The 57,396-nt window shown below is 70.0% G+C and carries 48 protein-coding genes (1 of these 48 only partly in view); 27 read left to right on the top strand and 21 right to left on the bottom strand.

The window, feature by feature from the left end; translation table 11 throughout:
- On the top strand, positions 1-1,750 hold the 3' portion of the coding sequence (locus tag J2847_RS23900; RefSeq protein ID WP_209781301.1) for a methyl-accepting chemotaxis protein. The gene continues 329 nt to the left of window position 1, outside the view; the window shows 1,750 of its 2,079 coding nt (coding positions 330-2,079); its start codon lies beyond the left edge, outside the window; its stop codon occupies positions 1,748-1,750.
- 126 nt (positions 1,751-1,876) lie between these two features.
- A complete protein-coding gene (locus J2847_RS23895; protein ID WP_085553857.1) occupies positions 1,877-3,139 on the top strand; it encodes an ABC transporter substrate-binding protein in 1,263 nt (420 codons plus the stop codon).
- 540 nt (positions 3,140-3,679) lie between these two features.
- Here J2847_RS23895 and J2847_RS23890 read toward each other — a convergent pair.
- Positions 3,680-4,342, bottom strand: a complete 663-nt coding sequence (locus tag J2847_RS23890) for a trimeric intracellular cation channel family protein (protein ID WP_233474745.1) — start codon at positions 4,340-4,342, stop codon at positions 3,680-3,682.
- A gap of 57 nt (positions 4,343-4,399) precedes the next feature.
- Positions 4,400-4,960 carry a hypothetical protein gene (locus J2847_RS23885; protein ID WP_209781300.1) on the bottom strand — a complete coding sequence of 187 codons (561 nt, stop codon included), beginning with the start codon at positions 4,958-4,960 and terminating at the stop codon, positions 4,400-4,402.
- Between the two features lie 142 nt (positions 4,961-5,102).
- On the opposite strand from J2847_RS23885, the gene J2847_RS23880 reads away from it, so the two are divergent.
- Positions 5,103-7,556 carry a heavy metal translocating P-type ATPase gene (locus J2847_RS23880; protein ID WP_209781299.1) on the top strand — a complete coding sequence of 818 codons (2,454 nt, stop codon included), beginning with the start codon at positions 5,103-5,105 and terminating at the stop codon, positions 7,554-7,556.
- Positions 7,557-7,558: 2 nt separating this feature from the next.
- Positions 7,559-7,969 (top strand): Cu(I)-responsive transcriptional regulator, encoded by a 411-nt coding sequence (gene cueR, locus J2847_RS23875; protein WP_325169472.1) that lies wholly within the window; start codon positions 7,559-7,561, stop codon positions 7,967-7,969.
- Between the two features lie 27 nt (positions 7,970-7,996).
- Here the strand turns inward: cueR and J2847_RS23870 are convergent, their stop codons facing one another.
- Together J2847_RS23870 and J2847_RS23865 are read right to left on the bottom strand one after the other, a co-directional pair.
- On the bottom strand, positions 7,997-8,947 hold the full coding sequence (locus J2847_RS23870; RefSeq protein WP_209781298.1) for a response regulator transcription factor: 951 nt from the start codon (positions 8,945-8,947) through the stop codon (positions 7,997-7,999).
- A gap of 4 nt (positions 8,948-8,951) precedes the next feature.
- Positions 8,952-12,377 (bottom strand): hybrid sensor histidine kinase/response regulator, encoded by a 3,426-nt coding sequence (locus tag J2847_RS23865; RefSeq protein WP_209781297.1) that lies wholly within the window; start codon positions 12,375-12,377, stop codon positions 8,952-8,954.
- 185 nt (positions 12,378-12,562) lie between these two features.
- Between J2847_RS23865 and J2847_RS23860 the strand changes: the two genes are divergently transcribed.
- Both J2847_RS23860 and J2847_RS23855 read left to right on the top strand, forming a co-directional pair.
- A complete protein-coding gene (locus tag J2847_RS23860) occupies positions 12,563-12,967 on the top strand; it encodes a DUF1636 domain-containing protein (protein ID WP_209781296.1) in 405 nt (134 codons plus the stop codon).
- 97 nt (positions 12,968-13,064) lie between these two features.
- Positions 13,065-13,328, top strand: coding sequence for a hypothetical protein (locus tag J2847_RS23855; protein ID WP_085553865.1), 264 nt, complete (start codon positions 13,065-13,067; stop codon positions 13,326-13,328).
- A 13-nt stretch (positions 13,329-13,341) separates the two neighbouring features.
- On the opposite strand, the gene J2847_RS23850 is transcribed toward J2847_RS23855, so the two are convergent.
- Positions 13,342-14,370, bottom strand: coding sequence for a methyl-accepting chemotaxis protein (locus tag J2847_RS23850; protein WP_209781295.1), 1,029 nt, complete (start codon positions 14,368-14,370; stop codon positions 13,342-13,344).
- Positions 14,371-14,956: 586 nt separating this feature from the next.
- On the opposite strand from J2847_RS23850, the gene J2847_RS23845 reads away from it, so the two are divergent.
- The 8 genes from J2847_RS23845 (at position 14,957) to J2847_RS23810 (ending at position 25,000) form a co-directional block, all read left to right on the top strand.
- On the top strand, positions 14,957-15,508 hold the full coding sequence (locus tag J2847_RS23845) for a chemotaxis protein CheW (RefSeq protein WP_233474744.1): 552 nt from the start codon (positions 14,957-14,959) through the stop codon (positions 15,506-15,508).
- Entirely contained in the window at positions 15,505-16,860 is a 1,356-nt protein-coding gene (locus J2847_RS34675; protein ID WP_209781293.1) for a CheR family methyltransferase, read from the top strand. Before J2847_RS23845 ends, J2847_RS34675 begins: the two co-directional genes overlap by 4 nt.
- Positions 16,860-17,462, top strand: a complete 603-nt coding sequence (locus J2847_RS23835) for a chemotaxis protein CheW (protein ID WP_209781292.1) — start codon at positions 16,860-16,862, stop codon at positions 17,460-17,462. Before J2847_RS34675 ends, J2847_RS23835 begins: the two co-directional genes overlap by 1 nt.
- A gap of 15 nt (positions 17,463-17,477) precedes the next feature.
- A complete protein-coding gene (locus J2847_RS23830; RefSeq protein ID WP_209781291.1) occupies positions 17,478-19,166 on the top strand; it encodes a methyl-accepting chemotaxis protein in 1,689 nt (562 codons plus the stop codon).
- A 16-nt stretch (positions 19,167-19,182) separates the two neighbouring features.
- Positions 19,183-21,399: a hybrid sensor histidine kinase/response regulator gene (locus J2847_RS23825; RefSeq protein WP_209781290.1), complete on the top strand. Its 2,217-nt coding sequence runs from the start codon at positions 19,183-19,185 to the stop codon at positions 21,397-21,399.
- The gene (gene cheB, locus J2847_RS23820) at positions 21,396-22,505 is read left to right on the top strand and encodes a chemotaxis-specific protein-glutamate methyltransferase CheB (RefSeq protein WP_325169471.1); all 1,110 of its coding nucleotides are present in this window, start codon (positions 21,396-21,398) and stop codon (positions 22,503-22,505) included. Before J2847_RS23825 ends, cheB begins: the two co-directional genes overlap by 4 nt.
- A complete protein-coding gene (locus J2847_RS23815; RefSeq protein WP_209781289.1) occupies positions 22,502-23,269 on the top strand; it encodes a response regulator transcription factor in 768 nt (255 codons plus the stop codon). The genes cheB and J2847_RS23815 overlap by 4 nt, the downstream gene beginning before the upstream one ends.
- Positions 23,270-23,419: 150 nt before the next feature.
- Positions 23,420-25,000: an ATP-binding response regulator gene (locus J2847_RS23810; RefSeq protein WP_233474743.1), complete on the top strand. Its 1,581-nt coding sequence runs from the start codon at positions 23,420-23,422 to the stop codon at positions 24,998-25,000.
- 47 nt (positions 25,001-25,047) lie between these two features.
- Here the strand turns inward: J2847_RS23810 and J2847_RS23805 are convergent, their stop codons facing one another.
- Genes J2847_RS23805 through J2847_RS23785 form a run of 5 tightly spaced genes read right to left on the bottom strand, consistent with a single transcriptional unit; the run spans position 25,048 to position 29,267 of the window.
- The gene (locus J2847_RS23805) at positions 25,048-25,770 is read right to left on the bottom strand and encodes a diguanylate cyclase (RefSeq protein WP_209781287.1); all 723 of its coding nucleotides are present in this window, start codon (positions 25,768-25,770) and stop codon (positions 25,048-25,050) included.
- A complete protein-coding gene (locus J2847_RS23800; RefSeq protein ID WP_209781286.1) occupies positions 25,767-26,624 on the bottom strand; it encodes a sensor histidine kinase in 858 nt (285 codons plus the stop codon). The genes J2847_RS23805 and J2847_RS23800 overlap by 4 nt, the downstream gene beginning before the upstream one ends.
- Positions 26,625-26,637: 13 nt before the next feature.
- Positions 26,638-27,012 (bottom strand): DUF1987 domain-containing protein, encoded by a 375-nt coding sequence (locus J2847_RS23795; RefSeq protein ID WP_085553875.1) that lies wholly within the window; start codon positions 27,010-27,012, stop codon positions 26,638-26,640.
- 18 nt (positions 27,013-27,030) lie between these two features.
- Positions 27,031-27,576 carry a SiaB family protein kinase gene (locus tag J2847_RS23790; protein WP_209781285.1) on the bottom strand — a complete coding sequence of 182 codons (546 nt, stop codon included), beginning with the start codon at positions 27,574-27,576 and terminating at the stop codon, positions 27,031-27,033.
- Positions 27,573-29,267 carry a SpoIIE family protein phosphatase gene (locus tag J2847_RS23785; protein WP_209781284.1) on the bottom strand — a complete coding sequence of 565 codons (1,695 nt, stop codon included), beginning with the start codon at positions 29,265-29,267 and terminating at the stop codon, positions 27,573-27,575. The genes J2847_RS23790 and J2847_RS23785 overlap by 4 nt, the downstream gene beginning before the upstream one ends.
- A 446-nt stretch (positions 29,268-29,713) precedes the next feature.
- On the opposite strand from J2847_RS23785, the gene J2847_RS23780 reads away from it, so the two are divergent.
- Together J2847_RS23780 and J2847_RS23775 are read left to right on the top strand one after the other, a co-directional pair.
- Positions 29,714-30,523 carry a substrate-binding periplasmic protein gene (locus tag J2847_RS23780; RefSeq protein ID WP_209781283.1) on the top strand — a complete coding sequence of 270 codons (810 nt, stop codon included), beginning with the start codon at positions 29,714-29,716 and terminating at the stop codon, positions 30,521-30,523.
- A 105-nt stretch (positions 30,524-30,628) separates the two neighbouring features.
- Positions 30,629-31,378: a response regulator transcription factor gene (locus tag J2847_RS23775; RefSeq protein ID WP_209781282.1), complete on the top strand. Its 750-nt coding sequence runs from the start codon at positions 30,629-30,631 to the stop codon at positions 31,376-31,378.
- A 49-nt stretch (positions 31,379-31,427) separates the two neighbouring features.
- On the opposite strand, the gene J2847_RS23770 is transcribed toward J2847_RS23775, so the two are convergent.
- From J2847_RS23770 to J2847_RS23760, 3 genes are read right to left on the bottom strand one after another with little or no spacing between them, the layout of a single operon-like run.
- Positions 31,428-32,870 (bottom strand): aldehyde dehydrogenase family protein, encoded by a 1,443-nt coding sequence (locus J2847_RS23770; RefSeq protein ID WP_209781281.1) that lies wholly within the window; start codon positions 32,868-32,870, stop codon positions 31,428-31,430.
- Positions 32,870-33,712 (bottom strand): NAD-dependent epimerase/dehydratase family protein, encoded by an 843-nt coding sequence (locus tag J2847_RS23765; RefSeq protein WP_209781280.1) that lies wholly within the window; start codon positions 33,710-33,712, stop codon positions 32,870-32,872. Before J2847_RS23765 ends, J2847_RS23770 begins: the two co-directional genes overlap by 1 nt.
- Before the next feature lie 3 nt (positions 33,713-33,715).
- On the bottom strand, positions 33,716-34,633 hold the full coding sequence (locus J2847_RS23760; RefSeq protein WP_209781279.1) for an SMP-30/gluconolactonase/LRE family protein: 918 nt from the start codon (positions 34,631-34,633) through the stop codon (positions 33,716-33,718).
- Between the two features lie 300 nt (positions 34,634-34,933).
- On the opposite strand from J2847_RS23760, the gene J2847_RS23755 reads away from it, so the two are divergent.
- Positions 34,934-35,863, top strand: a complete 930-nt coding sequence (locus J2847_RS23755; RefSeq protein WP_209781278.1) for a dihydrodipicolinate synthase family protein — start codon at positions 34,934-34,936, stop codon at positions 35,861-35,863.
- 162 nt (positions 35,864-36,025) lie between these two features.
- On the top strand, positions 36,026-38,935 hold the full coding sequence (gene polA, locus J2847_RS23750) for a DNA polymerase I (RefSeq protein WP_209781277.1): 2,910 nt from the start codon (positions 36,026-36,028) through the stop codon (positions 38,933-38,935).
- A 17-nt stretch (positions 38,936-38,952) separates the two neighbouring features.
- Here polA and J2847_RS23745 read toward each other — a convergent pair whose 3' ends face one another.
- Positions 38,953-39,582, bottom strand: coding sequence for a TetR/AcrR family transcriptional regulator C-terminal domain-containing protein (locus tag J2847_RS23745; RefSeq protein ID WP_209781276.1), 630 nt, complete (start codon positions 39,580-39,582; stop codon positions 38,953-38,955).
- A gap of 89 nt (positions 39,583-39,671) precedes the next feature.
- Here J2847_RS23745 and J2847_RS23740 point away from each other — a divergent pair, with 89 nt between their 5' ends.
- Both J2847_RS23740 and J2847_RS23735 read left to right on the top strand, forming a co-directional pair.
- A complete protein-coding gene (locus J2847_RS23740) occupies positions 39,672-40,310 on the top strand; it encodes an MSMEG_1061 family FMN-dependent PPOX-type flavoprotein (protein ID WP_209781275.1) in 639 nt (212 codons plus the stop codon).
- Between the two features lie 143 nt (positions 40,311-40,453).
- Positions 40,454-42,619 (top strand): malate synthase G, encoded by a 2,166-nt coding sequence (locus J2847_RS23735; protein WP_209781274.1) that lies wholly within the window; start codon positions 40,454-40,456, stop codon positions 42,617-42,619.
- Between the two features lie 59 nt (positions 42,620-42,678).
- Here J2847_RS23735 and J2847_RS23730 read toward each other — a convergent pair whose 3' ends face one another.
- The 3 genes from J2847_RS23730 to J2847_RS23720 all read right to left on the bottom strand — a co-directional run bounded on the left by J2847_RS23730 (position 42,679) and on the right by J2847_RS23720 (position 45,042).
- Entirely contained in the window at positions 42,679-43,041 is a 363-nt protein-coding gene (locus J2847_RS23730; RefSeq protein ID WP_085553888.1) for a methylglyoxal synthase, read from the bottom strand.
- 89 nt (positions 43,042-43,130) lie between these two features.
- A complete protein-coding gene (locus J2847_RS23725; RefSeq protein ID WP_209781273.1) occupies positions 43,131-44,462 on the bottom strand; it encodes a class I SAM-dependent methyltransferase in 1,332 nt (443 codons plus the stop codon).
- A 4-nt stretch (positions 44,463-44,466) separates the two neighbouring features.
- The gene (locus J2847_RS23720) at positions 44,467-45,042 is read right to left on the bottom strand and encodes a class I SAM-dependent methyltransferase (protein ID WP_085553890.1); all 576 of its coding nucleotides are present in this window, start codon (positions 45,040-45,042) and stop codon (positions 44,467-44,469) included.
- Positions 45,043-45,296: 254 nt separating this feature from the next.
- Here J2847_RS23720 and J2847_RS23715 point away from each other — a divergent pair, with 254 nt between their 5' ends.
- Both J2847_RS23715 and J2847_RS23710 read left to right on the top strand, forming a co-directional pair.
- Positions 45,297-47,447, top strand: coding sequence for a methyl-accepting chemotaxis protein (locus tag J2847_RS23715; RefSeq protein ID WP_209781272.1), 2,151 nt, complete (start codon positions 45,297-45,299; stop codon positions 47,445-47,447).
- A gap of 174 nt (positions 47,448-47,621) precedes the next feature.
- On the top strand, positions 47,622-48,461 hold the full coding sequence (locus tag J2847_RS23710) for a ParB/RepB/Spo0J family partition protein (protein WP_209781271.1): 840 nt from the start codon (positions 47,622-47,624) through the stop codon (positions 48,459-48,461).
- 6 nt (positions 48,462-48,467) lie between these two features.
- On the opposite strand, the gene J2847_RS23705 is transcribed toward J2847_RS23710, so the two are convergent.
- Positions 48,468-49,100, bottom strand: a complete 633-nt coding sequence (locus J2847_RS23705) for an MBL fold metallo-hydrolase (protein WP_209781270.1) — start codon at positions 49,098-49,100, stop codon at positions 48,468-48,470.
- Positions 49,101-49,296: 196 nt separating this feature from the next.
- On the opposite strand from J2847_RS23705, the gene J2847_RS23700 reads away from it, so the two are divergent.
- Entirely contained in the window at positions 49,297-49,749 is a 453-nt protein-coding gene (locus tag J2847_RS23700) for an RrF2 family transcriptional regulator (RefSeq protein ID WP_209781269.1), read from the top strand.
- Between the two features lie 26 nt (positions 49,750-49,775).
- Here J2847_RS23700 and J2847_RS23695 read toward each other — a convergent pair whose 3' ends face one another.
- Entirely contained in the window at positions 49,776-50,921 is a 1,146-nt protein-coding gene (locus J2847_RS23695; RefSeq protein ID WP_209781268.1) for a hypothetical protein, read from the bottom strand.
- 305 nt (positions 50,922-51,226) lie between these two features.
- On the opposite strand from J2847_RS23695, the gene J2847_RS23690 reads away from it, so the two are divergent.
- The 4 genes from J2847_RS23690 (at position 51,227) to J2847_RS23675 (ending at position 55,026) form a co-directional block, all read left to right on the top strand.
- Complete coding sequence (locus tag J2847_RS23690; RefSeq protein ID WP_085553896.1) at positions 51,227-52,240, top strand: sulfate ABC transporter substrate-binding protein; 1,014 nt, start codon at positions 51,227-51,229, stop codon at positions 52,238-52,240.
- Between the two features lie 81 nt (positions 52,241-52,321).
- Complete coding sequence (gene cysT / locus J2847_RS23685) at positions 52,322-53,131, top strand: sulfate ABC transporter permease subunit CysT (protein WP_411800648.1); 810 nt, start codon at positions 52,322-52,324, stop codon at positions 53,129-53,131.
- Positions 53,121-53,975, top strand: coding sequence for a sulfate ABC transporter permease subunit CysW (cysW, locus tag J2847_RS23680; RefSeq protein ID WP_209781266.1), 855 nt, complete (start codon positions 53,121-53,123; stop codon positions 53,973-53,975). Before cysT ends, cysW begins: the two co-directional genes overlap by 11 nt.
- Positions 53,976-53,988: 13 nt before the next feature.
- Complete coding sequence (locus tag J2847_RS23675; protein WP_209781265.1) at positions 53,989-55,026, top strand: sulfate/molybdate ABC transporter ATP-binding protein; 1,038 nt, start codon at positions 53,989-53,991, stop codon at positions 55,024-55,026.
- Positions 55,027-55,043: 17 nt separating this feature from the next.
- Here J2847_RS23675 and J2847_RS23670 read toward each other — a convergent pair whose 3' ends face one another.
- Both J2847_RS23670 and J2847_RS23665 read right to left on the bottom strand, forming a co-directional pair.
- The gene (locus tag J2847_RS23670) at positions 55,044-56,747 is read right to left on the bottom strand and encodes a monovalent cation:proton antiporter-2 (CPA2) family protein (protein WP_209781264.1); all 1,704 of its coding nucleotides are present in this window, start codon (positions 56,745-56,747) and stop codon (positions 55,044-55,046) included.
- A 287-nt stretch (positions 56,748-57,034) separates the two neighbouring features.
- Positions 57,035-57,396, bottom strand: a 362-nt coding sequence (locus tag J2847_RS23665; RefSeq protein WP_209781263.1) for a hypothetical protein, incomplete at its 5' end; no start/stop codon positions are given.

The following is a 57,396-nucleotide window of genomic DNA, read 5'->3' as shown; positions in this document are numbered from 1 at the left end:
CAATGGCTTCGACGGCAGGGACGCCGACTTCACGGTCCATGGCGAGGAGATTCTCGGCCTGCCCAGGACCGGGCGCATGAGCCTGCTGTGGCTGCCCTCCGCCAACGGCCCCCGCGCCGACGACAGCGAGGGCGTCGGCTACGCCGAGGTCCAGGAGAAGGAGTATTACAAGGCCGCCGCCACCGCGAGGAAGGCGGTGGTGACCGAACCCTATCTCGACGATCTCACCAAGCAGCTGATGACCAGCGCCGCCATGCCGGTGCTCGAAAACGGTGTTGATGGCGGCAAGGTGATCGGCGTCGCCGGCATCGACCTGTCGCTGGCCGGGCTGACCGACATCGTGCGCTCCGCCAAGCCCTACGGCGACGGGTATGTCGCGGTTCTGTCGGCGTCCGGCCAGTACGTCGCCCACCCCGAGGCGGCGCGCCTGTCGCAGCCGGGCGACGACCTGCCGCCCGCCGCCCGCCGCGCCGCCGCCGAGGGGCGCGTCTACGAGGGCGAGGCGGAGCTCGCCGGGCGCAGCCATTACCTGCGGGTGTCGCCGATCCGTTTCGGGCGCACCGACGCGGTCTGGTCCTTCGTCGTCGCGGTGCCGCAGGCCAGCATCATGGCCGACGCCAACCGGCTGACCCTGCTGTCGGCGCTGGTCGGGCTGGCCTGCGTCGCCGCCGGCACGCTGATCGCGCTGGCCATCGGCGGCGGGCTGGCCCGCCCGCTGGCGGCGATGACCGAGGCGATGAAGCGGCTGGCCGACGGCGATCTGGCGACGCCGATCCCGGCCCTCGACCGCGAGGACGAGGCGGGAACGATGGCGCGGGCGGTCGACGTCTTCAAGGGCGGGCTGATCCGCGCCCGCGATCTCGATCTCGCGCAGAAGGCCGAGTGGCGGGCGCGGGAGGAGCGCGCGGCGGCGCTGGCCGCCCTGCAACGGAACTTCGAGGACAAGGCCGGCGGGCTGTCCGGCGAACTGGCCGCCTCGGCGGTGCAGTTGAAGGCGACCGCCGAGGCGCTGGCCGCCATCGCCGACCGCACCAACGGGCAGGCCGCCTCGGTGGCGTCCACCGCGCAGCAATCGTCGGGCAACGTGCAGACCGTGGCGGCGACGACCGACCAGCTCTCCGCCTCGATCCGCGACATCGGCCGGCAGGTCGATGAATCGGCGCGCATCGCCGGGGCGGCCGTCACCGACGTCGAGCGCACCAACGAGACGGTCGCGGCGCTGGCCGAGGGCGCCCAGCGGATCGGCGACGTGGTGACGCTGATCCAGTCGATCGCGGCGCAGACCAACCTGCTGGCGCTGAACGCCACGATCGAGGCGGCACGGGCGGGCGAGGCCGGCAAGGGATTCGCCGTCGTGGCGCAGGAGGTCAAGAATCTCGCCAACCAGACGGCGAAGGCCACCGAGGACATCGTCGCCCAGGTCGACGAGATCCGCGCGGTGACCGGCCGCACCGTCACCTCGATGCAGGGCATCGGCGAGACCATCGCCCAGGTCAACCGCATCACCGCCACCATCGCCGCCGCCGTCGAGGAGCAGGGGGTGGCGACCGAGGAGATCGTCCGCAACATCCAGCAGGCGGCGCAGGGCTCCTGCGAGGTCAGCGACACCATGGGCGGCATCCGCGGCGCCGCCGCCGAGACGGGGGCCGCGGCCTCCCAGGTGCTGGCGGCGGCGGTCGGTGTCGCCGAGCGCTCGAAGGCGCTGACGGCCGAGGTGGACGGCTTCTTCGCCGCCGTCCACCGGGCCTGACGGAAAGCAGCGCCATTTTGTTGCGCCGAAGCCCGGAACGGTGATTCCGCTTTGACAGAACGGGTCGCTCCGGTGGACTCTTCGGCCCCAGGATCGAACCGTCCCACCAAAGGCAACGTGGCACCCATGACCAACGACCATAAGAACCGTTCCACCGGAGGAATCACGCTCACCCGCCGCCAGCTCGGGCAGGCCGCCGTCGCCGGCGGCGCGCTCGCCGCCTTCGGCCGGGCGCCGGCCTTCGCCCAGAACACGACGCTGAAGGTCGGCGTGCTGCTGCCGCGTTCCGGTCTGCTGGCCCAGGCCGGGCAGGCCTGCCAGCGCGGCGCCGAGATCGCGCCCGCCGTGCTCGCCGAGATGGGCTACAAGGTCGAGGTGATGTCGGCCGACACCGAATCGAACGTCGACGTCGCCCGCTCGCGCACCGAGAAGCTGATCAACGACGGCGCCAACGTCATCGTCGGCGCCTTCGACAGCGGCCAGACCGCCGCCGCCGCCCAGGTCTGCGAGCAGCGCGGCGTGCCGCTGGTGATGAACATCGCCGCCGCCGACCGGCTGACCGAGCAGGGCTTCAAGACCGTCTTCCGCAATTTCCCGACCTCGACGATGCTGGTGTCGAACGGGCTGGCGCTGATGAAGGATCTGTTCGCGGCGACCGGCACGACGCCGAAGTCGGCGGTGTTCCTGCACGCCAACGACACCTTCGGCATGGCGAACAAGCAGGCGCTCGACGCCCTGTTCCCGACGCTGAACATGCCCTTCACGCTGATCGAGTCGATCTCCTACGACCCGAAGGCGCAGGATCTGGCGGTCGAGGTGGCCAAGGCCAAGGCGACCGGCGCCGAACTCGCCATCGTCACCACGCGCGCCAACGACGCCATCATGCTGGTGCGCGAGATGGTCAAGCAGCGCTGGGAGCCCAAGGGCATCGTCTCCCCCGGTTCGCCCGGCCTGTACGACGAGCAGTTCTACAAGGTGCTCGGCAAGTACGCCGACTTCGCCATGACCAACCTGCCCTGGTACGATCCCAAGGCGGCGATGACGAAGAAGGTCGAGGCCGCCTTCAAGAAGCAGTTCCCCAACGACCGCTTCGAGGGCTACGCCTTCAACGTCGCCTTCACCTTCGAGGCGATCCTGATCGCCGCCGACGCCTTCAAGCGCGCCGGCTCGGCCGATCCGGCCAGCCTGCTGGCGGCGCTGCGCGAGACCAACCTGACCGACAAGATGATGGTCGGTCCGGCGATCAAGTTCGACGCGAAGGGCCAGAACACCCAGCTCGTCTCGGCCTGCATCCAGAATCACGGCCAGCGCCCGACGGTGGTGCTGCCGAAGGGCTCGGCCGAGCATGACCCGGTGTTCCCGGCGCCGGGCTGGGGCAAGCGGGCGTAAGGCGCTTTTCCTCTTCCTGTCCCGTTCCGGGAGGCTGGGCGGCCGCCTTCGGCGGAGGCGGCCGCCCGGCCCGCGCGGGGCGGGGAATGGAACGTTTGGAACGTTTGAAACACCGTGGAACGTTTTCCCGGCCCTGTTCCATGTTCCATCGCCTCCCCCGTCGCAGCACGGGGCGTGCGCGCGCTTGGTCGCGCGGTTCGTCCGGCGGGCCGGGATTGGGGTGACGGGGGTGTCGGGGAGCATGACGGGGCTCCGTGGGCGACGGAAGGGGGCTCCATGATAGGGAAAAAGCCATTGGGGCGCGGAGGTTTCGGCAAAATCCCGGCCCACGGCGTCTCTCTCCGCGCCGGTGCGGTCGCCTTTGGACATCATTCCCTGTTCAGGAAGGCTTCTCCAGGAAGGAGCGTCATCCCCGCGACGGCGGGGATGACGGTTCTCCGCGAAAAGGATCCCGTGTTCCGCGGGCGATTGCCCTGACCTCCGCGCGGTGGGAAAGGGAATGGTTCCCGTGCGCGGGGGCTCGTTCGCAGGAGAGGGAGGCTAGCTTCCCGGCGCGCGGGGCGCGCTCCAGCCGCGCAGCACGCTGACCACGCGCAGGCCGAACACCGCCACCGCCCCGGACACCGCCACCGGCACCGGCGGCAGCGCGAGCCACTGGCCGGCGATCACCACCAGGGCGCCGACCAGCGCCGCCATGGCGTAGATCTCCTCGCGGAGCACGCGCGGCACCTCGGCGACCAGCAGGTCGCGCGCCACCCCGCCGCCGCAGGCGGTCATCACGCCGAGCAGCGCCGCCGGCAGCGGGCTCAAGCCGTAGGCCAGCGCCTTGCCGCAGCCGGCCACCGCGAACAGCCCGAGCCCGGCGGCGTCCAGCACCATCACCGGCTTGCCCAGCCGGTTGATCTGCGGGTAGAAGAAGAAGGCCACCAGCCCGGCCGCCAGCGCCGCCCACAGATAGCGGTCGTCGTGCAGCGAGGCCGGCGGCACCGCGCCGATCAGCAGGTCGCGGCACACGCCGCCGGCCAGCGCCGCCGCCAGCGACAGCACCATCACCCCGAAGATGTCGAGCTTCTTGCGGACCGCCAGGGTTCCGCCGCTGAGGCCGAAGACGAAGACGCCGGTCAGATCCATGGCGTAGAGCAGGGTGGTCAGGTCGGCGTGCATGGTCGGGTCGTCGCTGGTCTCGGTCCGTGGGATGCCCAAAGACTGAGCACAGCCGGCGCCCGCCGCCAAGCGAAACCGTGGCCGCCGGCGAACCGCTCAGGCCGGGTCGGGCGCCGACAGCCGGATGCCCATGCGCCGCGATTCCAGCATGAAGGCCCGCGTCATCTGCAACAGGTCGGTGCGCCAATAGAGCTGGGCCAGCGGATCGTCGAGGAAATCCTCGGGCAGCATGGCGTAGCAGTAGGTTTCCACCGTCCGCCGCTCGGGAGCCCAGGGGTCGGTGCCGTCGCGCAAGCCGATCATCCAGCCGGCATGCCCGGCGCCGATCGCCCAGCGCTCGAAATGCGGGGCGATGGTGTTGCTGTCGATGGGGTCGGACACGGGCACCTGATAGATCGCGACGAAGCGGCGGACGTTCAGTTGCAGCCGCATCAGCAGCGAATCGCCGAAGGCGCGGATGCGGTATATGCAGTCGGGCGCGCCGGGGGCGTGGCTGAATTCCACCGCCGCGCGCCGCAACCCGTGCAGCGGCGTGGGCGAGGGGGCGTCGGACAGCGGCGGTGTCTCGTACTCCACGGCGCGCAACTCCTCCACCATGTCCCGTGTCAGGAAGCGGAAGACGCGGGCCTGGGCCTCGTCGATGGTCAGGCGGGTCATGCGGGCGGCTCGGCATCGTGGATGGGGTGGGGGTGGAACGGTTGCCGCGGCGCTTTGTTCAGGCGTCGTTTCCCCCCTTGACCTTCCAATGGCTGGAAGCTCCATATCAGGACATGCCGCACCAGACGGAAGGAGAGCCGGCATGACCACCACGTCCGACGACACCATCGCGAACACCACCGGTCTCGACATCGGCGTGTCCGGCATGACCTGCGCCTCCTGCGTGCGGCGGGTCGAGAAGGCGCTGGGCCGGGTGCCGGGCGTGACGTCCGTCTCGGTGAATCTCGCGACCGAGCGGGCGCGGCTGGCCTTCGCCGGCCCCCCGGACGCCAGGGCCGCCGCCGCCGCCATCGAGGCCGCCGGCTTCCAGGCGGAGCGGCGTGCGTTCGACCTGTCGGTGTCCGGCATGACCTGCGCCTCCTGCGCCGGCCGGGTCGAGAAGGCGCTGGGGCGGGTTCCCGGCGTGGAAACGGCCTCCGTCAATCTGGCGACCGAGCGTGCCCATGTCGTCGCCCTCGCCGGCAGCACCGACGCCGCCGCGCTGGTCGCGGCGGTCGAGCGGGCCGGTTACGACGCCGCCCCGGTCGAGGCCGGTGGCGAGCGGGCGGAGGCCGAGGCGCGCGAGGATCGCGGGCGGCGCGACCGCAACCATGTCCTGATCGCGGCGGCCCTGTCGGCGCCGCTGCTGGCGGGCATGGCCGGCGACCTCGTGGGGCTCGACTGGATGCTGCCCGGCTGGGCGCAGATGGCGCTGGCCAGCGTGGTGCAGTTCTGGCTGGGCGCGCGCTTCTACCGGGCCGGCTGGAACGCCGTGCGGGCGGGCGCCGGGAACATGGATCTGCTGGTGGCGCTCGGCACCTCGGCGGCCTGGGGGCTCAGCGTCTACCTGCTGGCGACCGCCCATCCGGGGCACGCGCCGCATCTCTATTTCGAGGCGTCGGCGGTCCTCATCACCTTCGTGCTGTTCGGCAAATGGCTGGAGGCCCGCGCCAAGGGCCAGACGGCGGCGGCGATCCGCGCCCTGATGGATCTGCGTCCGGCCACCGCCCGGCTGCGCCGCGACGGCGTCGAGACCGAGGTGCCGGTCGAGCGGGTCCGCGTCGGCGACCTCGTCGTCGTCCGCCCCGGCGAGCGCATTCCGGTCGATGGCCGCCTCGTCGAGGGCGCCGGCAGCGTCGATGAATCCATGCTGACCGGCGAGAGCCTGCCGGTCGACAAGGAGCCCGGCGCCCGCGTCACCGGCGGATCGATCGGCGTCGACGGGTTGCTGGTGGTGGAGACCACGGCGGTCGGCACCGAGACGATGCTGGCGCGGATCGTCCGCATGGTGGAGGGGGCGCAGGCGTCGAAGGCGCCGATCCAGCGGCTGGTCGACAAGGTCAGCGCGGTCTTCGTGCCGGTGGTGCTGGCGGTCGCGGCGCTGACGCTGGCCGGCTGGTGGTTCGCCACCGGCGACCTGGAGCACGCCATCGTCACCGCCGTCTCCGTGCTGGTCATCGCCTGCCCCTGCGCGCTCGGGCTGGCGACGCCGACGGCGATCATGGTCGGAACCGGCGCGGCGGCGCGCCACGGCATCCTCATCAAGGACGCCGAGGCGCTGGAGCAGGCGCACGCCCTGACCGCCGTCGCCTTCGACAAGACCGGCACGCTGACCGAAGGCAAGCCGCGCGTCACCGACCTGATCCCGGCGGAGGGCACCGACGCCGCGACCCTGCTGCGCCTCGCCGCCGGCTTGCAGGCGGGCAGCGAGCATCCGCTCGCCCACGCCGTGCGTGACCGCGCCGCGGAAACCGGGCTGACGCCGGAACGGCCGGCCGATTTCCGGGCGCTGGCCGGGCGCGGCGTGTCCGGCCGGGTGGAGGGGCGGGAACTGCTGCTGGGCAACGCGCGCGCGCTCAAGGAGGCCGGTCTGGACGGCGGGGAGCTGGCCGGGCGCGCGGCGACGCTGGAAGGGGACGGGCGCACCCTGTCCTGGCTGATCGAGACCGGAGGGACGGGGGAAGGGAGCGGTGCTGCCCGCCTGCTCGGCCTGATCGCCTTCGGCGACACCGTGAAGGAGACGGCGGTCTCGGCCTTGCGGGCGCTCAAGGACCAGGGGGTCGAGCCGGTGATGGTGACCGGCGACGGCTGGGGTGCCGCCCGCTCGGTCGCCGCCGCGCTGGGGATCGGGCGTGTCTTCGCCGAGGTGCTGCCCGGCGACAAGGCCGCCGTGGTGGCGACGCTGAAGGGCGAGGGCGGGACCGTCGGCATGGTCGGCGACGGCGTGAACGACGCGCCCGCCCTGGCGGCGGCCGATGTCGGCATCGCGATGGCGACCGGCACCGACGTCGCGATGCACAGCGCCGGCGTCACCCTGATGCGCGGCGATCCGGCCCTGGTGGCGGGCGCCATCGACGTGTCGCGGCGGACCTACGCCAAGATCCGCCAGGGGCTGTTCTGGGCCTTCGCCTACAACGTGGTCGGCATCCCGCTGGCGGCGTCCGGGCACCTCAGCCCGGTGCTGGCGGGGGCGGCGATGGCGCTCAGCTCGGTCAGCGTCGTGCTCAACGCGCTGACCCTGCGCGGCTGGGCGCCAAGGACGGGAGGAGAGGGATGAACGTGGACACGGGCGTTGGCATGGGCATGACCATCGGCGACGCGGCCAAGGCGTCGGGGGTCAACGCGAAGCTGATCCGTTATTACGAATCCATCGGCCTGATCCCGGAGGCCGGGCGGACGGCGTCCGGCTACCGGGTCTACGGCCCGAGCGAGGTGAACGTCCTGCGCTTCGTCAAGCGCGCCCGCACGCTGGGCTTCGGGATCGAGCGCATCCAGCGGCTGGTCGGGTTGTGGCAGGACCGCTCGCGTTGCAGTTCCGAGGTCAAGCGGGTGGCTCTGGAGCACATCGACGAGCTTGAGGCGAAGATCGCCGAGCTGGCGGCGATGCGCGACACGCTGCGCGAACTGGCCGACGCCTGCCATGGCGACGAGCGGCCGGAATGCCCGATCCTGCGCGATCTGGCGGGGTGACGGGGGGAGGGGAGCGCCGGCCTTCCCTCACCCCCGCGCGGCGAGGGTGCGGATCGCCAGGGCGGTCGCCGAGGCGCGGTTCTCGACGCCCAGCTTGGCGAAGACCTGCTCCAGGTGCTTGTTGACCGTGCGCGGGCTGATCCCCAGGATCTCGCCGATGTCGCGGTTGGGCTTGCCGTTGGCGATCCACAGCAGGACCTCGGCCTCGCGCGCGGTCAGGCCGAGCGCGTCGCGCAGGATCGCCTCCTGCCGGCCGGCGGCGGGCTCGCTCAGGCGGTAGAGGAACTCGTCCGGGTTGGCCGGGCTGAGGTAGGAGAAATCCAGCCGCCGGGTCGATCCGCCGTCCGGGATCTCCAGCGAGAACACCTCGCCGACCCCGGTGGCGGCCACCGCCGGGGTCTGGCGCAGCCGGATCAGCCCCTCGGCCAGCGCGGCCGCCAGGGCGGGGCTCCGGCCGGGGATTTGGCCATCGGTCCCCGGCAGCAGGCCGGCCAGCAGCCGCTCGGCCTGCGGGGTGCACCACAGGAGCTTGCCCGCGCCGTCGGTGGCCAGCAGGAAGCGGCCGGTGGCGTCCAGCGCCGCGCGGGCGGCGTGGGACACCCGCGCGTTGTTCAGGTGGACGCGGATGCGGGCGATCAGCTCGTCCACCACGATCGGCTTGGTGACGTAATCGACGCCGCCTGCCTCCAGCCCCTTGACCACATGCCCGGTGTCGCTGAGCCCGGTCATGAAGACGACCGGCAGGTGCGACAGGTGGGGGACCTGCTTCAGCCGCCGGCAGGTCTCGAAACCGTCCAGCCCCGGCATCACCGCGTCCATCAGGATCAGGTCGGGGGTGATCTGGCCCAGCAGCTCCAGCGCGCTCTCGCCGTCGACGGCGACCAGCACGGTCAGGTCGGCCTGCTCGATGGCCTCCGTCAGGAATCCCAGCGTCTCGGGCGTGTCGTCCACCACCAGGATCATGTCGCGGCGTTTCATCGTGTCAGGTCCCATCGCTCGCGTCGGCGGTGCTGGCCGCCTCGTCCAGCGCCCTCATGTAGCCCTTCAGGTCGAAGGCGCGCACCAGCGCGCGCAGCCGCTCGACGAAGGGGAGGGCGCTTGCGTCCTCCGCCTCGATCTCGCGCAGCTTGGCTTCGATCCCGCGAATGTAACCGATACGGCCCAGTTGGCGCAGGTCGTCGATGTGCCGCAACGCCGATTTCGACGGGCCGGAGGGCACCGGAGCGGCGGCCGGCGGGGCCGTGGTCGGGGGCGCGGATGGGGCCGCGGCCTTGTCCGGCAAGGGGTCGGCGGCGTGGATCCATTCCAGCCCGGTCAGCTCCTGCACGCGGTCGAGCAGGGCGTGGATCTCGATCGGCTTGGCGACGAAGGCGTCGTGCGGAGCGCGGCCGTCGCCGGGGCCCTGCGACTCGTAGGCGTTGGCCGAGACCATGATGATGCGGATGCGGTCCCCGAACAGCCGCCGCAGCCCCTCGGCGACGTCCCAGCCGCTCTCGCCGGGCATCGAGATGTCGAGCATGGCGATGTCCGGCTTGCACTGCGCCGCCGTCGCCAGACAGCTGCCGGCGTCGGACGCGGTAAACAGCACGAAACCCAGCGGGCGCAGGATGTCGGTCATCAGCGCCAGATGGTCGCGGTCGTCGTCGGCCAGCAGGACGGTGATCGGCGGACCGGCGTAGCCGCTGACGGCGCGGCGCTCGGCGATCTCGCCCGGCCTGTGCATCGCCTCCGACAGCAGCAGCCGCACGGTGAAGGCGCTCCCCTCGCCCAGCCGGCTGCGCAGCGCGATGTCGCCGCCCATGATGCGGGTCAGCAGCCGGGTGATGGTCAGACCCAGCCCGGTGCCGGCCACCGTCCGCACGGCGGCGCCGTGGCCGCGCTCGAACGGCTCGAAGACGCGGTCGAGATCCTCCGGCCGGATGCCGATGCCGGTGTCGGCGATCTCGAACTCGGCGATCTGGCTGCGGTAGCGCACGGACAGGGTGACGTGGCCGCGCTCGGTGTATTTCACCGCGTTGGACAGCAGGTTGATCAGGATCTGCCGCAGGATCTTGCTGTCGGTGTGGACGTAGGCCGGCAGGTGCGCCACGCGGGCGTAGCGGAACTCCAGCCCCTTGGCGGCGGCCTGGATGCGGAACATGTCGGCGAGCTGGTCGAGAAACTCGATCAGGTTGATCTTCTCGCGGCTGAGCCGGCGCAGGCCCGATTCGATCTTGGAGATGTCGAGCAGCCCGTCGATCAGGTTCGACAGATGCTCGGCGCTGCGGCGGATGACGCGGACGGCGTCCTGCGGGCGCTCGGTGGCGTTGCGCTCCATGAGCTGGGCGTAGCCGGAGATGGCGTTCAGCGGCGCGCGGATCTCGTGGCTGACGCCGATGATGTAGCGGCTCTTGGCGGCGTTGGCGGCCTCGGCGACCTCCTTGGCCTTCTGGAGGGCGGCGTCGGTGCGCTCGTGGGCGGCGATCTCGTCCATCAGCATGGCGGTCTGGCGGCCGGTCTCCTCCTCGGCCTTGCGGCGGCTCTCGTGCGCCAGCACCAGCAGCCAGGCGGCGACGCCGGACAGGATGAACAGGCAGACGAAGACCGCGAACAGGGCGGTGTGGATGGCGGCGCGCTGGGCCTCCTCGGCGTTGGCGTACTGGAAGTCGATGACCAGCAGCACGCCGCCCAGCACCAGCGTGAAGAGCGCCATCACCCCGATGAAATGGCCGGTGCGGGTGTGCACCCCGGCGCCCATCCGGCCGGGCAGGACGCCCTTGAGGAAGCGGGCGATCTGGTCGGCGAAGCGGCTGTCGGTCTTGCACAGGTCGTGGCAGCGCGCCTCCAGCGTGCAGCAGAGCGAGCAGATCGGCGCGTCGTAGGCCGGGCAGTGGGCCATGTCGGGCCGCTCGAACAGGTTCTCGCAGATGCAGCAGCGGATTTCGGCCTTGCCCTCCGGCAATCCGGCGGGGGGGCGGGCGAGGTAATAGCGCCCCCCGGTCCGCCAGGCGATCAGCGGGGCGGCGATGAAGGCGACGGCCAGGCCGATGAAGGGGGCCAACGCCTGAGCCACCGGCCCGAGGACGCCGAAGAAGGCGGTGGTGGAGCACAGCACCGACAACCCCATGGCGCCGACCCCGACCGGGTTGATGTCGTAGAGGTGGGCGCGCTTGAACTCGATGTGGGGCGGGCTGAATCCCAGCCGCTTGTTGATCGCGAGGTCGGCGGCGACGGCGCCGAGCCAGCCGACCGCGACGTTGGCGTAGAGGCCGAGGATGCTTTCGATGACGCCGAGGATGCCGATCTCCATCAGCAGCAGCGCCAGCAGCACGTTGAACACCAGCCAGACGACGCGGCCGGGATGGCTGCGGGTCAGGCGGGAGAAGAAGTTCGACCAGGCGATGGAGCCGGCGTAGGCGTTGGTGACGTTGATCTTGATCTGGCAGACGACGACGAACAGCCCGGTCAGCGCGAGCGCCACGCCGGGCGAGCCGAAGACGTCGAGGAAGGCCAGATGATACATCTGCGTCGGCTGCGCCGCCTCCTCCGCCGACAGCCCGTGCCGCACGGCGAGGAAGGCCAGCAGGGAACCCGCGACCAGCTTCAGGCCGCCGATCAGCACCCAGCCGGGACCGCCGGCCAGCATCGCCGTCCACCAGCGCAGCCGGCCGATCTTCGCCTGCGGCGGCAGGAAGCGCAGATAATCGACCTGCTCGCCGATCTGCGGCAGCAGCGACAGCAGAACCGACGCCGCCATGCCGAAGGGCAGCAGCGCCAGCCCGCCGTCGGGCGCCCCCAGGGTGCCGGGCATCGCCATCCACTCCGCCACCGTCGAACGGTCGAGCAGGGCGATGTAGGCCAGCGGCACGCATTGCAGGGCGATCCAGACCGGCTGCGTCGCCACCTGCATCCGGCTGATGAAGCGGATGCCGTAGACCGCGATGGGGATCACCGCCAGCGAGCTGATGACGTGGGCGACCGAGGCCGGGATCCCCAGCACCATCTGCAAGCCGGCCGACATGATGCTGGCCTCGATGGAGAAGAGGATGAAGGTGAAGGAGGCGTAGACCAGCGAGGTGATGGTCGAGCCGAGATAGCCGAAGCCGGCGCCCCGCGCCAGCAGGTCGATGTCGACCCCGGCGCGGGCGGCGTGGCGGGTGATCGGCAGCCCGACCAGGAAGGTCAGCACGCCGACCGCCAGGATCGCGGCCATGGCGTTGGCGAAGCCGTAGGTCAGCGTCACCGCCGCGCCGATGGCCTCGCAGGCGAGGAAGGAGATGGCGCCGAGGGCCGTGTTGGCGACCCGCGAGGCGGTCCAGTGGCGCGCGCGTTCGGCGGTGTAGCGCAGCGCGTAGTCTTCAAGCGTCTGGTCGGCGGCGAGCTGGTTGTATTGCCGGCGTTCACGAACGATTCTCTGCCTTGCGCTCATGCCCGCCCGTTCCACCCGTCCCCGGCCATTCGCCGCCGCACCGCATGGTCGGGAGTTTGCCTGTCGTTGGCAAGCCGCAACCGCGCGGGGCCGGCGCCGGTTGACAGCGCCGTCCGCCGGCCGTTAGCACTGGTCGGGCAAAGGCGGCACCCGCCCGTCGCCGATCCCATTCCGGAAACGGTCCGATGCCTGTCGAACTTGTCGTCTGCGAAACCTGCCGTCATCCCGAGGATCCGCCGGAGGCCACGCCGCGCGCCGGCGCCCAACTGGCCGGCCTGATGGAACGGGCGCTGGCGGCGGATCCGGACCTGGCGGGCAGGGTCCGGCTGCGCCCGTTGCGCTGCCTGATGAGCTGCCGCCGCCCCTGCGCCGTCGCCGTGCGCGCCGCCGGCCGGATGAGTTATGTGCTGGGCGACCTGCCGGCCGACGAGGCGTCGGTGGAAACGCTGACGGCTTATCTGCGGGCCTACGCCGACACTCCGGACGGAATCGTTCCGTTCAAGCAATGGCCGCAGGGTGTCAAGGGTCGTTTCGTTGCCCGTATGCCGCCTTTGGACGAGCCGGAGGAGGATCGGCCGGGCAAGACCTAAGGGCTTGTTTCGCAGCGCCGCAAACTTTCGTTTGACAGCGGATCATCCGAAAGGAAGTATAGTCCGTAAGGCCAACGAATTCGTGGAGGCATGCCTCATGAACGTCGAACCGGATGTGCTGGCTTTCGCGACCTCGCTGCTTCAGGTCGCCAGCGACGCCGAACGGGCAAACGGTTGGGAGCCTGGCGACCTGCTGCGCACCACCCTGCGCCTCCTCGCCGTCGCCGGTGCCGACCGGCATGACTGGGCCGCCGACGAGTTGGCCGACGAGGTTCGCGATCTGGTCGAGGCGCTCCAGCTCCGCAACGCCCATGCCCTGTCCGGCGCCTTCGACTGCCATGGAATGGCGGCGGCGCACTGACGCGTCCGGGTGATCACGGCTTCTGGACGATGACCCCGTACCAGCCGAGGCCCTTGTAGGTCTCGTAGCCCGGCGTCAGGGCGTAGCCGACCAGCTTGCCCTGGGCGTCGACGTAGTGGCCCATGGTGCCGGCGCCGCGCTTCAGCGGCACCGTCTCCGCCAGGATGCCGCGCCCGTCCGAGGAGGCGATGACCCGGTGGCGGGCGTCGAGCAGCAGGCAGCGCGAGCGCTCCCGCTCGGTCTCCTCCAGCCGCACCCCCTGGACCACCGCCGCCGCCTGCGGCTCCCAGTCGAAGAAGATGCCGAGCACGCCGACCGGCTCCCCGCTGCCCTCGCCGCCACGGCGGATCGCCGTCGCGTAGGTCGCCACCACCCGGTCGTCCAGCGTCCGGTTGCGGGCGACGTCGCCCACCGTGAACTCGCCGCCGTCGCGCGTCGCCAGCGCCTGCCGGAACCACGGCTCGTCCGACACGTTGGCGCCGACGGCGTTGCGGTAGCGGTCGGGGCGGCCGTTGGCGATGACGGTGCCGTTGCGGTCGGCGATCCACAGGTCGAGGTAGACGGTGTAGGATTCCAGGATGACGCCCAGCCGGTGCGCGGCGTGGCGGCGCGCCTCGTCGGATGGGGCGGCGACGCAATCGACCACGGCGCTGTCGGTCGCCCACCAGCGCACGTCGCAGGAGCGTTCGTACAGGTTGCGGTCGATGATCTCGATCATGTTCAAGGACAGGTCGGCCAGCCGCTTGCCGTGCATCTCCCGCACCATGGCGCTGCCGGTGGTGGTCAGGTGATCGACGCGGGCGACGATCTCCGAGCGCAGTTCCTTGGTGATGCCGTTCACCTGGGTCGAGATCTCCGAGACCTCGTTGGCCACCACGGCGAAACCGCGGCCGCGGTCGCCGGCCCGTGCCGCCTCGATCAGCGCGTTCATCGCCAGCATCTTCATGCGCCGGGTGATGTCCTCGATCCGGGCCACCTTCTGTGACGCCACGTCGAGGACGCCGCGCGACAGGTCGAACAGGCTGTTGCCTGGGTTGGTCATGGGCGTCTCCCACCGCTCGAAAACAAGAGAAACCTTCTGCCGCCAGCAATCCTGCGCCGGACGGCCCCATCCCCCTTCGCGCCGGAACAGGCGGCGCGTGTGCCCGGCCCAGGTTTTTCCGGCATGGCCCATGCCGTTCCGGCGATTGATTGGTGTGTCGGGCGAACAGGCGGCGTGCCCCTGTCCGATGCCGTTTGGTCTTGGTCCATCATCGCCGCCTCCGGAGAAGAGCATGACGATGTTGCGATGCAGCAACTGTGAAGCGGACTTTCTTTCCAAATCGTTAGCGAAATCCGATGAGTGAAGATTACGTCGAGTCACCAAGGGGATTCATGAACGAGGCAATTGAATAGAATTTTACTCGATTTGGCCAAGGGCGGGATTGCCGGCACCCTCCGCGCGGGCGGGCGTGGGCGGATTGGGTCTTTGGTGCCTGTGAACGTCACCTTGGCCATACCCCTTCGACGTGGCGGGCGCTCCGTTCGCTTGGAAGGCATAGAACCTCTGGTGCAAACCTTTGGCGTAGTTCGCATTCCGGTCCCGATGGGGCATGTTCCGGGCCGGTTTCCAACACGCTGACGGACGGATGTCGCCACTCGCCACGCTTTCGGCCTCTTCACCTCCGGTGTCGCGCTGCGTCGTTTTCCTGGTTGCCGGCCATCCGCTGGCGATGCCGGTGGAGGCCGTGCGGCGATTCCTGCCCTTGCCCCATCTCGACCGGCTGCCGACCGCCCCGCCGCCGGTCGAGGGCGTGTTCCGTTATCACGGCGAGATCGTTCCGGTGCTCCGCCTGTCGATCCTTCTCGATCTGGGGCCGGGCGACGCGGGGCTCTACGCCCCGCTGATCCTGGTCACATGGCAGGGGCGTCCGCTGGCGCTGCTGGTGGACCAGGTGCGCGGCGACGTCGTGGTGCCGGCGGAGGCTCTGCTGCCGGCCGAGCCGTCGCTGTCCTTCAACGGCTGCGCCATGGCCGGATTCGCCGATCCGGCCGCCGGGCCGGGCGGGACGGTCAGCCTGCTCGATCCGGACCGGCTGCTGAGCAGCGCGGAAGGGCGGCTGCTCGAAGCCTTCCGTGCCGCCGAGGAGCGCCGGCTCGGGCTGTGGACGGACGGAACGGCCGAGGGGGCGGCGCAATGACTCCCATCGAAACGATCCTGCGCGACCCGGCCTTCCCCCGGCTGAAGGCGATGGTGATCAACGCCACCGGGCTGGCCTATTACGCCGACAAGGACGCGGCCTTCGCCGAACGCATCAACCGCCGCCTGCCCTACGGGCGGGTGACGAGCGTCGGCGGCTATCTGGCGGCGCTGGAGGCGCAGGGGCCGGGCGGCGCCGAGTATCAGGGGCTGATCAACGAACTGACGGTCGGCGAGACCTTCTTCTTCCGCTACATTGAGCAGTTCGACGCGCTGCGGGCGGTCGCCATCCCCGAATGCCTGCGGCGCAACCGCAACAGCCGGCTGCTGCGCATCTGGAGCGCCGGCTGCTCGATCGGGCCGGAAGCCTACACGCTGGAAATCCTGCTGAAGCAGCATTTCGCCGACCAGCTCGACGGCTGGCAGGTCCACATCGTCGGCACCGACATCAACGCCAATTTCCTCGAACAGGCACGGCGCGGCGCCTACGGCGACTGGGCGGTGCGCGGCCTGTCGCCGGAGACGCTGGACGCCTGCTTCGACCGGCTCGACCGGCTGTGGTCGGTGAAGCCGAAGTTCCGGCAATGGACGAGCTTCATGCCGTTCAATCTGGTGGAGGGCACCATCCCGTCCTACCCGCACGGGATCGGGCTGTTCGACATCATCCTGTGCCGCAACGTCATGATCTATTTCGACGAGGCGACCCGGCACCGGCTGCTCGGCGACCTGCACAAGGCGCTGTCCGACGGCGGCTGGCTGGTGGTCGGCCACGCCGAGGCCGGACCGCAGTTGAACGAGCTGTTCACCCCGGTCTCGGTTCCGGGGGCCACGCTCTACCGCAAGCAGATGGAGCCGGCGGCCCCGCCTCCGCCGCCTCCGCCGGGACGATGGGCGCCGGCGCCCGTCGGGACGCCGCGCCCGGCGGCGGCCAAGCCGTCCGTCCGCCCCGCCGCCGCCGCCCCGGCCGTTCCGCCGCCGGCCCCGTTGGACGAGGCGGCCGGCGAGCGCTCCACCGCGCTGGAATCCTGCCTCGCCCGGATCGAGGCCAACCGGCTCGACCCCACGGCCCATTACCAGCTCGGGCTGGTCGAGGAGGAGCTGGGGGTCGGCGATCCGGTGGCCGCCTTCAAGCGGGCGCTGTATCTCGATTCGGGCTTCGTGCTGGCCGACTACCATCTGGCGCTGGCCTACTGGCGGCGCGGCCGTCTCGGGCCGGCGCAGCGCCATTTCCGCAACGCCTGCGACGCCCTGGCCGGACGCGCGGACGACGAGCCCATCGCCGAGGGCGGGGGACTGACCGTGCGTGAACTGCGCGGGATGCTGGATCTCTGGCTGTCGGGCGAGGAGGCGTGATGGCCGATGACACCCCGACGGCCGGCTCCTCCATCGACTGGGGGCTGGTGCGCGACAGCGTGGCGCGCCGCAACGCGGCGATGGACGAGGCCTTCGCCGGGCACGGCCCCTGGGCCGACGCCGTCCTGCGCCGCCGCGCCGAAGCGCTCGCGGAACGCCCGGAGACGGGCGACGACCGCCCGCTGGTGCCCCTGCTCCTGGCGCGCGGCGCTGCGACCCTGTACGGGCTGGACCTGCGCCATCTGGCGCACATCGTGCCGATGCCGCGCCTGGCCCCTGTGCCGGGGGGGGCGCCGGCGATGCTGGGCGTCATCGCGGTGGGCGGCCGGGTGATGCGGCTGTTCGATCTCGACCGGCTGTGCGGCGGCGCGGCGCTGCCGCTGCCCGGCGGGGAAAGGGGCGAAGCCGGCTACGCCATCGTCCTGCGCACCGGGAGCGGCCGCCCCGCCGCCCTGCGGGTGGCGGCGGTGGAACGGGTGGCCGACATCGATCCGCCGCGCGCCGCCGCCCCGCCGGAGGCCGGCGGATTCGTCCGGAGCATCACGGCGGACCGCACGGCGGTCCTCGACATGACCGCACTTCTCGATTTCGTGAAAGCCTAAGGCCGGAGACCAGGAATGAACATCAAAGTCGCGCACAAGCTGGTCCTCGGTTTCGGGGTGATCTGCGTGCTGTCGGCCATGCTGGCCCTGTTCCAGATGGCCCGCTTCTCCGACGCGCTGAGCGTGATCATGGCGGTGTCGAGCTACGACACCGACGCCGCCGAGCAGGTGAACGAGGTCGGCACCCTCCAGGCGGAGCTGCGCAGCATCCGCGAATCGGCGCTGAACGCCGTCTCCGTCGCCAACGCCGAGGGGCGGGCCGCCGAGATCCCGGCCCTGATACCGCCGATCCGGCAGCGCTACGAGGAGGTCGGGGCGCGGCTGCGCGGCACGCTCGGCAAGCTCAGGACGATGGCGGCCGAGCGCGCCTCCCTGTCCCCCATCGACGGCCGCCGCCGCGGCTGGATCGAGCTGGACAACGCGTCCAACGAGATGGGCCGCGCCGTCGCCATGGTCAGCGACGAGGCCCGCCTCATCTACGGCCTGCTGGAGCGCAACCAGGTGAACGAGGCGCTTCAGCACCGCGCGCGCGTCGAGGATCTGCGCAAGACCATGGAAGCCAGCATCGCCAAGTCGCAGGAGGTGATCGACCGGCTGACCCAGGCCGGGCGCGAGGAGATCCGCTCGATCTACAACTCGGCCCTCCAGGCGTCGATCATCGCGCTGGTCGTGGTGTTCCTGATCGCGGTGCTGGTCGCCTACCTGATCGGCGGATCGATCACCCGGCGGCTGGGCAAGGCGATCGAGTTCGTCACCAAGGTCGGGCACGGCGACCTGACCCAGTCGGTGGTCATCGCCGGCCGCGACGAGCTGGCGGTCCTCGGCGACCATCTGAACGAGATGGCCGGTCGGCTGAAATCCATGGCCGGCACGACGCGCCAGACCGCCGAGAGCGTCCACGCCGCCACCGCCCAGATCCGCGCCTCCACCCAGCAGCAGTCGGCCAGCGTCGCCGAGCAGCTCGCGGCGGTCGAGCAGACCACGGCGACCCTGTCGGAGATCACCGAATCCGGCGCCCAGATCAACCGCCGCGCCCAGGACGTGGCGCACGGCGCGCAGTCGGTCGCGGCGTCGAGCCATTCCGGGCTGAAGGCGGTGGACGACACCATCCAGGCGATGGACGCCATCCGCGAGCAGGCGGAGGCGGTGGCCGAGAACATCGTCATGCTGTCCGAACGCACCCAGGCGATCGGCGAGATCATCGTCACCGTCAACGACATCGCCGAGCGCTGCCACCTGCTGGCGCTGAACGCCGCCATCGAGGCCGCCGCCGCCGGCGAGCATGGCCGGACCTTCACCATCGTCGCCGGCGAGATCAAGAGCCTCGCCGACCAGTCGAAGGAGGCGACGGCGCAGGTGCGCTCCAACCTCAGCGAGATCCAGCACGGGATCAACGCCTCGGTGATGCTGACGGAGGAGGCGGTCAAGCGCGTCGCCGCCGGCAAGCGCCAGACCGATTCCACCCAGACGACCATCCGCAGCATGGCGGACAACATCCAGGAGAGCGTGCTGGCCTTCCAGCAGATCGTCGCCGGCACCAACCAGCAGCAGATCGGCCTGGAGCAGGTCATCCAGGCGCTCCAGAACATCCGCGAGGCGAGCAGCCAGACGGCGGCCGGCACCCGGCAGCTCGAAGGGGCGGCGGCCAACCTGAACAACCTCGGCCAGGGGCTGGTCGAGGCGGTGCGGAACTACCGGGTGTGATGGGGACGCCCGCCTGATGGACATCCGTCAACGGCTGCTGGCCGCCTTCGAGCTGGAGCACAAGGATCACCTGACGGTGATCCGCGCCGCCTTGCGCGCGGCCGAGGCGAGCGGCGAGGCGCCCGACCTCGTCGAGATCCACCGCCGGGCCCACAGCCTCAAGGGCGCGGCCCGCGCCGTCGACCTGCCGGAGGTGGAGAATCTCTCGCACCGGCTGGAGGCGGCCTTCATCGCCGTGCAGCGCGGCGAGGCGCCGCTCGACGCCTCCACGATGGCGGTGGTGCGCCGCGCGCTCGACGCCATCGAGGACGTCGTCGCCTGGTCGACCCAGGGAGGCGCGGAGGTCGAGCTGGCCGGCGTGTCGGCCGATCTCGACCGCATCGCCGGCGAGCGCGTCGCCATCGCCGCCCCGCCACCTCCGCCGGCCCGCCGGCCCGCGCATGGCCCTGGCCCGGAGCGCGCGCCCGACCGGGCGGGGGAGGGCGACACGTCCGCCCTCGTCCGCATCGCCGCGCGGGGGCTGGAGCGCCTGTCCGACACCGCGTCGGCCCTGTTGCCGGAGGTCGAGGCGCAGGCGGGGCTGGGCGAGCAGATCCAGATGATGCGGCGGGAATGGCTGGCTCTGGAGCGCTCGTGGCGGCACCTGCGCGCCCAGTTGAACCAGGCCGCGGTGCTGGCGGGCGAGCAGGGCGAGGCGGCGCGTGGTTCCGGCCCGGCGGCGGCCTTCGAGCAGCGTTTCCGCGAACTGGGCGGCGCGCTCGACCAGGCGCACCGCACCCACGACCGGCTGCTGTGGTCGATGCGGCGCTGGGGCGGCGGCTTCCAGGAGGACATGCGGCGGCTGCGCATGCTGCCGGCGGAAAACCAGCTCGGCGGCCTTGGCCGCATGATCCGCGACATCAGCCGCAGCGAGGGCAAGGAGGTCGAGGTCGATGTCCGCGGCCTGGAGGTCGAGGCCGACCGCGCCGTCCTGCAACGGCTCAAGGATCCGATCCTGCACATCGCCCGCAACGCCATCAGCCACGGCATCGAGCCGCCGGCCGAACGGCAGGCCATGGGCAAGCGCCCGGCCGCACGCGTGGCGATCGCCGCGTCGGTGGAGGGGGCCCGTCTGCGCCTGCGCATCGAGGATGACGGGCGCGGGCTCGACCGCGCCGCCATCGCCCGCCGCGCGGTCGACCGCGGCCTGCTGCCCCCCGAGGAGGCCGGCGAGGCGCCGCTGGAACGGCTGGTCGATTTCCTGTTCCATCCCGGCTTCTCCACCGCGGCCAGGACGACCGAACTGGCCGGGCGTGGCATGGGGCTCGCCATCGCGCGGGCCGAGGTCGAGCGGCTCCAGGGCAACCTGACCATCGCCGGAAGGCCGGAGGGCGGCGCCGTCGTCACCATCGAGGTGCCGCTCAGCCTGCTGAGCCAGCGCCTCGTCTTCGTCGCGGTGCAGGACCAGACCTTCGCCCTGCCGTCGGCCGACGTGGTCCGGCTGAACCATACCCTGTCCGACACCCTGTTCTCCGGAGTCGGCACCCCGATGATCCGGGTCGGGGAGGAGGACATCGCCGTCACCTCGCTCGCCGCCCTGCTGGGGCTGGAGGCGCCGGTGCTGCCCGCCACCGGAAAGCGGCTGGCGCTGATCGTGGTGCGGGCGGGCGAGCGCCGGCTGGCTCTGGCGGTGGACGGCTTCGCCGCGACGCGCGAGGCGGTGGTGACGGCGGCGGAGGAGACCGGGCTGGACCCGGCGCGCTACCTCGGCACCGTGCTGCTCGACGACGGCGGCCCCTGCCTGGTGCTGAACGTGCCCGGCCTGATGCCGTTGCCCGGCAGCGCGCTGCCCGCCGCCGCCCGCCCGGCGGAGGAGGCGCCGCCCGCCCGCGCCCACATCCTGGTGGTTGACGACAGCATCACCACGCGCACGCTGGAAAAGAGCATCCTGGAGGCCCATGGTTATCGGGTGACGCAGTGCGTCGACGGGCGCGAGGCGCTGGAGCGTCTCGCCGAGGGGATGGAGGTCGGGCTGATCGTCAGCGACGTCGAAATGCCGCGCATGGATGGCTTCGCCCTGTTGCAGGCCGTCAAGGCGGACAAGCGGATGGCGGAGATTCCCGTCATCCTGGTGACCTCGCGCGCCAGCGACGAGGACCGCGAGCGCGGCCTGCGGCTCGGCGCCGACGCCTACATCGTCAAGACACGTTTCGACCAGAACGAGCTTCTGGCCGGCATCCGGCGGCTGCTGTGAGCGCGCCGCGCCGCATCCGGGTGCTGGTGGTGGAGGACTCGCCGGTCGTCCAGCAGCTGCTCGCCCACATCATCGGGACCGACCCGCGCCTGGAGGTGGCCGGCGTCGCGTCCTCCGGCGAGCAGGCGTTGCGCATGATCGAGCGGGCGGCGCCGGACGTGGTGTCGCTCGACATCCGCCTGCCCGGCATCGACGGCTTCGAGGTGACCAGCCGCATCATGCGGCAGCACCCGCTGCCCATCGTCGTCGTCGCCTCCGACGTGGGCGACCTCGACATCCCCATGCGGGCGCTCCAGGCCGGGGCGCTGGCGGTGGTGGAGAAGCCGGGGAGCGTCGCGCGGGCCGATTACCAGACGGTTGCCCACCATCTCTGCACCCAGCTCGTCATCATGAGCCAGGTGAAGGTCATCCGCCACCGCATCAGCGCCCGCGCCGCCCTGCGGCCCGGCCGGGCGGCGGACGGCGGCGACGCCGGCTCCGGGCCGGGGGCGCTGCCCGGCGAGGCGGCGGCGGCGGACGGCCGGCGGCGGCGCTTCCGCGCGCTCGGGCTGGTGACCTCCACCGGCGGGCCGGCGGCGCTGGCGCGGCTGCTGAAGGAGCTGCCGCCCGACTATCCGACGCCGGTCTTCGTGGTCCAGCACATGGGGGCGCCCTTCATGGCGGGCTTCGCCTCCTGGCTCGACACGGTGGTTCCGCTGCCGGTTCTGCTGGCCGAGCATGGCGCGATCCCGCGCCCCGGCCATGTCCATGTCGCTCCCGGAGACCGCCACCTGACGATCGAGAACGGCGTGGTCCGCCTGACCGCCGGGGAGCCGGTCTGCGGGCAGCGGCCGGCGGGCGAGTTGCTGTTCCGGTCGATGGCGACCGCCTACGGCGCCGCCGGGATCGGCGTCCTGCTGACCGGCATGGGCGAGGATGGCGCCCGCGGGCTGGTCGACATGCGGCGGGCCGGCGCCTACACCATCGCCGAGCATGCCTCCACCGCCGTCATCCACAGCATGCCGGGAACGGCGGTACGCCTGGGCGGCGCCGTGGAGGAACTGCCGCTCGACCAGATCGCATCCCGGCTCGTGCAACTGACCTCCGATGATAAGATGGCGTCATGAACGGACCCCGTACCCTCGTTGTCATGGCCTCGCAGACGCAGGGGCTGCTGCTGAAGCTTCTGCTGGAGGAGCGTGGATTCGAAACCACCTGCGTCGAGGGGATCGAGCGCGCGTGGGACGAGCTGGCCCGCCAGTCGACCGACCTGCTGATCGTCGAGGCCGAAACGGTGGGGCGGGCCGGGCTGGCGGCCTTGCAGGCCAGCGGACCGACGTCGGTCATCGTGCTGGGGCACGGCGAGGGGGAGCATGATCCCGCCGACCCGCAGGGGACGGTCGGCGAGGCGGTCGCCCTGCTGGAGCAGCGCAACGCCGCCCCGACCGCGCCGGACATCTTCCGCCGGGCGCGCATCCTGATCGTTGACGACAGCGCCACCTACCGCGAGTTCCTGCGCGCCGAGCTGGAGCAGGAGGGCTGCATCGTGACGGCCGCCCGCAACGCCGACGAGGCGGTCGCGGCGCTGTCCGGCGGCGGGCTCGACTGCGTGATCCTCGACCTCGTCATGCCGGGGACCAGCGGCACACAGCTCTGCCAGCGCTTCGACCGCTTCCGCCGCCGCCGTGGGCTGTTCTTCCAGATCGTCATCCTGACCAGCCAGGACGACGAGGAGCAGCTCGCCATCAGCCTGAACGCCGGCGCCGACGATTTCGTCGGCAAGGCGCAGACGATGGATGTGCTGAAGGTTCGGCTGATGGCGCTGCTGCGCCGCAAGTACTTCGTCGAGGATCATCTGCTGCGCCTGCCGAGACCTGGACCTTCAGCATAGGAGGGGATAGCGCCAACGTGTGATTTCGCGATGCGGTGCGGCCGTTTATTATCGGGAGGCGTTTCAAATTGTTCCGATGACGGACGTCGTTCCCGCATGGCGATCAGCCTGACCCATCCCGAGACTTCGATCTCAAGAGCCCGTGACGCGATGCTCCGTTCCTCGGCCACCCCCATCTCCGCGACCGACCTGCGGTATCGCGATTGCCTCGACAACGCCCGGCGCCTGTGCGCGGCGAGCGCCATCCCGTCGCTGCTGATCGTCGGCGCTCCGGACATGGCGGCTCTGCGCTGCAACGAGGCGCTGGCTCTGCTGCTCGGAAAGCCGCGCGCGGCGGCGCGGGACGAAACCGGCCCGACCCTGCTGGCGGGCGTCTGGCCGTCGCTGCTGGCCGAACTGCGCCCGCTCTACGGCGACGCGGCGCAGCGGCCGGAGGTCGCCACGCTGCGCCTGCCGCTGACGCCGCCGCTGACCCTGCGCGCGGTGCCGCTGACGGTGGACGGGACGGTGGTCGGCGCGCTGGCGACCGCCACGCTGGACGACGCGGTCGAGCACATGACCACGACGATGCGGGCGGAGGTCGAGCGCACCACCGCGGCCCGCTCGCGCTTCCTGGCCTCGGCCAGCCACGACCTGCGCCAACCCTTCCAGGCGATGCGGCTGTTCCTCGACGCGCTGACCCGGCAGGTGGTGGGCAATTCGCGCGCGATGCGGACCACCGGCATGCTGGGCAACGCCATGACGGCGGGCGAGCGGCTGCTCAACGCGCTGCTCGACATCTCGACGCTGGACGCCGGAACGGTCGAGCCCGAGATGCAGGTGGTGGCGCTCGACACGATGCTGAACTCGCTGGCCGACGAATTCCGCCCGCAGGCGGAGGAGAAGGGCCTGCGGCTGCGCGTGCGCGTGCCGAAGGGCACGACCCGCAGCGACCCGGTGCTGCTCGGGCGGATCGTCCGCAACCTGCTGGCCAACGCCATCCGCTACACCCAGCAGGGGGGCATCCTGCTGAGCGTGCGCCGGCGCGGCGACCGCTGGCGGATCGAGGTGTGGGACACCGGCTTCGGCATTCCACCGGACAAGCAGGACGTCATCTTCGACGAGTTCCACCAGCTCACCAACCCAAGCCGCGACCCGACCCGCGGGCTCGGTCTCGGGCTCGCCATCGTGCGCCGCCTGTCGGTCCTGCTGAACGCGCCCATCGACGTGCAGTCGCGCTCCGGCCGGGGCTCCGTCTTCGCGGTGACGGTGGAGCGGCTGGAGGAGGAGGCGCCCGCCGAGGTCGTGCCGCCTCCCCTCCAGGGCGCCGAGGCCGGCGGGACGCTGCTGGACGGCATGCGGATCCTGGTGGTGGACGACGACAGCATGGTCTTGTCCGGCCTGCTGCTGACGCTGGAATCCTGGGGCTGCGCCTCGGTGTCGGCGTCGGACATGCGCGAGGTCTTCGCGGCGGTCGACGGGCTGGAAGGCCCGCCGGACGCGATCCTGACCGACCTGCGTCTGCCGGGGAAGGTGTCGGGCTTCGACGTGATCGACCGGGTCCGCAAGCTGTTCCGCTCCACCATCCCGGCGGTGGTGCTGACCGGGGAAACGGCGCCGGACGCGCTGCTGGAAGGCCAGCGGCGCGGCTGCGCCTTCCTGCACAAGCCTCTGCATCCGGGCGAGTTGCGGCGCGTGCTGGAGGAACTGCGGCGGGCCGCCGGGCCTGCCGGGGATGCCCCGACGAACTGATCGGGGTCGCCACGGGCGGCGTTACGCCACCGTGTTACGCCACCGCGTTACGCCGCCCAGCGGTTGCGCCCGGCGCGCTTGGCGGCGTAGAGCGCGTCGTCGGCGGCCTGGATGCAGGCATCGGCGGTCCAGTCCGGACGATGCGCCGCGATGCCGAGGCTGAGGGTGATGTGGATGTCCCGTCCCTCGACGCGCATCCGGTGGTCGTCGACCAGCCGCCGCAGCTTTTCCGCGACGGTCTTCGCCTGCTCCTGGTCGGTCTCGGTCAGCAGGATCAGGAATTCCTCGCCGCCCCAGCGGGCGCACAGATCGTGGCCGCGCAGATTCTGCCGCAGGATCCGGGCCGTCTCCACCAGCGCCGTGTCGCCCACGGCGTGGCCGAAGGCGTCGTTGATCGCCTTGAAATGATCGATGTCCACCATGACCAGCGTGAAGCTGCCGCCATGGCGGGCGATGCGGCCCAGTTCCGATTCGAGCCGCTCGATCATGTGGCGGCGGTTCGGCAGCTGGGTCAGCGGGTCGGTCTGCGCCGCGGCGTGGAGGACCTGGGCCATCTGGCGCGAGTCGGTGTGCATGCGGTCGCTGATCGTGGCGATCTTGGTCAACTGCCGCATCAGCTTGCGGTGCTCGGCGGCGAGGGTCCGGAACTCCTCCATCAGGGGATGCCCGGCGTTGTCGCCCGTCTCCTCCAGACGCTGCACCCAATCCAGGAGCCGGCGCTCCTGGGCGCTCATCTCCGTCGTTCCGCGCGGCACGGTCCATCGGCTCATGGCGTGGCTTCCAGCGGCAGGCGGACGGTGAAGGTCGACCCCAGTTCGGGTTCGCTCGCCACCGCGACGGCGCCGCCATGCGCCCCGAGGATGCGGCGGGCAAGATGCAGGCCGAGGCCGGCCCCGGTCGTGCCGGCGGCGTTGGAGGCGCGGAAATACTTGTCGAAGATGCGCGGGCTGTCGGCCGCGTTCACGCCGATTCCCTCGTCCTCGACACGCACGACCGCCTGGACGTCCTCCTGCGCGAGGCTGAGCCGGATGTGGCCGCCTCCCGGGGAGTATTTGACGGCGTTCTCCAGGAGGTTGGAGAAGACCACGGCCAGCAGGTCGCGGTCGCCGGGAATGACCAGCGGCCGGCTACAGCCCCGGATCTCGAAATGATGGTTGGGACTGGCGCTTCCGCGTTCCGCCATCATCTCCATCAGCAGGGCGGCGAGGTCGAAGCGGCCGGTCACCGTGCGGGCGACGCTGTCCAGCCGGTCGTCGGCGAGGCAGCGGTCGATCAGATGCAGCATGCGCCGCACCGCGTTGCGGATCTTGCGCACGCGCGGTCCCGCCGACGCCGGCAGGTTGGGTTCGATCTCCAGCATCTGCGAGGCGCTGTCGACGATGGCCAGGGGGGTGCGGAACTCGTGGCTGACCATCAGCACGAACTGGCGCTGCTGCTGGGCCATCTCCTTGGTTTCGGTCTGCAACCGGTCGCTGATCTTGGCGATCTTGCGGAACTGGCGCAGCAGCTTTCCATGGCGGTCGGCCAGCGTCTGGAACTCCGTCAGCAGGGGATTGCCGGCGTTGGCCGGGTCCTCGGCCAGACGCCGGACCCAGAGATGGAGGTCCTCTTCCTGCGACCGCATGACGGGCATTCCTTCAGCGGGCCAGGATGTCGAAGGGCAGGGTCACGTCTTCCTTGAACTCCTCCGCCATGTCGAGCGCGCGGTCGTTGTCGCGGTCGTAGTGCCAGCGCACCGACGCCGGCCGGCCCTGGGCGTTGGCGGTGTCGAGCATCTCCAGCACGTCGATCAGGCACTTGATGCTGCTGGTGTTGAGGTAGCTGAGGCCGATGTCGAGCACCACGGCGGGGGCCGGTTCCTTCAGGAAATCCTCCAGCCAGGAAAAGACGGGAGCGTAGAAGTCGAAGGAGTTCTCCGGATAGGATTCCCCCTCGATCCGCAGGGTTCCGGCCTCGGCGTCGAAATCGATGAGAGGCGAGCAGGAGGTCGCCTCGATTCGCAAACTGTCCATCGTCGTGCTTCCGCGTCCTTAAATCTGGACTTCAAGGCTGAAGAAGAAATACCGGCTGTCGACGGGGCGCACCGCGTAGTCGAGCGGACGGCTGGCCTTGCGGGCCATGTCGATCAGTCCCAGCCCGGCGCCGCTGGCGGCGGCCTCGCGCGGCTTGCGGGACTGCTCCTTGTAGGCGGCCTTCAGCCCGGCCTTGTCCAGGCCGCGCAGCCGGTCGAGCGACGCCGACAGGACGGGCACGGCGTCGGCCTCGACCAGGTTGCCGGAACTGACGACGTAATGGTCGCCGTCCTTGCCGATCACCACGATGCCGCTGTTGGCCGGGATCGGCCGTCCCGCCGCCTCGCAGGAGGCGGTGTAGTTGCGGACGTTCTGGGCCTGCTCCACATAGACGGAGAAGACGTCCATGATGGCCGACTTTCCGATCTGCTCGGTTTCCAGATGGTTGCGGACGGCCTTGCCCAGCTCCTCGATGACGCTGTGGCTGAAGGGGCCGCTGAAACAGATCAGGAGCTTCTGCCGTGACAGAAGCTCTTGAAGGTTGAAGAGGTCGGTGCCTTTCATTGTACCGCCATGGCCTGACTTGACTGGGGATTGGTGGTGGAGGCGGGCGTGACGGCGAAACCGAGAAGGGTGATGTCGTCACGCTGCGGCCGGTCGCCCTGGTGATTGGCGAGGGCGCGGGCGAAGGCCGTCTTGCGGTCGGCCATCGGTTGTCCGGCCTGTTCCAGCAGCATCGCGTCGAAGCGCCGGTTGCCGAAACCGAAACCGCGCGGCCCGCCGGCCTGGTCGAGGAAGCCGTCCGTGGTCAGGTAGAAGCTGACGCCCGGCGCCAGCGGAACCGTGTGGACGGTGAAGACGTGGTCGATGCGCGAGCGGCGGTAGCCGAGGCTCTGCGGATCGCCCTTGATCTCGGCGACCGTGCCCGCCGCCGGATCGACGACGTGCAGGCCGATGCGCCCGCCGGCGAAGCGCAGGTCGCCGGACCGCGGACGGACGAGGCAGAGGCCGATGTCCAGCCCGTTGTCGAAGCGCGGGTTCTCCCGGCCGCGCGCCAGCGCCGCGCGCACCATGCGGTTCAGCCCGCCGAGGATGGCCGCCGGATCGCCGTCCGGCGTCTCCGACACCACATGGTCGAGCACCGCGTTGACCATCATGGTCATGAAGGCTCCCGGCACCCCGTGGCCGGAGCAATCGGCGACGCCGATCAGGAAATCGCTGTCCGGCCCGTCGCCCAACTCGCGGAAGATGTAGAAGTCGCCGCCGACCACGTCGCGCGGCCGCCACAGTGCGAACACCTCGTCGAGCCGGCGCGCCATGGCGCGCTCGTCGGGCAGGATCGCCGCCTGCAACAGGCTGGCGTACTGGATGCTGTCCATCACCTGCCGGTTGACCACGCCCAATTGCTCGTTGGACTGGCGCAGCTCCTCGGTGCGTTCGGTGACGCGCTGTTCGAGCGTCATGGTGTAGTCGTGCACCGTGCTGGCCATGTGGTTGAAGGCGCTGGTCAACTGGCCGATCTCGTCGCTGCGGGTGTTGCGCAGGCGGATCCGGTAGTCGCCGGTCGCGATGGCGCCGGCCGACCGGGTCAGCCGCGCCAGCGGCGCCAGCACCAGCCGGTTCAGCAGGATGCTGATCATCCCGATGACCGCCAGCAGCGAGAAGAACACCAGCCCGGCCATCGGCGCCAGCGCCGTCAGGGTGGCGTTGTCCGCCTCCTGCAACGAATAGTCCAGCCGCAGCAGCCCGACCGAGCTGCGCTGGCCGTCGGCGCCGGTGATCGACACGGTGCGTTCGACGGTGGTGAAGCCGGCGCGGTCGGCCGGCCGTTCGAGCGAGGCCAGCGGTGCGCCCTGGCGCCCGCTGGACGCCCAGACCCTCACCGAGCGCACGGCCGGGTCCTGCGCCATCAGGCCGCGGAACATCTCCTCCACCGCGCGGGTGTCGAACTCCCACACCGCCTGCCCCAGCGCGCCGGCCTGGAGCGTGCCGATCAGCTCCGCCCGGTGGACCAGCGCCTCGCGCTGCTGCTGCCCGACGAGGATCGCGGACACGGCCATCGACACCATGCCGACCAGCAGCGTGCAGCCGACGATCATCACGATGACGCGGGTCAGCAGCGAAGCCGACCGTTTGGGCCGGGCCGCCGTTCCGGTGCCGCCGGGGCCGGGAGCAACCGGATCGTCCAGCTCACGGTCCGACCCGGAGCGGAGCGATTCGTAGGATTCGGTGTCGTCCCAGCCCGTGACGCTCATCCAGCTTCTCCTGATCCACCGCAAGATGCTCATCCGGTGCATGGCACGTCCAGCGGCGGCACCGTCCGGCCGATCCGTTCCACGCGTGCTCCGTCCCGGTTCAGAGTCTTCGACGCCCGCCATCCGGTCAACAATCCCATCCGAGCAGGCAGCATAGTGTCAATCGCCATGTCCGCAACGGGCCTGTGACCTTCTGTCCCCCTTTTGTGTTCGTACCACGGGGACCGCGAAGTTTCCCTCAAGAACCTGCGGCGTTGCGTGACTTGACTGTGAGATTCCGCCTGGATTCCCCATGATCCACGACGCGGCGAAACGAACATTGTCGGTTTGTGACGAAAAGTAACGATTTCGTGGCGTACCGACCGTCCGAAGCGTCAAATCCTATGGTCAGGGGCCCGGTCCCGCATGCTAACGTCTGCGGCACTGCAACGAAGCGGAGGTGGGCGATGGCGTCGCGCGTCGGTCGGACGTTCGGAATCCTGGGGCTGGCGGTGCTGGCCGTTGCGGGCCATGCGCCGGTCGCGATGGCGCGGACCTTGACCATCCTCGCACCGGAACTGCCGCCGATGGTCGCCGCCGACGGCACCGGGCGCGAGGTGTCGATCATCGCCGAGACCCTGGCTGCCTGCGGCCACACGGCCGTCTTCAAGATCGTGCCCTTCGGCCGGCACTGGATCGATTTCCGCGACGGCGCCGCCGTGGACGCGGTTTCCACCGTGCCGGCGGGCATGGCGATGCCCGGTGCCCGGTCGGTGCCCTACATCCGCTACCAGAACGGCGCGTCGGTGCTGAAGGCGGGCGGGCTGAAGGTCGCCTCGCTGGCCGACCTCGCCGGCAAGCGGGTCGTCACCTTTTCCGGCGCGCCCGACGTGCTGCCGGGCTTGCGCGAGGCGATCCCCAGCTTCGCCGATTTCCGCGAGCGCGCCGACCAGCTCGTGCATTCCAACCTGCTGTTCGCCGGGCGCGTCGACGCGGTGCTGGCCGACGGGCTGATCTTCGCGGAATACAACCGGCAGCTTCAGGAGAAGGCGAGGAGCGGCGGCGGGTTGCCGTTCGATCCCGCCCAGGATGTGGTGTTCACCGCGATCTTCCCGCCGACTCCATACGCGATTATGTTCCGGGATGACGCTTTGCGCGGGGAGTTTGACCGCTGTTATGGGGATTTGGTAAAGAGCGGCCGCGCCGACGCCATCGATCGCGACGCCATCGCACGCTATTCCTCAACCGTTGGTGACCAGTATCTGCCGAATCGTTGAAGCGAGGATAATTTAGGTTGCGAGGTCTGGCGGTTGGGGTTGGCGTGGCGGCGGACGGTGGTTAATATCGCCGCATACGGTCTGGAACTGAGGATTGGGAACCCCGTGCCTCGCATCATCGTGGTCGAAGACGAAGCCGACCTTCGGGATGATCTTGTCGAATATCTGGATCGGTGCGGCTTCGAGGTGCGTGGCGCGTCGAGCGGAGTCGAGCTGGACGGGCTTCTGGAAAGCCACGGCGCCGACGTGATCGTGCTCGACATCAATCTGCCGGACGAGGACGGCTTTTCCGTCGCCCGGCGTGTGCGGGCGGCGTCGCAGGCGGCGATCATCATGCTGACGGCACGGTCGAGCCTGATCGACCGGGTGATCGGGCTGGAACTGGGTGCCGACGTCTATCTGGTCAAGCCGGTCGATTTCCGCGAGATCGAGGCCCAGATCAAGGCGCTGGTCCGCCGCATCCAGAAGGGCGCCGCGCCGGTGGCCGTGTCGGCCTCCGCGCCGGGGCTGGCGTCCGTGGCGGAAACCAAGAAAAGCTGGCAGTTCGACGACGTCGAGTGGCGCATCCAGCCGCCCGAGGGGCCGGCGGTGCCGCTGACGGCCACCGAATACAAGTTCCTGGCGCTGCTGGTCGTCGCCCCCGGCGAGCCGGTCAGCCGCCAGGACATCTCCATCGCGTTGACCGGGCGGGACTGGGATCCCTACAGCCGTTCCATCGATTCGCTGGTCCGCCGCCTGCGCATCAAGGTGGAGGAACGGACCGGCTGCGCGCTGCCGGTGCAGGCGGTGCACGGCGTCGGCTACGCCTTTGTCGGCGCGGTGGTCACGACGGCATCCGAGGACGGGATGGGGTGATGGCGGGAGCCCCTTTCCCGGAGGGGAAAGGGGCCATGGCGCCGGTTGGTCAACCGCCGAAGACGTAGGCGGTCTTGACCGTCGTGTAGAACTCCCGCGCGTAGGAGCCCTGCTCGCGGGCGCCGTAGCTCGATCCCTTGCGACCGCCGAAGGGGGCGTGCGGATCGACCCCGGCGGTCGGCAAATTGACCATCACCATGCCGGCCTGGGCGTGGCGCTTGAAATGGGTCGCGTGCTTCAGCGAGGTCGTGCAGATGCCGGCCGACAGCCCGAACTCGGTGTCGTTGGCGACGGCCAGGGCCTCTTCGTAGTCGCGGACGCGGACCACCGAGGCGACCGGGCCGAACACCTCCTCCCGGTTGATCCGCATGGCGTTGTCGGTCTCGGTGAACAGCGCCGGGGCGAGGTAATAGCCCTCGGTCTCGCGCGACAGCCGCTCGCCGCCGGTGACGAGGCGGCCGCCTTCCTCCCTGGCGATGGCGATGTAGCGCAGATCCTGCTCCAACTGGTCGGACGAGACCACCGGGCCGATGTCGGTGCCGGGCTTCAGGGCGTGATCGATCTTGAGCGCCCGCATCTTCTCGGCCAGCGCGGCGACGAAGCGGTCGTGGATGCCATCGGCCACCACCAGCCGCGACGAGGCGGTGCAGCGCTGTCCGGTGGAGAAGAAGGCGCCGTTCAACGCGGCGCCCACGGCGGTGCCGAGGTCGGCGTCGTCCAGCACGACCAGCGGGTTCTTGCCGCCCATCTCCAACTGGAACTTCTTGCCCGTCTCGAAGGCGCGGGCGCCGATGCGCCGCCCGGTGGAGACCGAGCCGGTGAAGCTGATGGCGGCGACCTTCGGCGACGCGACGATGGCCTCGCCGACCACCGAGCCGCGCCCCATCACGAGGTTGAAGACGCCGGCCGGCAGCCCGGCCTGCACCAGGATCTCGGCCAGCGCCCAGGAGGAGCCCGGCACCGCGTCGGCCGGCTTCATGACGACCGTGTTGCCGTAGGCGAGCGCCGGGGCGATCTTCCAGGCCGGGATGGCGATGGGGAAGTTCCACGGGGTGATCAGCCCGACGACGCCCAGCGGCTCGCGGGTGATCTCGACGTCGACGCCGGGGCGGGTGGAATTGAGCCGCTCGCCCGACAGGCGCAGCGCCTCGCCGGCGAAATACTTGAAGATCTGGCCGGCGCGCGTCGCCTCGCCGATGCCCTCGGCCAGAGTCTTGCCCTCCTCGCGCGACAGCAGGCGGCCCAGCTCGTCCTTGCGGGCGAGGATGGCGCTGCCGGCGGCGTCCAGGATGTCGCCGCGCCGCTGCGGCGAGGCGGCGGCCCAGCCGGGGAAGGCCGCCGCCGCCGCGTCGATGGCGGCTTCGGTCTGGGCGTCGTCGGCCTGGGCGTAGTCGCCGACGACGTCGGACAGGTCCGACGGGTTGATGTTGCGGCTGGCGTTGGTGGAGGTCGTCCACTCGCCGCCGATGAGGTTGGCGTGGATGTCGGCCATCACAGGCTCCCTTGCTTCTGTTCGGCGCCCATCGCCTCCCAAAGGTCGGAGGGGGGCAGGGTGCGCGTGTAGTTGGCGCTGACGAAGGTGCCGCCCTGGTGCGTCTCGTCGAGCGGGTTGGGCATCGGGTCGAGCATGCCGGGCTTGCCGGCGTGGGCCTCGGCGTTGTCCTTGGGCCGGTAGCCGATGGTCTCGGCCGAGCGGTCGCGCCACCAGCGGCGGTCGTTGGCCGACACGCCGTAGAAGATGGCCGCCCCCAGCCGTTCGGCGCGCAAGCTGCGGTCGACGAGCTGCGCCAGATCGTCGTGGCTGAGCCAGGTGCTGAGATGCCGCTTCTGGCTGGGCGCCGCCTCGCAGGAGCCGATGCGCAAGGATGCGCTCTCCAGCCCGTGCTTGTCCCAGTAGAATCGTGCCAGCAACTCGCCATAGGCCTTGCTCAGCCCGTAGAAGCTGTCGGGCCGGTAGGGCGAGGTCTCGTCGAGCAGGGCGCTGCGCGGGTGCATGCCGACGGCGTGGTTGGAGCTGGCGAAGACGACGCGGCGGTTGCCGGCGCGGCGCGCGCCCTCGAAGACGTGCTGGGTGCCACGGATGTTGACGTCGAGGATCGCGTCGAAGGCGTCCTCGACGGAGATGGCGCCGAGATGCAGCACGGCGTCCACCCCGTCGCAGGCGGCGTGAACCGCGTCGCGGTCGGTCAGGTCGGCGGGCACGAACTCGGCGTCCGCCGGCAGGGCCGCCGGACGGACGCGGTCGCTGAAGCGCAGGCTGTGGCCCAGCGCGGTCAGGCGCGGCGTCAGGGCGGTGGCGACGGCGCCGCCGGCGCCGGTCATCAGGATGTGCATCTGTCAAAGCCCCTTGCTGGAACTGGCCAACTGGAAACGGCCGACCGGAACGCCCGCGACCTCGGCGCGCGCCATGAACACGCCGCCCGATTGCGGGTGGCGGAGCAGGGCATCGTCGGACAGGCCGTCGCGCAGGCTGGTGATGAACAGGGTCCGCATGTCCGGGCCGCCGAAGGCGCACATGGTGGGGGCCGGCACCGGCACCGGGATGCGTTGCAGCAGCGTGCCGTCGGGGGCGAAGCGGTTCAGGCAGCCGGCCGACACGCCGCAGCTCCAGTAGCAGCCCTCGACGTCGGTGGCGCCGCCGTCGGGGCGGCCCTCCTCGGCGGTCAGGGTGGCGATGCGGGTGCGGTCGCCGAGCGCGCCGGTCGCCGGGTCGAAGCTCCAGCGGTCGATCCAGGGGCCGCGCGAATCGGAATGGAACAGGGTGCGCCCGTCGGCGCTCCAGGCCAGCCCGTTGGAGACCAGCAGCCCCTCCACCTTGCGCTCCGCCGTGCCGTCGGGGGCGATGCGGTGGAGGGCGGCGACCGGCTCCTTCGCCGGCCGGTCGTCCATGCTGCCGACCCAGAAGGCGCCGTCCGGCCCGGCCTTGCCGTCGTTCAGCCGGTTGGTGGTCATGCCGGGCTCCGGATCGACCAGGAAGCGCAGGGCGCCGGTCGCCAGCGACAGGATGTGGACGCCGTCGGGCAGGGCGACGGCGACGTCGTCGGACGCCATTCCGTTCGGCTTGGCGCACAGGGCGATGGAGCCGACGGGAGCGGGCAGGGGCCAGGAACGCACGGCGCCGCTCGCCAGATCGACGGCGGACAGGCTGCATCCCGCTATGTCCACCCAGAACAGGCGGTTGCCGCCGGCATCCCAGACCGGGCTTTCCCCGACGCGCGCCCGCGCGTCCACCAGACATTGGATCGGGCCGAGCATGGCCGTGCGCCTCCCCTCGTTTCGCCCTTGCGCCGATCACGCGCCCGCGTGCCGGCGCGTCACGGTTTGTTGGGCTGAGAAAGTGATCGGCGTCCTCGATGTTGTCAAACAAATTTGTGGTTGATTGATCATCGGTACGGCTGAAAACCAGCCTGTCGGCGTGATTGCTGTTTTCACTTGTCAGACAACAAGGATGTTGTCATACCTCTTTACGCCTCGGGCGTTGCGCCGCCGCGTCCCGTCGCCAAAGGCCCGGGCCATCCCGGACATGCCCCGGAAACGTCGTTTTAGGAGGATTACGTGAAGACGACCCCCGTCACGCGCGCCGATCTCGAACGGTCGGTCATCGCGGTGCCGCCGCTGGCGCGCAACGCCGACCTGTCGCTGAACCGCGAGGAAAACCGCAAGCTGGTCCAGCATCTGGAGCGGGGCGGCGTCTCCACGCTGCTGTATGGCGGCAACGCCAACCTCTACAACATCGGCACCGGCGAGTTCCCCGAACTGCTGTCGCTGCTGCGCGACATCGCCGGTCCCGAGACCTGGGTGATCCCGTCGATCGGTCCCGATTACGGCAAGGCGCTGGACCAGGCCGCCATCCTGCGCGAATTCGATTTCCCGACCGCGATGATGCTGCCGATGGCGTTCGGTGCCACCCCGGCCGGCGTCGCCACCGCCATCGCCCGCGTCGCCGAGCGCGCCGGCCGTCCGCTGACCGCCTACGTCAAGTCCGACAACTACCTGGAGCCCAAGGCGCTGGCGGCGCTGGTCCGCGACGGGGCGGTGTGCTCGGTCAAATACGCGGTGGTGCGCGACGATCCGTCGAAGGACGAGTATCTCCAGCGCATCCTCGACGCGGTCGACGCCCAGTACATCGTCAGCGGCATCGGCGAGCGGCCGGTGCTGGCCCATCTGCCACGGTTCGGCCTGACCGGCTTCACCTCCGGCTCGGTCTGCGTCGCGCCCAACCTGTCGATGGCGATCCTGCGCGCGCTCACGCGCGGCGATGTCGCCGAGGCGGCGGCGCTGCGCGAGCGTTTCCTGCCGCTGGAGGATCTGCGCGACGGAATCTCGCCGATCCGCGTGCTGCACGAGGCGGTGACGCTGTCGGGCGTCGCCGACATGGGGCCGATGCTCCCCATGCTCTCCAACCTCACCGACGAAGGGCAGCTCGCCGCGATCCGCGCCGCCGCGTCGACGCTGCTGGAGGCCGACCGCGCCTTCGCCGGCTGAACCGGACCGGCGAAGGGGAACGGGCAAGGGGCGGCCAGGGGGGCAGGGGGGTGGCCAGGGGGTGGCGGCCAGGGATTGGGCGTTCCCCGGTCATCGCCGCTCGACTCCCGTCCGTCCTTCGGCGATGGTAGCGCCCGCAAGGACGCACACGAGACCAGCCCCATGACCGACGCCACCGGAACGACCGACGGAACGACCGACACCGCAACCCCGGACGCCGCCGCTGCCCCCGACCGCAGCGGCCTGTATCTCGTGGACGGCTCGGGCTTCATCTTCCGGGCCTTCCACGCGCTGCCGATGATGACGCGGCCCGACGGCACGCCGGTCAACGCGGTGATGGGCTTCTCCAACATGCTGCTGAAGCTGCTGGCCGACATCAAGGCCGAGGCGGTGGCCGTCGTCTTCGACAGCAAGCGGCTGAACTTCCGCAACGAGTTCTACCCCGACTACAAGGCCCACCGCCCCGAGCCGCCGGAGGAGCTGAAGCCGCAGTTCGCCCTGATCCGCGAGGCGACCGAAGCCTTCTGCCTCCCTTGCCTGGAGCTGGAGGGCTTTGAAGCCGACGACCTGATCGCCACCTACGCGCGGCTGGCCCGCGACGCCGGGCGGCCGGTGACCATCGTGTCGTCGGACAAGGACCTGATGCAGCTCGTCGGTCCCGGAATCGGCATGTTCGACCCGATGAAGAACAAGAGCATCGGGCCCGACGAGGTGTTCGAGAAGTTCGGCGTCGCCCCCGACAAGGTGGTGGACGTGCAGGCGCTGGCCGGCGACAGCGTCGACAACGTGCCGGGCGTCCCCGGCATCGGCATCAAGACGGCGGCCCAGCTCATCACCGAATACGGCGACCTCGACGGGCTGCTGGCCAACGCCGGGAAGATCAAGCAGCCGGCCCGCCGCCAGAAGCTGATCGACTTCGCCGAGCAGGCCCGCGTCTCGCGCCGGCTGGTCCAGCTCGACGCGCACGCCCCGCCGCCCAAGCCGCTGGAGGAACTGCGCGTCCGCGAGCCGGATCATCAGAAGCTGATCGACTTCCTGAAGGCGCAGGGCTTCCGCAGCATCGTCGCCCGCGTCGAGATGGAGATGCAGAAGGACGGCCGCATCGCCGACGGCTCGGCGCCCGCCGCCGCAACGTCCGCCTCGACGGCCACCGCGACCGTTGGAGCGCCGGAAACCGCCGAAGCGCCGGCCGCCACCCCAGCCACGCGGGCGCACGGCCTGCACAGCGTCGAGAAGCGGTACGAGCTGGTCCAGGACCTCGCCGCTCTGAATGTCTGGGTCGAGCGCGCGCGGACGGCCGGCGTCGTCGCGGTGGACACCGAGACCGACAGCCTGACCCCGGCCACGGCGACTCTGGTCGGCATCTCGCTGGCGACCGAGCCGGGGCTGGCCTGCTACGTCCCGCTCGCCCACGGCGCCGGCGCGGTGGAGGCCGGCCAGCTCGATTTCGACGCGGCACCGCCGCCGGCGCAGATTCCCGTCGCCGAGGCGATGGCCGCGCTGAAGGATGTGCTGGAGGATCCGGCGATCCTCAAGGTCGGGCACAATTTCAAGTTCGATTACCAGCTCTTCGACCGCCACGGCATCAAGGTCGGGCCGATCGACGACAGCATGCTGATCTCCTACGCGCTGGAGGGCGGCGCCCACGGCCATGGCATGGACGAGCTGGCCGAGCTGCACCTCGCCTACACGCCGATCCCCTTCAAGGAGGTCTGCGGCACCGGCAAGAACCAGATCACCTTCGACAAGGTGCCGCTCGACAAGGCGCTGGACTACGCGGCGGAGGACGCCGACATCACGCTGCGCCTGTGGACCCTGCTGAAGCCCCGGCTGGTCGAGGCGCGCATGGTCACGGTCTACGAGACGATCGACCGTCCGCTGGTTCCGGTCGTCGCCGACATGGAGCGCTGCGGCGTCCGGCTGGACCAGGCGGCGCTGGCGCGGCTGTCGCAGGATCTGGCGGTCCGCCTCGTCGAGATCGAGAAGGACGTCCACGCGCTGGCCGGGCAGGGCTTCAACATCGGCTCGCCCAAGCAGCTCGGCGAGGTGCTGTTCGACACGCTGAAGCTCGGCACCGGCAAGAAGGGCAAGACCGGCGCCTACTCCACCGATTCCAGCGTGCTGGAGGAACTGGCCGAACAGGGCCATGCCATCGCCCAGCGGGTGCTGGACTGGCGCCAGCTCGCCAAGCTGAAGAGCACCTACACCGACGCGCTCCAGCAGAAGATCGAGAAGGACACCGGCCGCGTCCACACCGCCTTCGCGCTGGCGGCGACCAACACCGGGCGTCTGTCCTCGACCGACCCCAATTTGCAGAACATCCCGGTCCGCACCGAGGAGGGGCGCAAGATCCGCCGCGCCTTCGTGGCGGCCGAGGGACACAAGCTGCTGAGCGTCGATTATTCGCAGATCGAGCTGCGGCTGGTCGCCGAGATGGCCGACATCAAGGCCTTGAAGGACGCCTTCCGCGACGGGCTGGACATTCACGCGGCGACCGCCGCCAAGGTGTTCGGCATTCCGCTGGAGCAGATGACCTCCGACATCCGCCGCAAGGCCAAGGCGATCAATTTCGGCATCATCTACGGCATCTCCGGCTTCGGGCTCGGCCGCCAGCTCGGCATCGCGCCGGGCGAGGCGAACGCCTTCATCAAGGCCTACCTGGAGAACTTCCACGAGCTGAAGGTCTGGATGGAGGCGACCAAGGCCTTCGCCCGCCAGCACGGCCATGTGGTGACGCTGTTCGGGCGGCGCTGCTACATGCCGGGCATCCAGGACAGGAACGCCGCCCGCCGTTCCTTCGCCGAGCGTCAGGCGATCAACGCGCCGATCCAGGGCACCGCCGCCGACATCATGAAGCGCGCGATGAACCGGATGCCCGCCGCGCTGGCCAAGGCCGGCAGCAACGCCAGGATGCTGCTCCAGGTGCACGACGAACTGCTGTTCGAGGTTCCGGAGGCCGAGGCCGAACAGGCGGCGGCGCTGGTGCGCAGGGTGATGGAGGAGGCCGCGAGCCTCAGCGTGCCGCTGGTCGCCGAGGCCGGCATCGGCGACAACTGGGAAGAGGCGCACTGAGCGCCTGCTGATCGGGCTCAGCCGGCCGGAATGACGGACCTCAACCCGTCGATCAGCCGGTCGAGCCCGAAGCGGAAGCGCTCCCCGTCATCGTCCGCGGCGAGGATCCCCACCACCGCCGCGCCGTTCGGGTAGCGCGCGGCCTGATCCTCCGCGATCCGTTGCGCGAGGCCGGACAGATCGACGCCCTCCGACGCGGGAGCGGCCGCCTGCTCCTCGATGGTGAATCCGAGCACGAAGTACTGGAGGGTGAAGAGGGCGCGGACCGCCGTCCTCTCGTCCGCCCCGGCCGCCCGCAGCCGGCCGACGGCGCGGTCGCCGATCCGCAGCACATTCTCCGTCACCAGGAAGGTTCCGGCGAACACCCGCGCGCCGTCGCGCCGGGCCTTCAGCGCGTGCCGGAATTCGGTCAAGGCCGCCTGTAGCCACGCGTCCCACGCCAGCGTGTCGTCCGGCAGGGCGACGCCATCCAGCATGGCGTCCGCCATGGCGTCGAGCAGAGCCTGCTTGTTGGGGAAATGCCAGTAGAGCGACGGCGCCTGGATTTTGAGCGCCTGGGCGAGCCGCCGCATCGTCAGCCCCTCCAGCCCCACCTCGTCCAGCAACGCCAGCGCCGTGTCGATGACGTCCCGCCGCTGCACCTTCATGCCCGCTCCACCCATTCACCTCTTCGTCGTTGACAGACTAACGGCGTTAGGTGAAATCTAACAACGTTAGTTTCATCGGGAGCGACACCATGGACCCCCACCGGATCGACACGGTCGCGGCGCTGCGCCGGCTCTATGATTTGCCGAGCGAGCGCATTCAGAAGTTGAGCTTCCCCTTCCTGGACGATCACAGCCTGCGCTTCGTCGCGGAATCGCCCCTGGTGTTCGTCGCCACCGCGTCGGAGACCGGCATGGACTGCTCGCCGCGCGGCGGGCGGCCCGGCTTCGTCCACGCGGTGGACCGGCGCGAACTGGCGATTCCCGACTGGCCCGGCAACAACAAGCTGTCCTCGATCGTCAACATCCTGACATCGGACGGCGCCTGCGGGCTGGTGTTCCTGGTGCCGGAGCAGGACATCTTCCTGCGCGTCAACGGCATCGCCACCGTCACCACGGCACCCGACCTGCTGGCCGTGCTGGGCGAGGAAGGACGGCGTCCGAAGGCGGCCATCCGGCTGGCGGTCCGCGAGGCCTTCTTCCATTGCGGCAAGGCGCTGCGCCGCTCGCACCTTTGGCAGCCCGGATCCTGGATCGTCCCGCAGGGCATGCCGTCGCCGGGGCAGGTGGTGAAGGACCAGTCGGGGCTGGCCGATCTGTCGGTGGAGCAGATGGACGCGCATTATTGGCGGGCGCTCTCCGAACAGCTCTACAGCGAATCGGAGAGCTGAGGCCATTCGGCCAAACAGTTTCATACTTTTTGCAGTGCGACATTCTGTTGACCGGAAGAAGCGGTTCACGCAATAACTTTGCGCAAGGCCTCCACAGAGGGGCCTGCGAACCGAGCGCGCAAGAGAATGGGACACGCAACGAGATGACCAACTGGATCCGACGCGGCGGCCTGCAAATCGCCCAGCCCCTGTACGACTTCATCGAGACGGAGGCCCTGCCGGGCACCGGTGTCGAGGCCGACGCCCTGTGGTCGGGGCTCGACGCGCTTCTCCATGATCTGGCGCCGCGCAACAAGGCGCTGCTGGAGACCCGCGACACGCTCCAGGCCAAGATCGACGCATGGCACGTCGCCCGCCGCGGCCAGATCTTCGACGCCGCCGAGTATGAGGCCTTCCTGCGCGAGATCGGCTATCTGGTGCCGGAGGGCGAGGATTTCGCCATCGGCACCGGCAACGTCGACGACGAGATCGCCCGGCTCGCCGGCCCGCAGCTCGTCGTGCCGATCACCAACGCCCGCTATGCGCTGAACGCGGCGAACGCCCGCTGGGGCAGCCTGTACGACGCGCTCTACGGCACCGACGCCATCCCCGGCACGGCGGCCGCCGGCGGCTACGACCCGGCGCGCGGCGCGCAGGTCATCGCCTGGGCCCGCAAGTTCCTCGACGACAGCGTGCCGCTGGCCGACGCCAGCCACGCCGACGCCGCCGGCTACGCCGTCGAGGGCGGCGCGCTCGCCGTGACGCTGAAGGACGGCCGCAAGGTCGGCCTCAAGGACGCCGCCGGGCTCGCCGGCTGGCAGGGCGAGGCCTCGGCGCCGACCGCCGTGCTGCTGGTCCAGAACGGCACCCACATCGAAATCCGCATCGACCGCGGCCACCTGATCGGCAAGGACGACGCCGCCGGCGTCGCCGACGTGGTGCTTGAGGCGGCGCTCTCCACCATCCAGGACTGCGAGGATTCCGTCGCCGCCGTGGACGCCGAGGACAAGGTCGGCGCCTACCGCAACTGGCTGGGCCTGATGAAGGGCACGCTGGAGGCGAGCTTCGCCAAGGGCTCCAGGACCGTCGTCCGCACGCTGAACCCGGACCGGACCTACACCACCCCGACCGGCACCCTGACCCTGCACGGCCGCAGCCTGCTGCTGGTCCGCAACGTCGGCCATCTGATGACCAACGACGCGGTCAAGCTGTCGGACGGCAGCGAGGCGCCGGAAGGCATCCTCGACGGCGTCTTCACGTCGCTGATCGCGCTGCACGACCTGAAGGGCACCGGCCCGCTGCGCAACAGCCGCGCCGGCTCGGTCTACATCGTCAAGCCGAAGATGCACGGCCCCGAGGAGGTCGCCTTCGCCAGCGAGCTGTTCGCCCGCGTCGAGGATCTGCTGGGCATGGCCCGCAACACCCTCAAGGTCGGCATCATGGACGAGGAGCGGCGGACCACCGTCAACCTCAAGGAGTGCATCCGCGCCGCCAAGGACCGGGTGGTCTTCATCAACACCGGCTTCCTCGACCGCACCGGCGACGAGATCCACACCTCGATGGAGGCCGGTCCGGTCGTCCGCAAGGCGGCGATGAAGGCCACCAAGTGGATCGCCGCCTATGAGGACAACAACGTCGACGTCGGCCTGAAGGCCGGGCTGAAGGGCCGTGCCCAGATCGGCAAGGGCATGTGGGCGATGCCCGACCTGATGGCCGACATGCTGGTCGCCAAGATCGGCCACCCGAAGGCCGGCGCCAACACCGCCTGGGTGCCGTCGCCGACCGCCGCCGTGCTGCACGCCACCCACTACCACGCCGTCAACGTCGCCTCGGTGCAGGAGCAGCTCGCCAGCCGGCAGGCCGCCGCGCTGTCCGACATCCTGACCCTGCCGCTCGCCGACCGCCCGAACTGGTCGGAGGAGGAGATCCGCCAGGAGCTGGAGAACAACGCCCAGGGCATCCTCGGCTACGTCGTCCGCTGGATCGACCAGGGCGTCGGCTGCTCCAAGGTGCCGGACATCCACGACGTCGGGCTGATGGAGGACCGCGCCACGCTCCGCATCTCCAGCCAGCACATCGCCAACTGGCTGCATCACGGAATCTGCACCGAGCCGCAGGTGATGGAGGTCATGAAGCGCATGGCCGCCGTGGTCGACAAGCAGAACGCCGGCGATCCGCTGTACCGTCCGATGGCCGGGAACTTCGACGGCAGCGTCGCCTTCCAGGCGGCCTGCGACCTCGTGTTCAAGGGCCGGGTCCAGCCCAACGGCTACACCGAGCCGGTCCTGCACGCGCGTCGCCGCGAGGCGAAGGCGGCGGCCTCGGCGTAAGCGGAACGTTCGTTTCCGGGAAAAGCCCCCGTCCCGCAAAGGGCGGGGGCTTTTCCGTTTCAGAAGCCGGCGATGACCCGGTCGGCGGTCGCCTCGTTCAGCGCCGCCGGCACGTTGTAGAGCGCGGTCAGGCGGATCAGCGCCTTGACGTCGACGTCGTGCGGCAGCGGCGTCAGCGGGTCGATGAAGAAGAACAGGGCGTCGATCCTCCCCTCGGCGATCAGCGCGCCGATCTGCTGGTCGCCGCCGAGCGGGCCGCTCTTCAGCGGGGTCAGGTCCAGCTCCGGGCAGGCCTCCTTGATCAGCCCGCCGGTGGTGCCGGTGGCGAACAGGGTGTGGGGCTGGAGCTTGGCCCGGTGGCGCACCACCCAGTCGACGAAGGACGGTTTCAAGCGGTCGTGGGAAATCAGGGCGGCCTGCAAGGCGGAACTCCTTCAACGCGGTCCGGGAAAGGCTAGCGCATCGGGCAGGGCGTGGAAAGCCGGCGCCACCGTCCGGAAAGTTCGCCGTATCAGGCTGTTGCGGTCTTCCCGCCGATCGACAGGATGCGCACAGCCACCTGTTTGGTGAAGGGGCTGGCGGCGAAGTACTCGTAGCCGACCGCGTGCTTGGCGGCGAACTCCTGGAAGGCGCGGTACTCGTCCTCGCGCCAGCTCCGGTTCCCGATATACTCGTCGAAGACGACGACGCTGCCCGGCCGGAGCCGGCCGGCGAGCGCGGTCAGCACGGTGCGGGCCGAGGCGTAGATGTCGCTGTCGACGTTGACGAAGCGCACCGGTCCGGGATGCGCGTCGAGGAAGGGCGGCAGGCTGTCCTCGAACCAGCCGACATGCAGGCGGGCGTTGTCGCGCACCGCCGGCAGCTGGCGCCCGGTGGTCAGCACACCGCGCGGGGCGTTCACCCAGCCCTCCGGCAGCCCCTCGAAGGAATCGAAGCCGTGCACCTCCTGCCCGGCGGCCTCGGCCAGATGGTCGAGCGAGGTGCCGCGGCGGACGCCGAACTCCAGCACCAATCCCGGAACGCGGGCTTCGGCCAGCGCGTGGCGCAGCAGCCGGCCGCTGCTGCCGAACAGGCGCGGGTCGGCGGCGAGGTTCGGCAGCAGGGCCAGCGCCCCGTCGACCAGCGGGCGGTGCTTGGGCGCCGGGACGATGTGCGCCGCCTCGACGGCGCGGGCCTCGTCGGTGCGGCCGAGCAGCAGCAGGGTGGCGCAGAGATAGGCCCAGTATTTGCCGTTCGCCCCGCCGCAGCGGGTGGCGCGGCGCAGACGGCGCAGCGCCTCGTCGGGGCCGAGCCCGTGCATCGCCTGGGCGTGGCTGCCGAACCAGCCGGCGGCGTGCTCCGGATCCTCGGCCAGCAGCGCCTCGAAGCTTGTCAGAGCGTTGGAATCGCGGCCGAGGCAGGCCTCGCTGGTCGCCGCCTCGAACAGCAGATCGACGTCTCGCTCGCCGTCGGCCAGCGCCGCGCGGGCGGTGGCGAGCGCGTCGTGGTAGCGGGCGTCGCGCCGGTAGGCGCCGGCCAGCAGCGCGCGGATGCCGGGCAGGCCGGGGGCGAGGCGGGCCAGCCGCTCGAACCAGCGCACGGCGGGGAAGGGGGCGTTGGCCGTCTGATGGGCTTGACCGAGATGCAGCAGCGCGTCGGGGTCGTCGGGCCGCTCGGCGGCCACGCGGCGGAAATGCGCCAGCGCCTTGTCCGGCTCCCGGTGGCCGAGATGGGCGAGCCCGAGCAGCCGGTGACGCTCCAGCCCCGCCGGGGCGTCCTGCCTCAGCCGGCGCAGGGCAATTCGGTAACGGCGCGCGTCGATCAGGGCGCGCGCCTCGGCGAGGACGGGATCGGTCAGGGGCAAGGCATCACGGCAAGCGGTGGAACGTCCAGACGGAGGCCGGCGGCAGGTTCCGGGCGATCCAGGCGTGGCGGCGCGGTTTCAGGCGCAGCCGGCGGATCAGTTCCGGATTCACCGGGGCGAAGGGGCCGTAGGTGAATTGCACGAAAACCCCGTCGGGCGCCAGCACGGAAAAAGCGCCGCGCACGACCCGCGCCTGCACCGAGAGCGGCATGGCGATCAGCGGCAGGCCGGACACCACGCTGTCACAGGTTTCCCAGCCATGCTCGTGGACGATCTTCTGGATTCGCGTGGCGTCGCCCCGGACCACCCCGGCGCCGGGGTGCAGCGTGGAGAGGTGGTCGGCGAAGGCGGCGTCCAGCTCGATCATCAGCAGGTCGCGGGCGGCCGTGCCGTGCTCGCGCAGCGCCGCCGTGACCGGGCCGGTGCCGGGGCCGAGCTCCACCACGCGCCGGCCGGGACCGCTGGCCGCCGCCCGGGCCATCGCCCGGCACAGCTCGGTTCCGCTCGGCGTCACCGATGCAACCTTCAAGGGAGAGCGAATCCACCGCTCGACGAAGAGCTTGCGTTCCGCCAGTGACATCAGCCCACCTCCGCCCCAAATGCCCTGACCGCGATATGGTCTTGCATCGCTCCTTTCTACCGGGATGCGTTTCGTTGCGCCAGCGCAATGGATTTTGAACGATCGTTTAACAATACAGTTACGCGGGTATGACATTTTTTGTTAATGGTTTGCTGGCAAGATGGTTTCGGTTCTTTCCAATCCGTTGATCCAATGACACTCTGTTCACAAAGCCGGGGCAACCGGCGCCATGGTCTCTCCGGGAGGGTGCAACCTTGAACAGCCTGCTTCTGCGGCACAAAATTCCTGGCGCGCTGGTCGCCTCGGCGGTTCTGTCGGCGGTCCTGCTCGGCAGCTTCGCCTATTCGGCGGCCACCGACCGCCTGCGTGACGCCGCCCAGGACAAGCTTGTGGCTCTGGCCAACGCGCGCGGCGCCAGCGTCCAGTCCTACATCGAGGGGCTGGAGGGCGACGTTGTGCTGACCGCCAACACGCGTTCGATGCGCGACGCCGTGGTGGCGCTGAACAATGGCTGGCGGATCGAGGCCGATCGCGGCGACCCGTCGGCCCAGCTCCGCAAGCGCTACGTGGACGGCAACCCGCATCCGGCGGCCGAGCGCTACAAGCTGGAGAAGCCGGAAGGCAGCACCATGTACGACATGGCGCATCTGCGGCTGCATTCCTGGATGATGGACCTGATGCTGCGGCGCGGGCTGGCCGACGTGCTGGTGCTGAACCCGGACGGCACGGTGCTCTACAGCACCGCCAAGGGGGCGGATTTCGCCACCTCCGTCGCCTCCACCCCGCTCGGTGCCTTCCTGGAGGAGGTCAAGCGCGACCCGAAGCCGGGCGCCGCCCGCATCCTCGACTTCACCCCCTACACCCCGGCTGGCGGGGTGCCTTCGGCCTTCCTCGCCAGCCCGGTCGTGCTTCAGCAACCCGACGGCGGGGTGCAGACCCTCGCGGTGCTGGCCTTCCGCATCCAGTCCGAAGGGCTGGACCGCATCATGCGCACCACCGAGGGCATGGGGGACAGCGGCGACACCTTCCTGATGGGGACCGACGGCAAGCTGCGCAGCACGCCGCGCTTCGCCAGCGAGATGGCGGTCCTGAAGCCCTATGTCGGCGGGGCGGCGGCGACGATCGGCGCCGACAGCGACGGCATGGGCGTCGTCGAGGCCAGCAACGTCCGCGGAACCGGCCCGGCGCTCACCGCCTACCGGCCGCTGAAGCATGCGACGCTGCGCTGGACGGTGCTGGCCGAGGCGGCGGTCGACGAGATCCTCGCCCCGGTCCATTCCATGCGCAACCAGATGATCGTGGCGGGCGCCGGCCTGCTGCTGGTCGTCTGCCTGGTCGGCGTGGTCTTTGCCCGCGGCATCACCCGCCCGTTGTCGGCGATGAGCGACGCGATGCAGCGGCTCGCCGACGGCGAGCGCCAGCTCGAGGTTCCCGCCCGCGAGCGCACCGACGAGATCGGCCGGATGGCCGGCGCCATGCAGGTCTTCAAGGAAGCGCTGATCCGCGCCGACGAGCTGCACGCGGAGCAGGATCGCGTCCGTGCCCTGCGCGAGGAGCGCACCAAGCAGCTGGAGCGGGTGACCCAGAGCTTCGACGCGCGGGTCGGCGGCATCGTCCGGGCGGTGAGCGTCGCGGCCGGCGGGCTGGAGACGACCGCCAGGTCGATGAGCGACGGCGCCGACCAGACCCTGCACGAGGCGACCAGCGTCGCGGCGGCGGCCGAGCAGACCGCCTCGAACGTCGGCACGGTGGCCTCGGCGGCGAACCAGCTCCGCGCCTCGATCGGCGACATCGGCCGCCACATCGAGGAATCGGGCCGCATCACCCAGGCGGCGGTCGGGGCGGCGGCCCAGGCCGGCGAGACGATGCGGGTCGTGGTCGAGACCGCCAACCGCATCGGCGCGGTGGTGCAGCTCATCCATGACATCGCCGCGCAGACCAACCTGCTGGCGCTCAACGCCACCATCGAGGCGGCGCGCGCCGGCGAGGCCGGCAAGGGCTTCGCCGTGGTGGCATCGGAGGTCAAGAGCCTCGCCAACCAGACCGGCAAGGCGACCGAGGAGATCTCCGGCCAGATCGCCACCATGCAGTCGGTGACCGACGGGGCGGCGGCGTCGATCGGCCAGATCGTCACCGTCATCGAGGACATGGGCCGCATCTCCGGCGTCGTCGCCAGCGCCATCGACGAGCAGGGGACGGCGACCATGGAGATCGCCGCCAACGCCGAGCAGGCGGCCAAGGCGACGCAATCGGTGACCTCGATCATCGACGGCGTCGCGCGGGCGGCGGACACCACCAAGACGACGGCGAACGAGGTGCTGACCTCCTCGCAGGATCTGACCAAGCAGGCCGGGCATCTGCGCAGCGAGATCGAGCGGTTCCTCGCCGACATCAAGGCGGCGTGATCCGCGTGTGATCTGGGCGTGATCCGGCGCGCAAGGCACGTTTGCGGTAAGACCGCAATCCTGCCTTGTGTCATCCTTTCCCACTGCTATGCTTTGGGTCAGGCTTCGGCACCGGCGGCGCTCCACGGGAGGGTTGCCGGTGCCGCGACCCGATCGGGGAGGGAAAACAAAGGCATGCCGACGCGCGCACCCGCAAATCCGGACCAGGACAGCGCCGATCTGTTCGACGACCGCGGCAAGCCGCCCCGGCTGCTCGAACTGGACGTCGCGTCGATCAGCGAGAATCCGAGCCAGCCGCGGCGCCATTTCGACCCGGACGAGATGCGCAGCCTCGCCGATTCGATCGCCGACTACGGGATGAAGCAGCCGATCCTGGTGCAGGAGGTGGTCGGCGGCTACCGGCTGGTGGCCGGCGAGCGGCGGCTGCGGGCGCACCGCATGCTGGGGCTGGCGACCATCCACGCGCTGGCGACCTCCGGCAACCCGGACGAGCTGGCGCTGGTGGAGAATGTCCAGCGGGTCGACCTCGACGCGCTGGAACTGGCGGAGGCGCTGGAGCGGCTGATCGACCGCTACGGCTACACGCAGGAGCAGCTCGGCCGGATCATCGGCAAGAGCCAGAGCAACGTCAGCCACACCCTGCGCCTCAACACGCTGCCGCCGGAGATCAAGCGGCAGTACGCGGCGGAGCACCGCGACGTGTCGCGCTCCACCCTGATCGAGATCGCCTGGATCAAGGATCTGGCGGAGCAGATGGCCCAATGGGAGCAGGTGAAGGCCGGCGACCGCACCGTCCAGGCGGCGCGAAGCCGCAAGGACGACGCCAAGGAACCCAGCCTGCGCACGATGTCGGCGGTGGGCCGCTTCCTGGAGGCGCTGCGGCGGGCGACCCGCAGGCTTGGCGACCCGCGCGAGCACCGGGCCTATCTGGACGACGCCCAGCGCCGCGAGCTTCTCAGCCTGCGGCGGCGGATCGACCTGCTGCTCGGCGACGAGGAGCCGATGGTGGATTGAGGCGGGTCAGTCGGTCAGGAACGGGTTGTACAGACGCTCCTCGCCAAAGGTCGACATCGGGCCGTGGCCGGGGATGAAGGCGATGTCGTCGCCGTAGGGAAGCAGCTTCTCCTTGATCGACGCGATCAGGTCGCCGTGGTTGCCGCGCGGGAAGTCGGTGCGGCCGACCGAGCCCTGGAACAGCACGTCGCCGACGATGGCAAGCTTGCTCGGCCGGTGGATGAACACGACGTGGCCGGGCGTGTGGCCGGGGCAATGGCGCACCTCCAGCGTCAGCGTGCCGACCGTGACCGTCTCGCCGTCCGCCAGCCAGCGGCCGGGGGTGAAGGAGCGCACCGGCGGGAAGCCGAACATCTTGCTCTGCTGCGGCATGCCCTCGATCCAGAAGAGGTCGTCGGGATGCGGTCCTTCGATGGGCAGCGACAGGTCGTCGGCGAGGTCGGCGACGCCGCCGGCGTGGTCGATGTGGCCGTGGGTGACCAGGATCTTCTCCAGCGTCACGCCCTTCGATTCGGCCGCGCGCAGGATGAGGGGGAGATCGCCGCCGGGATCGACCGCCGCCCCCTTCATCGTTTCGGGGCACCAGAACACCGTGCAGTTCTGCTGGAACGGCGTGACCGGAACGATGACGTACTGCATGCCTTGTCCTCATGGAAAAAACGGCGTTCGGCGTGAGCGGACCTTAACGCGGCGGCGGAAGGTGGGGCAAGCCGGCGTTCTTACTCGCCTTGTGTGTGAAAAGCCGCTACTGTCCGGGCGTCTGATCGGGTTTGGCCTTTCGGACGTCTTGCGTGCGCTTTTTCAATCGTCGCCTTAAGGAACGGATTCCGCCGGAATGCTGTCGCAGAAAGCCAAATACGCGCTTCGTGCCTTGATCATGCTGGCTGAGCGGACCGACGACGACCTGACCCTGATCGCCGACATCGCCGAGCGGGAGAACATCCCGCGCAAGTTCCTGGAAGCCATCCTGGTCGAGCTGCGCAAGCACGGGCTGCTGTTCGCCAAGCGCGGCAAGAGCGGCGGCTACCGTCTGGCCCGCCCGGCGTCGGACATCTCCTTCGGCGAGGTGATCCGGCTGGTCGACGGCCATCTGGCGCCGATTCCCTGCGCCAGCAAATTCTCCTTCAAGCCGTGCGACGACTGCATCGATCCCGGCACCTGCTCGGTGCGCTGGCTGATGGTGCAGGTGCGCGACGCCACCGCCAACGTGCTCGACAACCGCACCCTGTCCGACGCGCTGCGCCACCGCCAGTCCACCGGTGATCTGGCCGCGAATTTCGACATCTGACCCAGGTTTCCCGATGCCGGGTTCCGTCACGGAATCAGATCGACCGCGACGAACACGCGGTCGAGCGCCCGGTTGGTGACTTCGCGCAGGATTCCCGCCTCGATCAACTCGTCGACCAGAAGCTGGGCGCCGCGGAAGGTGGTCCCCAGCCGTTTCTGGACGCGGCGCACCGTGAAGGCGGGCTGCTCGAACAGCCCGTCCATGACTTCGGGCAAGCGTGAGTTGCGGCGGCGCTGGCCGATGCGCCGCTGCCAGGATTCGGCGGCGTGATCCAGCGCCGCCAGCCTGTGGCGCTCGCGCCGCGCCGTCTCCGCGACCGCGTCGGCCAGCCAGACGCGCCATTCCTCGCCGTCGCCCCGCGCGGCGATGGCCGAGGCCGTGCGATCGGTCCACAGCGCCGTGGACATTGGCAGCCACAGTTCCGGCAACCGGCAGCAGCGCCCCACCGCCAGCGCCGCGAGCAGCCGGGCCGGAGGGACCGTCCAGGCGGGGGAGCGCAGGTCGGGTTGCGGGCGCAGCAGTTCGGCCAGCAGCCCGACGCCCCCCAGCAGGGCCGCCGCCTGAGCGGCGGCGTCGAGCCGGCCGAGCAGGGCGACGGCGTCCAGTTCGCGCTCCGGCGACAGGGACAGGCGGGCCGGGTCGCGCCCCGACACGCCGGCCTGCATGACCCGCCAGGACGCCTCGACCCAGCCGAGCGTCCAGGGAGGCGGGGATTCGCCCCGCCCGGCGGAGTCCGGGTCGCCGGCTTCCCGGTCGTCGTCCGCTTCGCCATCCGACCCCGCTTCCAGCCCCGCCTCCAGCGCGGCCACGGCCCGCCACGCCTCGGCCGCCGCGCCATGCTCCACGGGGCGCCGCGCCGCCGATCCGGCCCGCTTGGCCGGAGCCGGCATCACGCCCTGCGCGAACAGCGCCCCCCGCCACAGGGCGTGCACCGATTGGGCGTCCGGCCGGCCGGCCGTGGGCACCAGATCGGGGTTGACGGTGGCGATCATGAAATCGGTGGCGTCGACCGCCACCCCATCGAGCCGCGCGGCCGCGCACGCCTCCCGCCGCGCCGAATCGGCCCACAGGCGGCGCCGCCGCTCCGGCGACCGGCAGGCTTCCGCCAAGCGCCCCAGCGCCCGTTCCGCCTCCAGCAGCGCCGTCAAAAAAGTGGGGGAGGGTGGGCTCATCGGGATTCGGGCTTGCGGGAGAAGAGGGGGAGCCCAATGATACCAAACGGTCCGATGGCTTTCAGTTTTAAATGACAGTGCGAAATGATCAATCGGCGGGATCGGGTTTCCGAGCCCCCAGGTTGATATTTTTATATTGTTTTTCAATATGTTGATTGAAAATCTCGGGAATTTTCGGATTTTGGGACAAAAAAGCGCTTTCCAGCGTGGAACCGGTTTGGCAATCTCTATTCAGAAAATAGAAATGAATCCGCAGTTTTCTGTGTGAAATTCTGCGGCCTTGGGACCAACCGAAGGAGACTCCGATGTCGTTTCGTCGCCGCCTGTCCCTCCTGGCCGCAGGGCTTACGCTGGCCTGGCTGGGCGTTGCCGCTGCCGACGCGCAGGATAACCTCCTGAACGTCTCATACGATCCCACCCGTGAGCTGTACGTCGATTTCAACAAGGCCTTCGCCAAGAAGTGGCAGGCGGAGACCGGCCACACGCTGACCGTCAAGCAGTCGCACGGCGGCTCCGGCAAGCAGGCCCGCTCGGTGATCGACGGTCTCGACGCCGACGTCGTCACGCTGGCGCTCGGCTACGACATCGACGCCATCGCCGACGCCGGGCAGCTGGCGAAGAACTGGCAGAGCCGGCTTCCCAACAACAGCGCCCCCTACACCTCGACCATCGTGTTCCTGGTGCGCAAGGGCAACCCCAAGGCCATCAAGGACTGGAACGATCTGGTGAAGCCGGGCGTGTCGGTGATCACGCCGAACCCGAAGACCTCGGGCGGCGCCCGCTGGAACTATCTGGCTGCCTGGGCCTACGCCCTGGAGAAGAACGGCAACGACGAGGCCAAGGCCAAGGAGTTCGTCGGCCAGCTCTTCAAGAACGTGCCGGTGCTGGACAGCGGCGCCCGCGGCTCGACCGTGACCTTCACGCAGCGCGAATTGGGCGACGTCCTGCTGGCCTGGGAGAACGAGGCCTACCTGTCGCTCCAGGAGTTCGGCGCCGACAAGTTCGAGATCGTCGTTCCCAGCCTGTCGATCCTCGCCGAACCGCCGGTCGCGGTGGTCGACGCGGTGGTCGACCGCAAGGGAAGCCGCAAGGTCGCCGAGGCGTATCTGCAATTCCTCTACACCCGCGAGGGGCAGGAGATCGCCGCGAAGAACTTCTACCGTCCGCGCCTGCCGGAACTGGCAACCCAGTATGCGGGGCGCTTCGCCGATGTTAAGCTGGTCACGATCGACCAGACCTTCGGCGGCTGGCGTCCGACGCAGGAGAAGCATTTCGCGGATGGCGGTGTCTTCGACCAGATCTACCAGAAGGGCCGCTGATCCGTGGTCGCAGCCTCTTCGACCGACACCGCGTTCCCCAGGGCGGGGGGCGCGGTGACGTCCATCCTCCGGAAACCCAGCGTGATCCCCGGATTCGGCCTGACGCTGGGCTTCACGCTGACCTATCTGAGCATCCTCGTCCTGCTGCCGCTCGGCGCGCTGATCGCCAAGGCCGGCGGGCTGGGCTGGAGCGGATTCTGGAACGCGGTGCTGACGCCGCGCGTGTGGGCCGCCTTCGAGGTCAGCTTCGGGCTGTCGCTGGTCGCCGCCGCCGTCAACGCGGTGTTCGGCTTCATCGTCGCCTGGGTGCTGGTGCGCTACAGCTTTCCCGGCAAGCGGCTGGTCGACGCTCTGGTCGATCTGCCCTTCGCCCTGCCGACGGCGGTGGCCGGCATCGCGCTCAGCGCGCTCTACGCGCCGAACGGCTGGGTGGGGAAGCCGTTGAACGAGCTGTTCGGGTTGAAGGTCGCCTTCACGCCGGTCGGCATCGCCATCGCGCTGACCTTCATCGGCCTGCCCTTCGTCGTCCGCACGGTGCAGCCGATCCTGGAGGATCTGCCGCCCGAGGAGGAGGAGGCCGCCGTCTCGCTCGGCGCCACCCGTGGCCAGACCTTCCGCCGAGTCGTCTTTCCGGCCGTCCTGCCGGCGCTGGTGACCGGCTTCGCCCTGTCCTTCGCGCGCGGGGTCGGCGAATACGGCTCGGTCATCTTCATCGCCGGCAACATGCCCGGCCTGACCGAGATCCTGCCGCTGCTGATCGTCATCAAGCTGGAGCAGTACGACTACGCCGGCGCGGCGGCGGTCGGCACCGCGATGCTGCTGGTGTCCTTCGTCATGCTGCTGGTCCTCAACCTGCTGCAAACCTGGATGAGGTCGCGCCATGCCCGCTAACCGTTCCGGCGTGGCGCTCAGCGATCCGGCCTGGATGCGCTGGCTGCTGATCGGCACCGCGCTCGCCTTCCTCGCGCTGTTTCTGCTGCTGCCGCTGGTCGCGGTGTTCGCCGAGGCGCTGCGGCGCGGCTTCGGCGCCTACTGGGCCGCGCTGGTCGAGGAGGACGCGGTCGCCGCCATCAAGCTGACGCTGATCGTCGCCGCCATCGCCGTGCCGGCCAACCTGGTGTTCGGCGTCGCCGCCTCCTGGTGCGTCGCCAAGTTCGACTTCCGCGGCAAGAATCTGCTGATCACGCTGATCGATCTGCCCTTCTCGGTCTCGCCGGTGATCTCCGGCCTGATCTACGTGCTGCTGTTCGGCCTGAACGGGCTGATGGGGCCGTTCCTGAAGGCGCAGGGCATCCAGATCATCTTCGCCGTGCCCGGCCTCGTGCTCGCCACCATCTTCGTCACCTTCCCCTTCGTCGCGCGCGAGCTGATCCCGCTGATGCAGGAGCAGGGGTCGGAGGAGGAGGAGGCGGCGCTGGTGCTGGGGGCGAGCGGCTGGCAGACCTTCTGGCGGGTGACGCTGCCCAACATCAAGTGGGGCCTGCTCTACGGCGTGCTGCTGTGCAACGCGCGCGCGATGGGCGAGTTCGGTGCCGTGTCGGTGGTGTCCGGCCATGTCCGCGGCTACACCAACACGATGCCGCTGCACGTCGAAATTCTGTACAACGAATACAACTTCGTCGCCGCCTTCGCGGTGGCCTCGGTGCTGGCCATGCTCGCTCTCGTCACGCTGGTGGCGAAGACGGTGTTGGAATGGCGCTTCGGGGCCGAGCTGGCGGCCACACGGCACAAGTAGGGGTTCGGCGTCGATGGCGATCCAGGTTTCGGGAATCACCAAGCAATTCGGGTCCTACAAGGCGCTCGATGCGGTCGATCTGGAGGTGCGGTCGGGCGAGCTTCTGGCTCTGCTCGGGCCGTCCGGGTCGGGGAAGACCACGCTGCTGCGCATCATGGCCGGGCTGGAAAGCCCGGATGCCGGCAGCCTGCAACTGAACGGCGAGGAGGCGCTGGGGCTGAAGCCGCGCGACCGTCAGGTCGGCTTCGTGTTCCAGCATTACGCCCTGTTCCGCCACATGACCGTCTTCGACAACGTCGCCTTCGGCCTGAAGGTGCGTCCGCGCGGCCAGCGTTTCGGAAGCGCCGAGATCAAGCGCCGGGTGACCGAGCTGCTGGAGCTGGTCCAGCTCGGCCATTTCGCCGACCGCTACCCGGCGCAGCTTTCCGGCGGCCAGCGCCAGCGCGTGGCGCTCGCCCGTGCGCTGGCGATCGAACCGAAGGTCCTTCTGCTCGACGAACCGTTCGGCGCGCTCGACGCCAAGGTGCGCAAGGAGCTGCGGCGCTGGCTGCGCAAGCTGCACGACGACATCCACATCACCTCGGTCTTCGTCACCCACGACCAGGAGGAGGCGCTGGAACTGGCCGACCGCGTGGTGGTGATGAGCCAGGGGCGGATCGAGCAGATCGGTTCGCCGGCCGACGTCTACGACCATCCCTCATCGGCCTTCGTCTACGAGTTCCTCGGGCAGGTGAACCGCTTCGACTGCACGGTCGAGGACGGGGTGGCGCGGATCGGCAACGGCGCCTTGTCGATACCGACCGACCCGGCGGTGCGGGGAGCGGCCATCGCCTATGTGCGTCCGCACGATCTCGGCGTCAGCCCGGCCGCCGGTGGGCCGGGGCGGATCTCGGGCGTCCATGTCGTCGGGCCGGACGCCCGCGTCGAGATCGAGCTTGCCGGCCTGTCGCTGGAGGCGGAGATGGACCGCGAGCGTTTCGGTGCGCTCGGCATCGCGCTGGGCGACCGCTGCGCGGTTCATATCGACCGCGCCCGCGTGTTCGCGCGCTGAAAGGCGGGCGGGACCGCTCAGTCGGCTTCCGTGGCACGCGGCTCGGCCAGGGCCCCGTAGTTCCCCTCGCGGAATTCCCTCAGGCTGCTGTCCACGGCGCCGGCCTCGATGCCGGCGCTGCGCAGCACCATGCCGGCCAATTGCAGGCTGGCCTCCATGGTTTCCGGAACGACGGCGCTGGCGCCGGCGTTGGCCAGCGCCGGAATTTGCCCGATGTCATGGGCGCGGGCGATGATCGGCAGACCGGCGGCCGAGGCGTGGATCGCCTCGACCGCGCGCTGGGCCTGATCCGGCCGGTTCAGCGTGATGACGGCGGCGCGAGCCCGCTCCACTCCGGCGGCGCGCAGCACGCTCGCGTGGCTGGCGTCGCCGTAATAGACCGGCAGCCCCTCGCCCCTTGCGGTCGCGATCCGCTGCGGCTCCAGATCCAGGGCGACGTAGGGGATTCCATGCGCGGTCAGCAGCCGCGCCACCGCCTTGCCGACCCGGCCGTAGCCGGCGATCAGCACATGGCTTTTCAGGTCACTGGTCTCGATGCCGAACGCCTCGGCGCCGCGCCGCGCTTCGATGGCCTGGGCGAGGCGCTGGGCGATCGCGCCGATGGCCGGAGTCACCGCCATGCTGAGCGCCACCGACGAGGAGACGAGGAGCCCGGTCCGCCCGTCCAGAACCGACAGCGCCGTCGCCTTCCCGATCAGCACGAAGGCGAACTCGCCGCCCTGGGACAGCAGCAACCCGATCCGCAGCGAGGTCGCCACCCCCAGGCCGGACAGGCGGCAGAGCAGGAACAGCAGCAGGCTCTTGCCGAACAGCAGCGCGACGGTCAGGCCGGCGATGGTCCCGGCCTCGTGCTCCATCGCCGGCAGGTCGAGGGTCATGCCGACCGTCATGAAGAACAGGCCGAGCAGCAGGCCGCGGAACGGCTCGATGTCCGCCTCGACCTGGTGGCGGTAGGCGGTGTCGGCCAGCAGCATTCCAGCCAGGAAGGCGCCAAGCGCCATCGACATTCCTGCCTCGGCGGTCAGCCAGCCGACGGCCAGCACGACGAACAGGTTGGTGGCGGTGAACAGCTCCGGATTGCCCGCCGAGGCGATGAAACGGTAGACCGGGCGTACGACAAAGCGGCCGAGCAGCATGATGAACAGGATCGCCGCACCCGCCTTCAGCGCGGCGAGCGCCAGGGCAAGCGGGATGCTGGCGTTCGGGTCGGCCAGCAGCGGCAGCAAGGTCAGCAGCGGCACCACCGCCAGATCCTGGAAGATCAGGACGGCGACGGAGATCCTTCCGAAACGGGCGACGGTCTCACCGCGCTCGACCAGCAGTTTCAGCACCGTGGCGGTTGATGAGAAGGCCAGCATGCCGCCGACCACCAGCGCCGCCTCGGGGGGAAGTCCCAGCGCGTAGGCGGCAAGCCCAAGCACGGTGCTGGTCGCCAGAACCTGCATCAACCCCAGACCGAAGATGTAGCGACGCATCGCCTGGAGACGCGACAACGGCAGTTCCAGCCCGATGGCGAACAGCAGGAAGACGATGCCGAATTCCGAGAGCAGCTGGGGCAGTTTCAAATCCACCGCCGGCCCCGGGGCGTGCGGCCCCAGCATCACCCCGGCAACGAGATAACCCAGCACCGCCGGAATCCGCAGGGCTTGGAACAGCGGCACGACGACGATGGCCGACAGCAGCAGAAGCAGGATGTCGAGAAGGATGGTGGTGTCGTGCATCGATCGGCGCGCAGGGGAGGGGGCAGGAGGCGCACTTGTATGGTCCGCGAGAGGGCCGCGCATCAAGCAACTCGGCGTGGCGCATGGAAAAAGATGCGGATTGCCTGGGGCATGATGCGGAACCGGGATGGTTGGCGAATTTTGGCGAGGGAGATGCTTTTTCTCTGGACGACCGGAAAAGGCCCACGTATACACCCGGCCCTCAGCCGATGGCGGTGCCCGACAGGGTGACTGTGGCGGTTGAAAGCCCCAGCAGGATCGGGGCGGCGGGTGTTTCTGGTGGTGCTTCATCGGCGCTTCGGTGGAGAGGGCGGAAAAAAGGGCTTGACCCACTCCGGCCAAACGGCTAGAAAGATTGCCTGCCAGCGCAAACCGAGCGGTTTGCGCGCCTCCGATCTTCCAGACCGACGGGCATCATTCATCCGGATCACCGGATGGTGGCTCGTCACTGTCGTCGGGGATGGTTCTTGGACATTGTTGATCGTGAAGTCGAGAAGGGATGCGCAGGCGGCGGTGCTTTGAGTGCCGTTGAGAGCGTGGGTTCCGGTCTTGTATGGGATCGGCACACACGCGGACGTCTGTTCGCATCCGAAGTTGAAGCAGTGATTTGAACGCAGAGCAATCTGCGTCGGGTTTGAGCTTGGGTTTT

This window comes from Azospirillum agricola (genome assembly GCF_017876095.1).
In the GTDB taxonomy this organism is placed as follows: Bacteria; Pseudomonadota; Alphaproteobacteria; order Azospirillales; family Azospirillaceae; genus Azospirillum; species Azospirillum agricola.
This window is presented reverse-complemented; position numbering and strand designations above follow the sequence as displayed.

Excerpts from the sequence above, each read along its gene's own strand:
- J2847_RS23795 (WP_085553875.1), bottom strand. The coding sequence starts at position 27,012 with ATGGACAGTTTGCGAATCGAGGCGACCTCCTGCTCGCCTCTCATCGAT.
- J2847_RS23810 (WP_233474743.1), top strand. The coding sequence starts at position 23,420 with ATGCTCCGTTCCTCGGCCACCCCCATCTCCGCGACCGACCTGCGGTAT.
- J2847_RS23850 (WP_209781295.1), bottom strand. The coding sequence starts at position 14,370 with ATGACCAACCCAGGCAACAGCCTGTTCGACCTGTCGCGCGGCGTCCTC.
- J2847_RS23765 (WP_209781280.1), bottom strand. The coding sequence starts at position 33,712 with ATGCACATCCTGATGACCGGCGCCGGCGGCGCCGTCGCCACCGCCCTG.
- J2847_RS23690 (WP_085553896.1), top strand. The coding sequence starts at position 51,227 with ATGTCGTTTCGTCGCCGCCTGTCCCTCCTGGCCGCAGGGCTTACGCTG.
- J2847_RS23770 (WP_209781281.1), bottom strand. The coding sequence starts at position 32,870 with ATGGCCGACATCCACGCCAACCTCATCGGCGGCGAGTGGACGACCTCC.
- J2847_RS23695 (WP_209781268.1), bottom strand. The coding sequence starts at position 50,921 with ATGAGCCCACCCTCCCCCACTTTTTTGACGGCGCTGCTGGAGGCGGAA.
- J2847_RS23785 (WP_209781284.1), bottom strand. The coding sequence starts at position 29,267 with ATGAGCGTCACGGGCTGGGACGACACCGAATCCTACGAATCGCTCCGC.
- J2847_RS34675 (WP_209781293.1), top strand. The coding sequence starts at position 15,505 with ATGACTCCCATCGAAACGATCCTGCGCGACCCGGCCTTCCCCCGGCTG.
- J2847_RS23740 (WP_209781275.1), top strand. The coding sequence starts at position 39,672 with ATGGACCCCCACCGGATCGACACGGTCGCGGCGCTGCGCCGGCTCTAT.
- J2847_RS23705 (WP_209781270.1), bottom strand. The coding sequence starts at position 49,100 with ATGCAGTACGTCATCGTTCCGGTCACGCCGTTCCAGCAGAACTGCACG.
- J2847_RS23855 (WP_085553865.1), top strand. The coding sequence starts at position 13,065 with ATGAACGTCGAACCGGATGTGCTGGCTTTCGCGACCTCGCTGCTTCAG.
- J2847_RS23860 (WP_209781296.1), top strand. The coding sequence starts at position 12,563 with ATGCCTGTCGAACTTGTCGTCTGCGAAACCTGCCGTCATCCCGAGGAT.
- J2847_RS23700 (WP_209781269.1), top strand. The coding sequence starts at position 49,297 with ATGCTGTCGCAGAAAGCCAAATACGCGCTTCGTGCCTTGATCATGCTG.
- J2847_RS23790 (WP_209781285.1), bottom strand. The coding sequence starts at position 27,576 with ATGAAAGGCACCGACCTCTTCAACCTTCAAGAGCTTCTGTCACGGCAG.
- J2847_RS23720 (WP_085553890.1), bottom strand. The coding sequence starts at position 45,042 with ATGTCACTGGCGGAACGCAAGCTCTTCGTCGAGCGGTGGATTCGCTCT.
- J2847_RS23880 (WP_209781299.1), top strand. The coding sequence starts at position 5,103 with ATGACCACCACGTCCGACGACACCATCGCGAACACCACCGGTCTCGAC.
- J2847_RS23710 (WP_209781271.1), top strand. The coding sequence starts at position 47,622 with ATGCCGACGCGCGCACCCGCAAATCCGGACCAGGACAGCGCCGATCTG.
- cysW (WP_209781266.1), top strand. The coding sequence starts at position 53,121 with ATGCCCGCTAACCGTTCCGGCGTGGCGCTCAGCGATCCGGCCTGGATG.
- polA (WP_209781277.1), top strand. The coding sequence starts at position 36,026 with ATGACCGACGCCACCGGAACGACCGACGGAACGACCGACACCGCAACC.
- J2847_RS23800 (WP_209781286.1), bottom strand. The coding sequence starts at position 26,624 with ATGCGGTCGCAGGAAGAGGACCTCCATCTCTGGGTCCGGCGTCTGGCC.
- J2847_RS23830 (WP_209781291.1), top strand. The coding sequence starts at position 17,478 with ATGAACATCAAAGTCGCGCACAAGCTGGTCCTCGGTTTCGGGGTGATC.
- J2847_RS23805 (WP_209781287.1), bottom strand. The coding sequence starts at position 25,770 with ATGAGCCGATGGACCGTGCCGCGCGGAACGACGGAGATGAGCGCCCAG.
- J2847_RS23760 (WP_209781279.1), bottom strand. The coding sequence starts at position 34,633 with ATGCTCGGCCCGATCCAATGTCTGGTGGACGCGCGGGCGCGCGTCGGG.
- J2847_RS23870 (WP_209781298.1), bottom strand. The coding sequence starts at position 8,947 with ATGAAACGCCGCGACATGATCCTGGTGGTGGACGACACGCCCGAGACG.
- J2847_RS23780 (WP_209781283.1), top strand. The coding sequence starts at position 29,714 with ATGGCGTCGCGCGTCGGTCGGACGTTCGGAATCCTGGGGCTGGCGGTG.
- J2847_RS23895 (WP_085553857.1), top strand. The coding sequence starts at position 1,877 with ATGACCAACGACCATAAGAACCGTTCCACCGGAGGAATCACGCTCACC.
- J2847_RS23835 (WP_209781292.1), top strand. The coding sequence starts at position 16,860 with ATGGCCGATGACACCCCGACGGCCGGCTCCTCCATCGACTGGGGGCTG.
- J2847_RS23735 (WP_209781274.1), top strand. The coding sequence starts at position 40,454 with ATGACCAACTGGATCCGACGCGGCGGCCTGCAAATCGCCCAGCCCCTG.
- J2847_RS23670 (WP_209781264.1), bottom strand. The coding sequence starts at position 56,747 with ATGCACGACACCACCATCCTTCTCGACATCCTGCTTCTGCTGCTGTCG.
- J2847_RS23885 (WP_209781300.1), bottom strand. The coding sequence starts at position 4,960 with ATGACCCGCCTGACCATCGACGAGGCCCAGGCCCGCGTCTTCCGCTTC.
- J2847_RS23845 (WP_233474744.1), top strand. The coding sequence starts at position 14,957 with ATGTCGCCACTCGCCACGCTTTCGGCCTCTTCACCTCCGGTGTCGCGC.
- J2847_RS23675 (WP_209781265.1), top strand. The coding sequence starts at position 53,989 with ATGGCGATCCAGGTTTCGGGAATCACCAAGCAATTCGGGTCCTACAAG.
- J2847_RS23825 (WP_209781290.1), top strand. The coding sequence starts at position 19,183 with ATGGACATCCGTCAACGGCTGCTGGCCGCCTTCGAGCTGGAGCACAAG.
- J2847_RS23745 (WP_209781276.1), bottom strand. The coding sequence starts at position 39,582 with ATGAAGGTGCAGCGGCGGGACGTCATCGACACGGCGCTGGCGTTGCTG.
- J2847_RS23815 (WP_209781289.1), top strand. The coding sequence starts at position 22,502 with ATGAACGGACCCCGTACCCTCGTTGTCATGGCCTCGCAGACGCAGGGG.
- J2847_RS23865 (WP_209781297.1), bottom strand. The coding sequence starts at position 12,377 with ATGAGCGCAAGGCAGAGAATCGTTCGTGAACGCCGGCAATACAACCAG.